27 protein-coding genes and 1 rRNA gene are annotated in these 43,807 nt (G+C 69.4%); 22 read left to right on the top strand and 6 right to left on the bottom strand.

What is annotated here, in order from left to right:
- Window positions 1-25: 25 nt before the first annotated feature.
- Complete coding sequence (locus KB201_RS22780) at window positions 26-9,991, top strand: non-ribosomal peptide synthetase (protein ID WP_211540581.1); 9,966 nt, start codon at window positions 26-28, stop codon at window positions 9,989-9,991.
- A gap of 365 nt (window positions 9,992-10,356) precedes the next feature.
- Here KB201_RS22780 and KB201_RS22775 read toward each other — a convergent pair whose 3' ends face one another.
- From KB201_RS22775 to KB201_RS22760, 4 genes are all read right to left on the bottom strand, one after another.
- A complete protein-coding gene (locus KB201_RS22775) occupies window positions 10,357-12,705 on the bottom strand; it encodes an AAA family ATPase (protein WP_211540578.1) in 2,349 nt (782 codons plus the stop codon).
- The gene (locus tag KB201_RS22770; protein ID WP_211540576.1) at window positions 12,702-13,391 is read right to left on the bottom strand and encodes a hypothetical protein; all 690 of its coding nucleotides are present in this window, start codon (window positions 13,389-13,391) and stop codon (window positions 12,702-12,704) included. Before KB201_RS22770 ends, KB201_RS22775 begins: the two co-directional genes overlap by 4 nt.
- 106 nt (window positions 13,392-13,497) lie before the next feature.
- Window positions 13,498-14,592 (bottom strand): DoxX family protein, encoded by a 1,095-nt coding sequence (locus tag KB201_RS22765; protein ID WP_068971017.1) that lies wholly within the window; start codon window positions 14,590-14,592, stop codon window positions 13,498-13,500.
- A gap of 238 nt (window positions 14,593-14,830) precedes the next feature.
- Window positions 14,831-15,529, bottom strand: a complete 699-nt coding sequence (locus KB201_RS22760) for an MBL fold metallo-hydrolase (protein ID WP_211540574.1) — start codon at window positions 15,527-15,529, stop codon at window positions 14,831-14,833.
- A 241-nt stretch (window positions 15,530-15,770) separates the two neighbouring features.
- On the opposite strand from KB201_RS22760, the gene uvrA reads away from it, so the two are divergent.
- On the top strand, window positions 15,771-18,653 hold the full coding sequence (uvrA, locus tag KB201_RS22755) for an excinuclease ABC subunit UvrA (protein WP_211540573.1): 2,883 nt from the start codon (window positions 15,771-15,773) through the stop codon (window positions 18,651-18,653).
- 115 nt (window positions 18,654-18,768) lie between these two features.
- Here uvrA and KB201_RS22750 read toward each other — a convergent pair whose 3' ends face one another.
- Complete coding sequence (locus tag KB201_RS22750) at window positions 18,769-19,056, bottom strand: hypothetical protein (RefSeq protein WP_058253855.1); 288 nt, start codon at window positions 19,054-19,056, stop codon at window positions 18,769-18,771.
- 73 nt (window positions 19,057-19,129) lie between these two features.
- Window positions 19,130-19,555, bottom strand: coding sequence for a DUF1844 domain-containing protein (locus KB201_RS22745; RefSeq protein WP_058253854.1), 426 nt, complete (start codon window positions 19,553-19,555; stop codon window positions 19,130-19,132).
- A gap of 265 nt (window positions 19,556-19,820) precedes the next feature.
- Here KB201_RS22745 and infC point away from each other — a divergent pair, with 265 nt between their 5' ends.
- The 20 genes from infC to KB201_RS22645 all read left to right on the top strand — a co-directional run.
- The gene (infC, locus tag KB201_RS22740; RefSeq protein WP_162540013.1) at window positions 19,821-20,462 is read left to right on the top strand and encodes a translation initiation factor IF-3; all 642 of its coding nucleotides are present in this window, start codon (window positions 19,821-19,823) and stop codon (window positions 20,460-20,462) included.
- Window positions 20,463-20,608: 146 nt separating this feature from the next.
- Window positions 20,609-20,803, top strand: a complete 195-nt coding sequence (gene rpmI / locus KB201_RS22735; RefSeq protein ID WP_211540570.1) for a 50S ribosomal protein L35 — start codon at window positions 20,609-20,611, stop codon at window positions 20,801-20,803.
- Between the two features lie 43 nt (window positions 20,804-20,846).
- On the top strand, window positions 20,847-21,227 hold the full coding sequence (rplT, locus tag KB201_RS22730; protein ID WP_010844357.1) for a 50S ribosomal protein L20: 381 nt from the start codon (window positions 20,847-20,849) through the stop codon (window positions 21,225-21,227).
- Window positions 21,228-21,274: 47 nt separating this feature from the next.
- A complete protein-coding gene (locus KB201_RS22725; RefSeq protein ID WP_211540567.1) occupies window positions 21,275-22,084 on the top strand; it encodes an RNA methyltransferase in 810 nt (269 codons plus the stop codon).
- Between the two features lie 46 nt (window positions 22,085-22,130).
- Window positions 22,131-24,611 carry a Tex family protein gene (locus KB201_RS22720; protein ID WP_211540584.1) on the top strand — a complete coding sequence of 827 codons (2,481 nt, stop codon included), beginning with the start codon at window positions 22,131-22,133 and terminating at the stop codon, window positions 24,609-24,611.
- Between the two features lie 110 nt (window positions 24,612-24,721).
- Complete coding sequence (locus KB201_RS22715; protein ID WP_211540565.1) at window positions 24,722-26,116, top strand: acyltransferase family protein; 1,395 nt, start codon at window positions 24,722-24,724, stop codon at window positions 26,114-26,116.
- Between the two features lie 124 nt (window positions 26,117-26,240).
- Window positions 26,241-27,293, top strand: coding sequence for a phenylalanine--tRNA ligase subunit alpha (gene pheS / locus KB201_RS22710; RefSeq protein WP_078113158.1), 1,053 nt, complete (start codon window positions 26,241-26,243; stop codon window positions 27,291-27,293).
- Window positions 27,294-27,356: 63 nt separating this feature from the next.
- Window positions 27,357-29,834 carry a phenylalanine--tRNA ligase subunit beta gene (gene pheT, locus KB201_RS22705; RefSeq protein ID WP_211540563.1) on the top strand — a complete coding sequence of 826 codons (2,478 nt, stop codon included), beginning with the start codon at window positions 27,357-27,359 and terminating at the stop codon, window positions 29,832-29,834.
- A 58-nt stretch (window positions 29,835-29,892) separates the two neighbouring features.
- The gene (argC, locus tag KB201_RS22700; RefSeq protein WP_211540562.1) at window positions 29,893-30,942 is read left to right on the top strand and encodes an N-acetyl-gamma-glutamyl-phosphate reductase; all 1,050 of its coding nucleotides are present in this window, start codon (window positions 29,893-29,895) and stop codon (window positions 30,940-30,942) included.
- Window positions 30,939-32,201 (top strand): bifunctional glutamate N-acetyltransferase/amino-acid acetyltransferase ArgJ, encoded by a 1,263-nt coding sequence (gene argJ / locus KB201_RS22695; protein ID WP_211540561.1) that lies wholly within the window; start codon window positions 30,939-30,941, stop codon window positions 32,199-32,201. Before argC ends, argJ begins: the two co-directional genes overlap by 4 nt.
- Complete coding sequence (gene argB / locus KB201_RS22690; protein ID WP_058253845.1) at window positions 32,198-33,115, top strand: acetylglutamate kinase; 918 nt, start codon at window positions 32,198-32,200, stop codon at window positions 33,113-33,115. The genes argJ and argB overlap by 4 nt, the downstream gene beginning before the upstream one ends.
- Entirely contained in the window at window positions 33,112-34,305 is a 1,194-nt protein-coding gene (locus KB201_RS22685) for an acetylornithine transaminase (RefSeq protein WP_058253844.1), read from the top strand. The genes argB and KB201_RS22685 overlap by 4 nt, the downstream gene beginning before the upstream one ends.
- On the top strand, window positions 34,302-35,225 hold the full coding sequence (argF, locus tag KB201_RS22680) for an ornithine carbamoyltransferase (protein WP_058253843.1): 924 nt from the start codon (window positions 34,302-34,304) through the stop codon (window positions 35,223-35,225). Before KB201_RS22685 ends, argF begins: the two co-directional genes overlap by 4 nt.
- A 13-nt stretch (window positions 35,226-35,238) precedes the next feature.
- Window positions 35,239-35,745 (top strand): arginine repressor, encoded by a 507-nt coding sequence (locus tag KB201_RS22675; protein WP_010844368.1) that lies wholly within the window; start codon window positions 35,239-35,241, stop codon window positions 35,743-35,745.
- A 159-nt stretch (window positions 35,746-35,904) separates the two neighbouring features.
- Window positions 35,905-37,104, top strand: a complete 1,200-nt coding sequence (locus KB201_RS22670; protein ID WP_058253842.1) for an argininosuccinate synthase — start codon at window positions 35,905-35,907, stop codon at window positions 37,102-37,104.
- Window positions 37,101-38,573 carry an argininosuccinate lyase gene (gene argH, locus KB201_RS22665; protein ID WP_058253841.1) on the top strand — a complete coding sequence of 491 codons (1,473 nt, stop codon included), beginning with the start codon at window positions 37,101-37,103 and terminating at the stop codon, window positions 38,571-38,573. Before KB201_RS22670 ends, argH begins: the two co-directional genes overlap by 4 nt.
- Before the next feature lie 95 nt (window positions 38,574-38,668).
- Window positions 38,669-41,665, top strand: a complete 2,997-nt coding sequence (locus tag KB201_RS22660) for an AMP-binding protein (RefSeq protein WP_211540560.1) — start codon at window positions 38,669-38,671, stop codon at window positions 41,663-41,665.
- 5 nt (window positions 41,666-41,670) lie between these two features.
- Window positions 41,671-41,892, top strand: coding sequence for a Trm112 family protein (locus KB201_RS22655; RefSeq protein WP_078113151.1), 222 nt, complete (start codon window positions 41,671-41,673; stop codon window positions 41,890-41,892).
- Between the two features lie 59 nt (window positions 41,893-41,951).
- Window positions 41,952-43,286, top strand: coding sequence for a tyrosine--tRNA ligase (gene tyrS / locus KB201_RS22650; RefSeq protein ID WP_211540559.1), 1,335 nt, complete (start codon window positions 41,952-41,954; stop codon window positions 43,284-43,286).
- A 448-nt stretch (window positions 43,287-43,734) separates the two neighbouring features.
- Window positions 43,735-43,807, top strand: a 16S ribosomal RNA gene (locus KB201_RS22645); the annotation flags it as partial.

The following is a 43,807-nucleotide window of genomic DNA, read 5'->3' as shown; positions in this document are numbered from 1 at the left end:
GTATGTGGGTCGTGTTGATTTTCAGGTGAAGTTGCGGGGGCAGCGGATCGAGTTGGGGGAGATCGAAACCGTCCTCGGCGCCACGCCGGGTGTCGCCCAGGTGGTGGTCTCGGTCATGGGACTCGCTGCGGGAGAACAACTCGTGGCTCACGTCACCGGAGCGGATGTCGACGTCGAGCATCTGCGCGCGACGGCTGAGCAACTACCCGTGTACATGCGCCCCACGTCCTGGGTCGTCCTGGACACGTTGCCGTTGAACACCGCGGGCAAGGTGGACCGCAAGGCGCTGCCCGCACCGGACTTCGTCGCCGCCGAACGCGTGCTCCCCGAGACCGACGCCGAAGTCGCGATCACCGGTGTCTTCGCCGACGTGCTCGGGCTGTCTGCCGCGGACTCGGTGTCGGTGACCGACAGCTTCTTCGATCTCGGCGGCAACTCACTGGCCGCGACCCGACTCGCGGCCCGTGTCTCCCGGATGCTCGGGGTCCCGGTACGGGTGCGAGACGTCTTCGACGCCCCGACGGTCCGTGATCTCGCGCGTCGAGTCCAGGCGGCAGACATCGCCGGGGCCGGAACAGTAGTCCCGGATCGGTCGACTGCACCGGCCCGTCCGTCGGTCTTGCCTCTCTCGAGCGCCCAGCGCCGCATGTGGTTCATCAACCAGTACGAGCCGGCGGTTGCGTCGTACATCATCCCGTTCGCCTTCCGACTCCGCGGCACGGTCGAGGTCGAACATCTCCGTCGAGCGCTCGCGGACGTGGTCGCGCGTCACGAGGTTCTCCGGACCACCTACCCGGTGTCCCGCGACGGACGCCCCGAGCAACGAATCCACGACGTCGATCCGGAGAATCCCGTATTCGACTGGGCGGTGGCAGATTCCGAGTCCGAAGCGCTGGCCGTCGCCGCCGAGCCATACGACCTGACCCGTGACCTGCCCGTGCGCGCCCGCGTATACGTCGATCCCGGTACAAGTGCACTGCTGGCCGTCAGCATCCATCACATCGCCGCCGACGGCGAGTCGGGTCGGGCGCTGTCGCGCGATCTGCTCACCGCGTACTCGGCACGACGCGACGGTCGAAGTCCGGACTGGCCGCCGCTCCCGCTCCAGTACGCCGATCATGTCCTGCGGGCCGCCGGACGATCGGAGGAGCAGGATGAGCACCGGCAGTGGTGGGCCCGCCGGCTCGACGGCGCCCCGGTCCTCATGGATCTGCCGACCACCTATCCACGTCCGGCCACGCCGACCATGTGGGGTGCGACCGTCGAGTTCGTCATCCCCGGACGCGTCGCGCAGGGGGTCGGCATCCTCGCCCGCGCCGGCGACGCCACCGCATTCATGGTGCTCCACGCCGCACTCGCCGCGGTGCTGGGTCGGCTGTCGGGGAGTCGCGACATCGTCATCGGGACCGCCGCCGCGGGCCGCGACGGCGACACCGACGACTTGATCGGCATGTTCGTCAACACGGTCGCGCTGCGGACCCCGATCGTCCCCGCACAGCCGTTCGCCGACCTCCTGCGGGTGGTGCGCGAGGTGGATCTCGACGCCCTCGATCACGCCGGCGTGCCCTTCGACGACGTCGTCGACGAACTCGGGGTGGCCCGCACCGCGTCCCATGCGCCACTGGTCCAGGTGCTGCTCACCACGTCCGATCTCGCCGCCCCCGGCGCCACCGGTGGGCAGATCGCCGACCTCGACGTCGAACCCGTTGCCGTCGAGGACAACTCGGCAAAACTCGACCTGACCCTCGGGGTTCTGACGGACCCGGCCGAGGGGGCTCCGTGGCGCGGTTCGCTCACCTACGCAACGGACCTCTTCGACGACTCCGCCGCGCGCCGGCTCGCGGACCGATTCGTCGGCGTACTGACGTCCGCGGTCGGCGACAGCACACTGCCGGTCGGGGACCTCGAGCTGCTGACCCCGGACGAGGAGATGATCCCGCTCGTCTCGGGCGACCCCGATCCCGCTCCGGGACTCCTTTCGGACCTGCTCGTCGACGCGGCGCGGATGCGTCCGACCCACCCGGCCGTCGTCGACCCCGTCGCCGCGGACCCCGAACACGTCTGGACCTATGCCGAACTCGATTCGGCGAGTTCGCATCTCGCGAGGGTCCTCATCGACTGTGGTATCGGTCCGGAGGACGTGGTCGTCAGTGCGTTCCCGCGCTCGGCGACGGCGCAGCTCGCATTGTGGGCAGTGGCCAAGACCGGTGCGGTGTACTGCCCGATCGACCCCCGCTACCCCGCGGAACGCATCGCTCGGGTCCTGGACGCCGCGAACGCCGTGCTGGTGCTCACCGACGGGAGTGTGGAAGGGCCGGCCGCCGACACGGCCTCCACGTGGCCGCCGCGACTGCTGCTCGACGCAGCGCTCGTCGCCGACCTGCGCAGACGCCCGGCGCTCGACCCGCCGCGTCGCAACCGGCCGGTGACACCCGACTCCGGCGCCTACATGATCTTCACCTCCGGATCGACCGGGACGCCGAAGGGGGTGCTCGTGACGCACCGCGGCCTCGCGGGTGTCAGCACGGTGCTGCGCGACCGGCACCGATCCGGGCCCGATGCGCGCTGGCTGGCGATCAGCTCGCCCGCGTTCGATGCCGCCATGCTCGAGGTCCTCGGTGCCTACGGCAGTGCTGCGACGCTCGTCGTCGCGCCTCCCGAGGTGTACGGAGGCCGCGAGCTGGCCGATTTCATCACGACGCACCGCACCACCCACGCCTTCCTGGTGACATCGGTGGCGGCGTCGTTGCCGGATCCCGGTCGCCTGCCCATGACCGACGTCCTCGTCGGCGGCGAGGCCGTCCCCGACACCGAGAAAGACCGGTGGGCCCCGCACGTGGCGTTCCACAACGGTTACGGACCCACCGAGACCACGATCATCAGCGTCACCTCGCCCCCGATCGGCGTCGACGAGCCGGTCCACCTCGGCAGCCCGGTCCCCGGCGCGAGCGCCCATGTCCTGGACGAGCGGCTGCATCCGGTGCCGCCGGGGGTCGTCGGGGAGCTGTACCTCGCCGGTCCCGAACTCGCACGCGGTTACCACGGACGGCCGGCGCTGACCGCCGAGCGCTTCGTCGCCGCCGTCGACGGGGCACCGGGCACGCGGATGTACCGGACCGGGGATCTCGTGCGCCGGGACCGCAGTGGCGGATTGGTCTACGTCGGCCGCGCCGACTTCCAGGTCAAATTGCGCGGACAACGGCTCGAACTCGGTGAGATCGAGGCCGTCCTGACCGCACACCCGCAGGTGCGGACGGCGGCGGTCATCGGGGTCGGGAACCCGGTGACCTCGCTGGCCGGTTACGTCGAACCCGTCGACCCCGGACGACCGGTCGAGATCTCCGCCGTCCGTGAACATCTCGCGACCCATCTGCCATCGCACATGGTCCCGGCGGCACTCACGGTGCTCGACTCCATCCCGCGCAGCCCGATCGGGAAGATCGACCGCGCGGACCTCCCCGCCATCGAGCCGTCGAAGGCCGACGCCGAACGCGTTCCGCCGTCGACGCACACCGAGCGGTTACTCGCGGCCATCGTCGGCGAGGTTCTCGGACTCGATGCCGTGTCGGTGACCGCTGACTTCTTCGTCATCGGCGGCAACTCGTTGTCGGCCACGCGTGTGAGTGCCCGCGCGGGGGACGCCTTCGGGGTCCGCGTCGGTGTCCGCGACGTCTTCGAGGCGCCGACGGTTCGCCTGCTCGCTCGTCGCGTCGACGCCGCTTACGACGATGCGTCGCGACCGCCGCCGCTGCGCCGTGTCGATCCTCGGCCCGCGCACATTCCGCTGTCGTATGCGCAGCAACGGATCTGGTTCCTGAACCGGTTGGATCCGAATTCGGGGGCCTACACCATTCCGATGGCCGTCCGCCTCCGCGGCCGGCTCGACCGGGGTGCGCTACGTGCCGCCGTCGTCGACCTGCTGGCCCGCCACGAGATCCTGCGGACCGTGTTCCCGTCGCCGGGCGGTGAACCGCGGCAGCACATCTTGCCGATCGACGAGGCCCGGGCCCGCCTGCGGTGGGAGGACATCGCGGCTCCGCGGGAGCTCGCCGACCCGGCCGCATTCGTCGGTGATGCCGCCTTCGACATCACCACCGAACTGCCGCTGCGTATTCGCCTGTTCGCGGTCGGTGACGGTGGAATCGACACCGACGACCACGTCCTCGTCGTCGTACTGCATCACATCGCCGCCGACGGTGAGTCGATGAGGCCGCTCTCCGCCGATCTGTGGGGGGCCTATCTGGCGCGTGCCGGGGGCCATGCGCCAGAGGCGGCCGCGCCGGCGATCCAGTTCGCCGATCACGCACTGTGGCAACGGGAGACGCTGGGGGACATCGACTCGCCGGAGTCCGTTCTCGGTCGCCAGGTCGGCTACTGGGTGAATCGACTGTCGGGGATCCCCGACCTCCTCCCGCTGCCCACGGACCGGCCGCGACCGGCGGTCGCGTCGCAACGGGGCGGTCGCGTCACCGCGGGCATCCCGACCGAACTGACACAGCGGATCGCGGACACGGCCCGCGTCCACGGGGCCACCGAGTTCATGGTCGTCCACGCCGCGCTGTCGATCGTGCTGGCCAGGCTGTCCGCGACCCGCGACATCGTGATCAGCACCCCGGTTGCCGGACGGGGCCATGCGCATCTCGACGACCTCGTGGGAATGTTCGTCAACACCGTGGTCCTGCGCACCGACGTCGACCCCCGGACCCCGGTCGGGGACTTCCTCGAACGGGTGCGCATCGACGACATCAACGCCCTCGCCCGCGCCGATGTGCCGTTCGAGTACCTGGTGGACCGACTGTCCCCGGTCCGGTCGGAGGCGTTCGCCCCGATCAGCCAGGTGATGCTGTCGGTGCTGCACGATCAGGACACCGGAACCGTCGGGACCGACCCCTCGGGATCGGCGAAACTGACCTTCGAACCGATCGAGGCGTCCACCGGCACCACCCAGCTCGACCTGACCGTGGCGGTGACGATCCGTCCCGAAGGCGCGTGGGACGTCGAGATCGTTTATGCCACCGACCTGTTCGACGAGCGGACCGCGCGCACCGCGATCACCCGCCTGACCAGGGTCCTCGAGGCGGTCGTCGGTGCCGACGACATGGCTGTCGGTGCCATCGACCTGACCGACGCGTCCGAGCGCGCGCGGATCGCCGAACTGGTCGTGGGCCCCGATCTCTCGGTGCCGTGGTCGACGGTTACCGATGCGATCGAGGCGGCCGCGCGACGCTCACCGGAGTCGACGGCCCTGGTGGCCGGTGCGCGATCCGTGACCTACCGCGAGTTCATGGACCGGATCACCCTTCTGGCCGAGACGATGTCCGCACACGGCGTGGGTCCGGAAGTGGCCGTGGGCGTGTGTATCCCGCGGTCGGTGGAGCTGGTGCTCGCGATCCACGCGGTGGTGATGGCCGGCGGCAGCTATGTCAGCATCGACCCGTCGACTCCGTCCGAACGAGTGGCCGCGATGGTCGACGCCGCGTCGATCGCGGTCATCCTGACCGCTGATGTGACCCCGTCCGCGCTGTCCGGTCTGTCGGTACCGACCCTCGTCGTCGACGGAAACGCCCCGCCGGAGGACCGCTCGGGTCCCCGGCCGGAACTCCGTCGCCCGCGTCCGGGCAACGCCCTCTACACGTTGTTCACGTCCGGCTCGACCGGAACGCCGAAGGGAGTCACGGTCAGTCACGGCGCCGTACTCAACCGACTCGCATGGATGGCGGTGCGTTCCCCGCTGCGTCCCGACGATGCCGTTCTGCTCAAGACGCCGGTCACCTTCGACGTGTCCGTCCCCGAGTTGTTCGAACCGCTGATGGCCGGGGCCCGCCTCGTCATCGTCGAGGACGGCCGCCACATCGACCCGGCCCATGTCCTCGCCGAGATCGAGCGGCATCGGGTCACCTCGGTACACTTCGTGCCGTCGATGATGGCGGCGTTCGTCGAGTACATCGGCGACCACCCGCGGAGGCGCGCGGCACTGTCGTCGTTGCGGCGTGTCAACGCGTCGGGCGAGGCACTGCCGGCCGCCACCGCCGAGGCCATGGCGGCGCTCGTGCCGCAGGCGGACCTCGACAATCTCTACGGGCCGACGGAGGCGGCCGTCGAGGTGACGGCCTACCGCTTCGCCCCCGGCGACGTGATCGTGCCGATCGGGCGCCCGAACGCGAACACCACCACGTGGGTGCTGGACGACGGGTTGCGCCCGGCGCCGGTCGGGGTGGTCGGCGAGCTGTACGTCGGCGGCGATCAGCTGGCGCGCGGCTATGCCGCCCGGCCCGACCTCACCGCCGAACGGTTCGTGGCCGACCCCACCGGCCCGCACGGAGGCCGCCTCTACCGGACCGGTGACCTGGTGCGCTGGAACGCCTCCGGTGCGCTCGAATACCTCGGCCGGGCAGACTTCCAGGTGAAGTTGCGAGGACAGCGCATCGAGCTCGGGGAGATCGAGACCGTCCTCGCCCGCGTCGACGGCATCTCGCACGCGGCGGTCACCGTCCGGAGCGGTCCGGCGGGTGATGCACTGGTCGGATACCTCGCCGGCCGAGTCGATCTCGACGCGATCCGTGAGCATCTGCGGCAGGCATTGCCGCAGTACATGCACCCGACGCAGTGGGTGGTCCTCGATTCGGTCCCGGTGACCGCGACCGGCAAACTCGACCGCCGGGCCCTACCCGCGCCGCGGAGCGAGCCGGTCGAGATGGTGCCGCCCGCCGACGCCGTCGAACGGGCGGTGGCCGTCGTCGTCGCCGACGTGCTGGGACTCGACGAGATCTCGGTGACGACGCCGTTCTTCGATCTGGGCGGCAACTCGCTCGCCGCGATGCGGGTCGTCGCCCGGATCGGCGAGCAGCTCGGGACCGACCTCGACGTGCGCGACCTCTTCCGCACCCCGACGGTCCGCGAGCTCGCGCAACTCGTCACGCGTCATCGGGTCTCCGACCATCCGCTCGTCGCACGACCCCGGCCCGAGCGCATCCCGTTGTCGTATGCGCAACAACGACTGTGGTTCATCAACCAGTTCGACGTGACGTCCCCGACGTACAACATGCCGATGGCGTTCGACATCCGGGGATTCCTCGATGTCGACGCACTACGCGCCGCGGTCGCGGCTGTGATGACGCGACACGAACCGCTGCGGACCGTCTACCCGCTCGGCGACGGCGGGGTGCCGCTACAGCACATCCTCGATCCTTCGGTGGCGGCGGCCCGACTGCGCTGGGAATCGGCCGGGACACCCGAGGACGCGATGACGTTGTGCGCGGAGGGATTCGACGTGACGACGCAGCTGCCGTTGCGTGTGGTGACTTCGCTGGTATCAGCGGAGGGTGCGTCGCCGCCGGTGCATCGGGTCGTGCTGGTCCTGCACCACATCGCCGGCGATGCGGCGTCCCTGGCGATCCTGGCCGCGGAGGTCCTCGGTGGGTATCGCAACGGTCGACGCCCCGAAGACGGGTCGATCGAGGTACCGGAGATCGCATACGCCGATCACGCGCTGTGGCAACGCGATCTGCTCGGGGACCTCGACGACCCGACCTCACCGATGGCGGCGCAGTACTCGTTCTGGACCGAGACGCTGGCCGACGTTCCGGCCGCACTGGAGATCCCCGGTGACCGTCCGCGTCCGCCGATCGCCGACCCCACCGGTGGTCGGCTGCCCCTCGAGATCGGCGAGGAGCGCAGCGCAGCGGTGGCGGCGACCGCACGCGTGCACGGGATGACCCCGTTCATGGTCTGTCACGCCGCCTTCGTCGCCGCACTCGCCCGTGTGGCCGATGTGCGGGACATCAGCGTCGGCGCCGCCATCTCCGGTCGCGGGCACGCGGCCACGGCGGGGCTCATCGGGATGTTCGTCAACACCGTGGTGCTCCGCACATCGGTGCACGCCGAGGACACGGTCGAGGACCTGCTCCGCCGGGTCCGCGACGCCGATCTCGCGGCCTTCGCGCACGCCGACATCCCGTTCGAGACCCTCGTCGAGCACCTCACCCCGGTCCGGTCCACCGCCCACGCGCCGCTCGTGCAGGTCATGATCAACTATCTCGGCGAGTCGTCCGGGACACCGACGGTGCCGGGTATCGGCGCGGACGCCGAGCCGCTCATCGTGGACGGTCTCGAGGTCGTGGCCGTCGAACCGGGGCCGCCGCCGGCGAAGCTCGACCTCACCCTCGGTCTCGCGGAGCGGTCCGTCGGTACGGCTGTCGAGTTGGTCGGCGAGATCGACTACGCCGCAGCGCTGTTCGACATCGAGACGATCGAGTCGATACGCGACGTCTTCCTACGCATGCTCGATGCGGTGACCGGTGACATCGACACGGTGCTGGACGAGGTCGATCTGGCCGGTGCCGTTGACGGTGTGTCGCTGATCCTCGACGACGCGGGCCGGGCGGTGCCGCCACGGGTGCCGGGAGAGCTGTACGAGCGCGCGCGAGACGGTTCGCTGATCGCGACGGGGATGTGGGCGCGGTGGGTCGACGCCTCGATGACACGACCGGAGATCCTCGGGCCGGTCGAGCGTCACCCCCGGATCGGCGGGCGGCGAGTGGATCTCGATGCGGTGGAGGCGGCACTCAACGCGGTGGCGGGCGTCGTCACTGCGGCGGTCGTGGCGTCGGCGTCCGACGGTCAGCCGACGGATGACGGAGTCGAGGTGGGGGCCTGGGTCGTGGTCGACAACGACGGCCCCGGCGCCCTCGACCTCCGACGCGAGCTGTCGAGAGTGCTGCCCGCACACTGTATTCCGACGGTGATCAGCGTCGTCGACGCCATCCCGGTCGGCGCGGACGGGCGACCCGGACGCCGCGAGGTCGCGTCGCTCATGAACTCAGCCGGTGGGGGACGCGAGGACGCCGAGCCCGCGGCCCCGACCGGCCGCTGGGAAGTGACGGTCGCCGAAGCGATGTCGGAGATCACCGGGACTGCGGTGACCGACGCGGACCAGGGTTTCTTCGACCTCGGCGGGACCTCGCTGTCGGCGGTTCGGCTGGTGTCGCTGCTGCGGCGACGGACCGGACTGCCCGTCGAGGTCGCATGGATCTTCGCCGGACCCACACCGCGCGATCTCGGCGCCCGGCTCGCTGCTCAGGCGACGCACGAGGACTCAGCCGACACCGCCGCCACGCGGGGCCAGGTCGTCGTGCCGCTACGGGCGGACGGCAGCCGCGAACCGGTCTTCTGCGTCCACCCCGCCGATGGGTTGGCGTGGCTGTTCGCTGGTCTCACACCGTATCTCGACGACCGGCCGGTCTTTGGTCTGCAGGACCCCTTCGTGGTGGCCGGCGACACGGCCGCCACGTCGATCCGCGAACTCGCCGCGCGGTATGTGGCCGAGATCCGGGCGATCGTCCCGCAGGGGCCCTACCACCTCGTCGGCTGGTCCCTCGGCGGGCTCATCGCCCAGGAGATGGCGGCCGAATTGCGTTCGCAGGGTGTCGAAGTCGGGTTCCTCGGCCTCCTCGACAGCTATCCCGCGACCGGTGACGAACTCGAGACCGGCGGTGGACTCGAGACCGACGGGGCGCCGGCGCGCGCCGAGGTGTCCGCGGAAGATGCGCGAGCCACGGTCGCGGACCTGCTCGGCGGGTGGCGAGCGGTCATCGACGTCGACGCGGTGACCGCCTCCGACGATCCGGCCGCGATGGCGGCGGCGGTCCGCGAGCGGGTCGTCGGACTCGGACTCCTCGACGGACCCGCGTTCGACCGCATGCTCCAACGGATGGCGACGTCGGCCCGACGCACCGTCGACCATCGGCCCCGAACCTACGACGGCGACGCGATGCTCGTCGTCGCGGCGGCGGGGGAGGCCGACCCGGACAGCACCGCCGGACGCTGGACATCGTTCCTCGGCGGGCGGGTCACCCGTGTCGACGTCGATGCCGATCACCTCGGGATCGTCGGTACCGACGCGCTCGAGGTGATCGGACCGCGGATCGACGCGGCGATCCGCGAGGCCGAGTCGCGGCGCGCAAGCGACGGCCCCCACCCGCTCCCTGAGTAGGCCGGAGCTTGCGGAGGGCGCGGCCGACCCCCGCTCCCGGAGGAGCGCCCGGGGCTTGCGGAGGGCGCGGCCAACCCCCGCTCCCTGAGGAGCGCCCGGAGCTTGCGGAGGGCGCGTCACGAAGGGTCTTCGCAACCCGTCTCGCCAAGACCCTTCGTGACGCTCGCAAGCTCGCTCCTCAGGGAGCGGGGGTGGGCTCGCGCTCGCATGACAGGGAGCGGGGTGGGCTCGCGCTCGCATGACAGGGAGCGGGGTGGGCTCGCGCTCGCATGACAGGGAGCGGGGGTGGGCTCGCGCTCGCATGACAGGGAGCGGGGTGGGCTCGCGCTCGCATCAACCGGGAGCGGAGCGGGGATCGCGCGCCCTCAGCCGGCCGGGAGATCCGCAAGGGCGTCGGGGAGGTCGTCCCGATGGACGACGACGAGTCGCTGGGTCGCCCGGGTGAGGGCGACGTACAGGTCGCTGAGCCCGCGTGGTGACTGGTCGATGATCGCAGCGGGCTCGACGACGATGGTCGTGTCGAACTCCAGGCCCTTACAGCTCCGCACCGTGTACACCCGGGGTGGTTCCCGGTCCGAGAGCGTGGAGCGATCCGGCGCCAGCGCCGCGTCGATCGCGTCGTGCAGGTGATCGGGCACCACGACGGCGGTGAGGCCGTCGGGTTCGGCGAGCCCGACGGCGCGGAGGACGGCGTCGGCGATGCTCTCCGGGGAGTCGTCGTCCGCCCGCAGCGCCACCGGCTCGATGCCGTTGCTGCGCAACGAGGTCGGTGCCTTCTCGCCGTTGCCGATCTCGTCGAGGACGCGCGCGGCGTACTCCATGATCTCGCTCGGGGTCCGGTAGTTGACCGACAGCTCCTTGAACTGCCAGCGCTTCGCGACATACGGCTCCAGGACCTCGCCCCACGAGCGCGTGCCCGCCTCGTCGGATGTCTGAGCGGTGTCGCCGATGATCGTCATCCACCGATTCGGGATGCGTCGCATCACCATCCGCCAGGACATGGCGGAGAGCTCTTGGGCCTCGTCGACGATGACGTGGCCGAACGTCCAGGTGCGGTCGCCGTAGGCACGTTCGGCCGTCGTGGCGCGTCGTGTCTCGGTCTGGCGGGACGCGAGCTGTTCTGCGTCGATCAGGTCGTAGGCCATCAGGATCTCGGGATCGAGTTCGTCCTCGAGGTCCTGCGGCGCCGAGCCGGTCAGGATGTCCAGTGCGTCCTGCGCCTCGGCCAACTGGCGACGCCAGCGTGCGCGTTCGGCCCGCTCCGCGTCCTCGGTGCCGTAACCGATCAGCTCGGCGAGTTCGTCCAGCAATGGGACGTCGGCAGGCGAGAAGTCCGCACCCGACGTCGTGGCCGGGCGCGACGGACGGTGCAGCGCAGCACGATCGGCGTCCGTCCAACCCGGGGTGGCCTTGCGAATCGCGCGTTCGTCGCCGAGCAGGTCGCGAAGCAGGGCCTGCGGGGTCAGCGTCGGCCAGTACCGCAGCAACGCGGCACGGATGTCGAGATCGCGGCTCATGTCGTCGCGGATGTCGGCGATGTCGGCGGGGCTGAGCAACTGCGAACCGTCGAGCAGGCTCGATCCGATGGTCGCCGCGTGCCGCGCCGCGAGTTCGGCGAGACCCGCCTTCAGGAAAGCGTTCTGCGAGAGGTTGTGGGCGCGTCGAGTCGCGCGGGCCTTGGCGCGTGCGGCCTTGACCAGAGCCGAGTCGATCTCGACGGTGTAGCTGTCGAAATCGACCGCCTCGGGACGAGACGGCAGCGACTGCTGGGCGCGCACCGCCCGCTTGAGGACGTCGACCATGCGCAGCCCGCCCTTGACCGCGGCGGTCGTCCGCGGGTCGGCGGTGCCCGCGCGGACGCCGGGGAACAGGTCCCCGATGGTCGAGAGGAGCACGCCGGACTCGCCCAGCGAGGGCAGCACCTGGCCGATGTAGTTCAGGAAGTCGTCGTTGGGTCCGATGATGAGGATGCCGCTGCGCGAGAGGTTCTCGCGATGTGTGTAGAGCAGGTAGGCGGCTCGGTGCAGCGCCACGGCGGTCTTGCCGGTACCGGGGCCGCCCTGGATGACGGTGACCCCGCGATGCGTCGACCGGATGATCAGGTCCTGCTCGCGCTGGATCGTCTCGACGATGTCGGTCATCTCGCCGGTGCGGGCGGCGTTGAGGGCCGCGACAAGAGCCGACTCGTTGACGACGTCGCCGTGTCCGAAGTCGTCGAGCAGCGCATCGCCTGCGGTCAGGGACTCGTCGCTCACCCCGCGGACCTTGCGGCTGCGGGTCCGGATGTGGCGACGGCGCGCGACGTCCTCGGGTGCGGCGGGCGTCGCCAGATAGAACGGCCGGGCCAGGGGCGCGCGCCAGTCCAGCAGCAGGGTGGCGTCGGTGGCGGTGGCGTCGAGTTCGCCGTCGTCGGCGAAACCGTCGTCGAGGACACCGATGCGTCCGATACGTCGGATCTCGCCGTCCTCGAGGTCGAGACGACCGAAATACAGATTGTGTTCGGCGGCATCGAATTTGGCGAGATCCTCGTTGTACATCCGCTCGTAGGACTCGCGTTCGGACAGCGCCTGCGGTGTGCCGCCGCGTTCGGAGAGCGTCGACGACAACCGACGCTGCGTGGTCCGCCGCATCCGGTCCAGCCTGCCGTACACGCGGTCGAGGTGCCGCTGTTCCTCGTCCACGCGGGGGTCGGTGTCCGGCGAGAGGGCGGTCATCGGCCGTCCCCGATCGACAGCGGTGCGCGGGACCCGTGGGACCGGGCCAGTCCGGCGGCCCGGATGCGGGCGGTCATCGCGCGGGGGTCGGCGGACAAGCGGCGGCAGACCTGCGACGCCGGGTCGGCGAGTGTCTCGTCGTCGAGTCGGCGGGACAGCCACTCGAGAACGTCGGTCTGTGCACAGAAGGGGACGGGGTTACCGGTGACCGGGTCGGCGAGGACGCCGTGCCGGGACACGTACAGGTCGAAGGTCGCAGGCGGGGTCCACTCGTCCGGAAGGAGGGGACTGGGACGGCCGAGAACGGGGTGGTCGCGCGTAGTCACTGTCTGTCGATGATAGTTGGGTTCGGTGGCGTCGAGAGCATCGATGTGGGTGGGACCCAGCCAGGCCGCGGTCGTCGTGATCGCGGCCTCACCTGCCAAGATCGGCGCGGCTGGGATGTATCCCCGGGCCGCGACATGGGCGGAATGGCCGACTGTGATGTTCGTGACGCGGACCGTGCGGAGGCAGATCCGGTCCGTCGACGGAACGTGGGCGAGCTTGCGACGTAGAACGTCGGGGGCGGCATTCGACCCGACTGCGATCACGAGCCGCGAGCCGGCCGACGGGACCGTCCCGAACGGTGGACCCGCGAGCGTCATCTCGTGCAGCGATGCCTCTCTCAGCGCCGCGGACGCGGGCACCCAGGGATAATCCGCTGGCGGGTGCTCCGCGTCCGTGGTCGTGAGATCGGTTGTGCTCAGGGTCGTGCTCGTATCTGTTGCTCGTGCGCGTGGAGACCCCGAGGGATCAGCGACGTGCCTTGCGCAGACGCTTGCGACTCTGCTCGGCGGAGTCCTCGGCAGCTGCGGCGAGCTGGCGTGCGGTCTCGGCGAGCTCGGCCGACCGTGCGCGGGCGACGTCGGCGAGTTCGGCCGACCGATCGCGTGCCACGTCGGCGAACTCCGGTGCGCGCTTGCGGGCGGTGTCGGCGAGATCGGACGCACGGTCGCGGGCCGAATCGGCGATCTTCGGAGCCTTCTTCTTCGCCTGCTTCTGCGCCTTCGCGGCCTGCTTCTGGGCCTTCTCGGCCCGCTTCTGCGCTTCCTTCACGAGCTTCGGGCCCCGCTTGCGTGCCGTCTCGGCGAGATCAGACGAACGCGCGAGCGCCGTGTCGGCGAGCTCCGACGACCGGTGGAGAGCCGCGTCGGCGACGACCGGGGCGCGGTCCTTGATGCGATCCGCGACATCGGAGGCGGTCTCGGCGGCCTTTCCGGCCAACTCGAGGGAGCGCTTCTGCGCGGCTTCGGCGATCTCGGGTGCGTGCTCGCGGAACTTCGCCGCGGCGTCGGCGGACCGCTCGGAAACGATCTCGGCGCCGTCGTGGGTGCGCTCGACGAGGTGCTCCCAGGTCGACGACCCGGCGGCGGCACCGATCGGCAGCGCCGCGGCCACAGCGGATGCCTTCTGACGGCCGCGCCACGCGAGCGACGGCTTGCCCTCGGTGTCGACCGCCGCCAACAGGACTCCGCCGAGCAGGCCGACGTTCTTGATGAACGCGTTGCGCTGGGCTTCCTTCTTGACCGGGTCCGCCTCGTTCCAGAAGTCGGTGCCGGCTGCGGTCGTCGGGATCAGGGTGCCGGCCAGGACGACGGACGCGACGCGCGGGAACTTGCCGGTGGCGAGCAGGATTCCGCCGCCGATCTGGGCGGCGGCGTTGATCTGCACCAGGGTCTCGGTGTTCTCCGGGATCCGGCCGGCCACCTCGGGCGGGAGCGACGACCGGGCCTTGTCCACGACCGGCTCGGCGGACTGCGCGATCGGTTTGGGGCTCCGGATGGCGTCCACGCCGCTGGCGACGAACGCCGAGGCGAGGAGCGGACGGGCTATACGGCGGAGAATCATCGGTCACAACCTTCTTCAGTCGGGTTTGGCTATCGAGATCCGTCGGGTGAAGCGCGTTTCTGGCCCGTTCAACGCTACCCTGTCACAACGAATCTGCAGGTCACTCGGCGTGCCGTGACCGGTTTGCGTACCTACGGGGCATCGCGGGTCACGACTCGCCGAACGATCCGAGGAACAGGTAACCGCCCGCGACGGAGACCAAACACTCGGGAGTCGACCGGCGTCGCCCGCCTCCGTATCACCAGCGGCGCTCACGCCATTCGGGGAGTGACCCGCGCTCGGCGCCCAGGGTCGTGTCCTTGCCGTGGCCGGGGTAGACGACGGTCGAGTCGTCGAAGCGGTCGAACAGCTTCGTCGAGACGTCCTCGAGGAGGGTGTCGAAGTCCTCCGGCTTCCAGGTCTTGCCGATCCCGCCGGGGAAGAGGCAGTCACCGGTGAACAGGTGCACGGTTCGCTGACCGCTGTCGTCGACGTCGGTGAGTGCGAGAGCGATCGATCCCGGGGTGTGCCCGACGAGGTGGATGGCCTCGAACGTGAGGTCGCCGACCTCGAGGACATCACCGTCGTCGACGAGGCGGTCGGGGGTGATGGGCAGTTCACCGGCGTCGAGGCGCCCCGCCGCGGTCGGCACCCCGGTGGACTCGGTGACGGCGGCGAGGGCCTGCCAGTGATCGAAATGCTGGTGCGTCGTGAAGATGAGCTTCGGTGTGCCCTCGACGGCGGACAAGACCTCGGTGATCGTCTCGGCGTCATTGGCCGCGTCGATGATCAGCTGATCGCCCGTCGCACGCGAGGTCACCAGGTAGACGTTGTTGTCCATCGGGCCGACGGACAGCTTGACGATGGTGGCCGACGACAGCGTGCGGCGCTGCGGGGTCTTCGACTCGGAGAGGTCGCCGGTGTAGTCGTCGCTGATCGGTGTCGCTGGGGAGGTCATGCCGACAGGCTATGCCAGCGGGCACCCGGAATGTGACGGTCGCGACCATGAAACCCGGCGTGGCGCGCGTATCCTGGACCATTGGTTCGGCGATGACACGCGGGCGGCGAGACCGATCGCCCGGTCGTCGGACTCCGAATCTCCCCGGGGCGAGTGCATGGCGACGTTTCTGTCGGTGGCCGTCGGTACTGTGCCCGTGCGCCGTCTGTGCGCCCTGTGACTCGAGAATGTAAGGACTGCAGTGGTTGATCGTCTGATCGTCCGAGGTGCCCGCGAACACAATCTGCGCGGCATCGATGTCGACCTGCCCCGGGACAGCCTCATCGTCTTCACGGGGTTGTCGGGATCGGGCAAGTCATCCCTCGCCTTCGACACGATCTTCGCAGAGGGGCAGCGGCGCTACGTCGAGTCACTGTCCGCCTACGCGAGGCAGTTCCTCGGGCAGATGGACAAGCCTGATGTGGACTTCATCGAGGGCCTCTCGCCCGCGGTGTCCATCGATCAAAAGTCGACCAACCGCAATCCCCGGTCGACCGTCGGCACCATCACCGAGGTCTACGACTACCTCCGTCTCCTCTACGCCCGCGCCGGCAAGGCGCACTGCCCGATCTGCGGCGAGCCCATCGCCAAGCAGACACCCCAGCAGATCGTGGACCAGGTGCTCGCGATGGACGAGGGCACGCGGTTCCAGGTGCTCGCTCCGGTCGTGCGCACGCGGAAGGGCGAGTTCGTCGACCTCTTCGCCGAGCTCCAGACGCAAGGTTTCTCCCGCGCCCGCATCGACGGCGTCGTCCATCAGCTGACCGATCCGCCGAAGCTGAAGAAGCAGGAGAAGCACGACATCGAGGTGGTCGTGGACCGCCTCGTGGTCAAGCCCAGTGCCAAGCAGCGTCTGACGGATTCGGTCGAGACCGGTCTGCGTCTGGCCGACGGCATCATCGTGCTCGACTTCGTCGACCTCGAGGAGGACGACCCGGAACGCGAGCGCCGCTTCTCGGAGCGGATGGCCTGCCCGAATGCGCATCCGATCGCGATCGACGACCTCGAACCGCGGTCGTTCTCGTTCAACTCGCCGTACGGCGCGTGCCCGGAATGCGACGGGCTCGGCATCCGCAAGGAGGTCGACGAGGAGCTCGTCGTGCCCGACCCGGAGTTGTCGCTCGCCGAGGGTGCGATCGCCCCGTGGTCGACCGGCCACAACGCCGATTACTTTCTCCGGTTGATGTCGGGTCTGGCCGATCAGATGAAGTTCGACATCAACACGCCCTGGAAGAAGCTGCCGATCAAGGCGCGCAGGGCCCTGCTCAACGGCAGTGACCACCAGGTCCACGTCAAGTTCCGCAACCGGTACGGCCGCACCCGCTCGTACTACACCGAGTTCGAGGGCGTGCTCTCGTTCCTCGCGCGCCGCATGGACCAGACCGAGTCCGAGCAGATGAAAGAGCGGTACGAGGGTTACATGCGGGACGTGCCGTGTCCTGCCTGCCAGGGCGCGCGCCTACGCCCCGAGATCCTCGCCGTCACGCTCGACCACCCGGAGTTCGGGCCGAAGTCGATCGCCGAGGTGTGTGACCTGTCGGTCGCCGACTGCGCCGACTTCCTCGACCAACTGCGGCTCGACTCCCGGCAGGCCGCGATCGCGGGACGGGTCCTCAAGGAGGTCCAGGCCCGCATCCGCTTCCTGCTCGACGTCGGACTCGAGTACCTGTCGCTCGAGCGCGCCGCGGGTTCGCTGTCGGGTGGTGAGGCGCAGCGCATCCGCCTGGCCACCCAGATCGGTTCGGGTCTTGCGGGCGTGCTCTACGTCCTCGACGAGCCGTCGATCGGTCTGCACCAGCGCGACAACCGTCGACTCATCGACACGCTGACCCGTCTTCGGGATCTGGGCAACACACTGATCGTCGTCGAACACGACGAGGACACCATCCGCGCCGCCGATTGGATCGTCGACATCGGGCCCCGTGCCGGGGAGCACGGCGGACACGTGGTGCACAGCGGCAGTTACAAGGACCTACTGAAGAACCGGAAATCGCTGACCGGTGCGTACCTCGCCGGTCGCGACACCCTGCCGGTGCCGGACATCCGACGGCCGATCGATCGCAAGCGCCAGCTGACGGTCGTCGGTGCGCGGGAACACAACCTCCGTGGCATCGACGTGTCGTTCCCGCTCGGTGTGATGACCGCGGTCACCGGTGTCTCGGGGTCGGGCAAGTCGACGCTCGTCAACGACATCCTGGCCACCGTGCTCGCCAACAAGCTCAACGGCGCGCGTCAGGTGCCCGGGCGTCACACCCGCATCAAGGGTCTGGACAACCTGGACAAGCTCGTGCAGGTCGACCAGTCGCCGATCGGGCGCACCCCGCGGTCGAACCCGGCCACCTACACCGGTGTCTTCGACAAGATCCGCACGTTGTTCGCGGCGACGACCGAGGCGAAGGTGCGCGGCTATCAACCGGGCCGGTTCTCGTTCAACGTCAAGGGCGGCCGCTGTGAGGCGTGCACCGGTGAGGGCACGATCAAGATCGAGATGAACTTCCTGCCGGATGTGTACGTCCCGTGCGAGGTCTGCCACGGCGCGCGGTACAACCGCGAGACCCTCGAGGTGCACTACAAGGGCAAGACCATCTCCGAGGTGCTCGACATGCCGATCGAGGAGGCCGCCGACTTCTTCGAGCCCGTCACCTCGATCCATCGCTACCTGAAGACACTCGTCGACGTCGGTCTGGGCTATGTCCGGCTCGGGCAGCCGGCGCCGACGCTGTCCGGCGGTGAGGCACAGCGCGTGAAGCTGGCGGCCGAATTGCAGAAGCGGTCGATGGGCCGGACGGTCTACATCCTCGACGAGCCGACCACCGGTCTGCACTTCGAGGACATCAAGAAGCTGCTCGCCGTGATCAACGGTCTGGTCGACAAGGGCAACACGGTCATCGTGATCGAGCACAACCTCGATGTCATCAAGACCGCCGACTGGGTCATCGACATGGGACCCGAGGGTGGCGCGGGTGGTGGAACCGTGGTCGGCGAAGGTACTCCGGAGGACATCGCCGCGACCCCGGGCAGCCACACCGGCAAATTCCTCGCCGAGATCGTGGACATCGACCACGCTGTGGCGTCGGTCGGCTGAGTCGCCGAACGCAAATCGCCACTACCGTTGCAGCAGCGCTGGTTTGCGAGTGGCGCGCGTCAACGGAAGTGGCGATTCGCGTGTTCTGAGGGGGAATGCGCGGCGGGGGAGTGTGCTACGAACCCATCGACTTGCGGATCTCCTCGAGTCGCTTCTTCGCGGCCTCGTCGCGTTTGCGCATCATCTCGTCGACGGACTGGCCCTCGGCGCTCGCCTCCGCCAGCTCCTGCGACCCGATCGCGGTGGTGATGCGGTTCTCGATCTTGTCGCGCACGAAGTCGAAGGTCGGGACGCCGCTGTCGGAGTAATTCGGATCGGGAACCGCTCCGGGCACCGGGCCGGTCGGCACGATCTCCGCATCGATGATCTCGTCGGACCGTCCGGGCTCCTCGGCATTCGTCATGGGTCCAGCGTAGGCCCTCCGCTGGTCGAGTAGCGCCGGCCGAGCGGAGCGAGGCCGCCGCGTGTCGAGGCCACTACCGCCGAGGCGCGCGAACCGGGCCGGTGTACTTCTCGCCCGGGCCCTCGCCGGGTTCGTCCGGGTATGCACTTGCCTCCCGGAACGCCAGCTGCAGGCCCTTCAGGCCGTCGCGGATCGGTGCGGCGTGGATGCCGAGATCGGCTTTCGACGCGTCGACGATGCCGGCCAGGGCGGTGATCAGGGTGCGGGCCTCGGGCAGGTCGATCCGGTCGGCCGGGGTCCCCTCGGCCAGGCCGAGCTTCTCGGCCGCCGCGCTCATCAGCATGACGATGGATCGGGTGATGACCTCGATGGCCGGAATATCGCCCAGGTCACGGACGTTGTCGGGATCGGTGTGCGCCGCATCTCCCAGGTCGGCGCCATCGCCCGTCGCACCCTCCGGGGGTAACGGTGCAGGTGACGAATAGGAGTTCTCGGCCATGGCTGTTAGACTCCCATAGCACGACCGCCCTGGTATGCGCCGGGGTCGTAAGTGGAGTTCCGCTCCCACCGTTCGACGCGAGGTTCTCGCAGTTGCACGGTCCGGTTCACGCCGATCGTCGCAGATCGCATCTCTGGATGCTGAGCTGTACGTCTTCGGCAGCGTGTGTCAGCACTGGCACGCGTGGACGAACCGGTCGGTATCGGAGCCCCGCGGACATCAGTCCCGGGGCTTCCTTGCTGAGGTGTCCCGCAGGTTCTCTTGCATACGTCCCTCGCCACGACGCGACGGTTACCACTGCAGGATTGAACAAGGAGGCCCCATCAGCACTGAGACCCGCATCAACGAGCGCATCCGCGTCCCTGAGGTCCGACTCGTCGGACCCAACTCGGAGCAGGTGGGCATCGTGCGTGTTGAAGATGCGCTTCGCTTGGCCTACGAGGCCGATCTCGACCTGGTCGAGGTGGCCCCGGACGCCCGTCCGCCGGTCTGCAAGATCATGGACTACGGCAAGTTCAAGTACGAAGCGGCCCAGAAGCAGCGCGAATCGCGTCGCAACCAGCAGATGACCGTGATCAAGGAGCAGAAGCTCCGTCCCAAGATCGACGACCACGATTACGAGACCAAGAAGGGTCACGTCATCCGGTTCCTCGAAGCGGGATCCAAGGTGAAGGTCACCATCATGTTCCGCGGCCGCGAGCAGTCGCGCCCCGAGCTCGGCTACCGACTGCTGCAGCGCCTGGGCAACGATGTCGCCGACTACGGCTTCGTCGAGACCTCGGCCAAGCAGGACGGCCGCAACATGACGATGGTCCTCGCGCCGCACAAGGGTGCGAAGACCCGCCAGAAGGCGCAAGAGAGCCGTGAGCGTTCCGGTGGCCCGAAGGCCGCCCCTGACGCGAGCTGATCCGCGAGCACTGAGCGGACGAGAACTGAGTCGATCGGCCGGACGAGAGTCCGAACCGCTCCGGCCGAGATCACGACACGCGAATACGGGTACACACCGGACCTCGCCGGGTCCGGTGCCCGAGTTCGCCCGAGAAAAGGAAGAACATGCCGAAGAGCAAGACCCACAGGGGCACCGCGAAGCGCTTCAAGGTGACCGGCAGCGGAAAGATCGTCCGCCAGAAGGCCAACCGCCGCCACCTGCTCGAGCACAAGTCGTCCCGGCGCACCCGTCGTCTCGACGGCACCACCGTCGTCAGCGAGAACGACGCCCCGCGCATCAAGCGACTGCTCAACCGCTGACGCCAGCGACCCCAGACATCTGACAAGCAAAAGGATCTAACACATGGCACGCGTGAAAAGGGCCGTCAACGCCCAGAAGAAGCGTCGGTCCACCCTCGAGGCATCCAAGGGCTACCGCGGACAGCGGTCGCGCCTCTACCGCAAGGCGAAGGAGCAGCAGCTCCACTCGCTGAACTACGCCTACCGCGACCGTCGCGCGCGCAAGGGTGAGTTCCGCAAGCTGTGGATCTCGCGTATCAACGCCGCGGCCCGCGCCAACGACATCACCTACAACCGACTCATCCAGGGCCTCAAGGCCGCGGGTGTCGAGGTCGACCGCAAGGTGCTCGCCGACATCGCCGTGACCGATCCCGAGGCCTTCACCGGTCTCGTCGAGGTCGCCCGCAAGGCACTGCCGGCCGACGTCAACGCGCCGGCTGCCTGATTGCGCACCAGCACCCACGACCCGCGAGTCGCGCGGACGAACCTCCGATGACGGAGGTGCTGTCCGAGCGATCCTCGCGGGTCGTGTCGTATGCGAAGCTGCATCGCGCCGCCGAGCGGCGCGAGCAGGGCCGCTTCCTCGCCGAAGGGGCGAATGCAGTCGCGTCGGCGCTCACCGTCGGCCGGATCGAGACGCTCCTGGTCGCCGACGAGGAGCAGTTCCGTCACCGCGATCTCGTCGAGACCGCCGCGGCGGCCGGCGTCCCGGTGTCGGTGATCACCGGCCGCGCCGCGTCGAAGCTGGCCGAGACGTCCACGCCCGCGGGCATCTTCGCGATCTGCCCGTTGCTCGTCGTGCCGCTCGACGCCGTCCTCACCGCCGGGCCGCGACTCCTCGCGATCGCGGTCGAGCCGCGGGAGCCCGGGAACGCGGGCACGCTCATCCGCTGCGCCGACGCGATGGGCGCCGACGCGGTGATCCTGCTCGGCGATGCCGTCGACCCCCACAACGGCAAGTGCGTCCGTGCGAGCGCGGGAAGCGTGTTCACGGTGCCCGTGGTGCGTGAGCGCGCCGTCGACGACGCCCTCGACGCCATCCGGGGGTCCGGCATCAGCCTGTTGGCGACCGCGGCCGATGGCGAGGTCGCCCTGGACGCGGCGGGCGACATCCTCTCCGGCCGCGTCGCATGGCTCTTCGGCAACGAGGCGCACGGCCTGTCGGTCGAGGTGCAACGCTCCGCCGACCACCGCGTGTCCATCCCCATCCGTGGCCGCGCCGAGAGCCTGAATGTCGCTGCCGCGGCGGCCATCTGTCTGTACGAGAGCGCCCGTGTCCACGGCGCGGCGGGTCGCGTCTGACCGCTGTCCGAGTCGGCCGGTAGGGTCGGCGATCGTGTCAGAAACTGTGTCACCCGACTCCGCGCCCGAACCCGCACCCGCGACCCCCGGCTCGCCGGCCGCTGCACCCCAGACGGTGCCCGCGCCCGATCCCGCGGTCGTGAACTCCCGCATCGCCTCGGCGATCGCGACCGAACTCGGGGTGGGCGCCGGTCAGGTGCGATCGGCGATCGAGTTGCTGGACGGCGGATCGACGGTTCCGTTCGTCGCCCGATACCGCAAAGAGGCCACCGGCGGCCTCGACGACGCGCAACTGCGTACCCTCGACGAGCGTCTCGGTTACCTGCGCGACCTCGAGGCCCGACGCCAGGCCGTCCGCGAATCCATCGCCGCGCAGGGCAAACTCGACGCCGCACTCGATGCGCGCATCCTCGAGGCCGACACCAAGGCGCGCCTGGAGGACATCTACCTGCCCTACAAGCCGAAGCGCCGCACCAAGGCCCAGATCGCACGCGAGGCCGGACACGAGCCGGTGGCCGATGCACTGCTCTCGGACCCGACGACGGACCCGGCGACCTTCACCGCCGAGCAGCTCGACGGCGCCCGCGCGATCGCCGTGGAGCGGTTCGCCGAAGACGCCGACCTCGTCGGCGAACTCCGTGAGCTGATGTGGCAGACCGGAGTGCTGCGCACAACGGTTCGGGACGGCAAGGAGTCGGCCGGCGCCAAGTTCGCCGGCTATTTCGAGTTCTCCGAGCCGTTCACCTCGCTGCCGTCGCACCGGGTGCTGGCCGTGCTGCGCGGCGAGCGCGAGGAGATCCTGTCGGTCACCCTCGACGCCGATCCGGCAGCGGCCGACCGGCCCGCCGGCCCCGGACCGTACGAGCAGCGGATCGCCGCCCGGTTCGGCATCGCCGATCAAGGGCGTCCGGCCGACCGCTGGCTCACCGACACGGTGCGCTGGGCATGGCGTACCAAGCTGTTCGTCGGGCTGTCCCTCGACGTCCGGATGCGGCTGCGTCAGGCCGCCGAGGCCGACGCGGTGGCGGTGTTCGCGACGAACCTCAAGGACCTCCTGCTGGCCGCGCCCGCCGGGTCCCGTACGACGATGGGGCTCGACCCCGGTCTGCGCACCGGCGTGAAGGTCGCAGTGGTGAACGCGACCGGCAGGGTCGTCGACCACGCAACGATCTATCCGCACGAGCCCCGGCGCGACAAGTCCGGTTCGCTCGCCGTGCTCGGCGCACTCGTCGAGAAGCACGGCGTCGAGCTCATCGCCATCGGCAACGGCACCGCCTCACGCGAGACCGACGCGCTCGCCGGCGAACTCCTGTCGGCGATCAAGGAGGCCGGCAAGAAGCCGCCGACGAGCGTCGTCGTGTCCGAGGCGGGTGCCTCGGTGTACTCGGCGTCGGCGTACGCGTCGAAGGAATTGCCGGACCTCGACGTCTCCATCCGCGGCGCGGTCTCGATCGCCCGCCGGTTGCAGGATCCGCTCGCCGAGCTCGTGAAGATCGATCCGAAGTCGATCGGGGTGGGGCAGTACCAGCACGACATCTCCGAGACCCTGCTCGCGCGCTCACTCGGGGCGGTCGTCGAAGACGCGGTGAACGCGGTCGGCGTCGACGTGAACACCGCGTCGGTGCCGCTGCTGTCCCGCGTGTCCGGCATCACCGCGGGCCTCGCGGAATCGATTGTCGCGCATCGTGACACCAATGGTGCGTTCCGGGATCGCAAGCAGATCACCGCGGTGCCCAGGCTCGGCCCCAAGGCATTCGAGCAGTGCGCCGGCTTCCTGCGCATCGCCGACGGCGACAATCCGCTCGACGCGTCGAGCGTGCACCCGGAGGCGTACCCGGTCGTCACGCGCATCCTCCAGAAGGTGGGCACCGATGTCCGGTCGCTGATCGGCGACACCGCGACCCTCACCAAGTTGCGGCCCGAGGAATTCGTCGACGAGACGTTCGGTCGTCCGACCGTCATCGACATCATCTCCGAACTCGACAAGCCCGGGCGCGACCCGCGGCCGGAGTTCAAGACCGCGACGTTTGCCACGGGCATCGAGAAGGTCTCCGACCTGACCCCGGGGATGGTCCTCGAAGGTCAGGTCACCAACGTGGCCGCCTTCGGCGCGTTCGTCGACGTCGGCGTGCACCAGGACGGCCTCGTCCACGTCTCGGCGATGGCACACCGCTTCGTCTCCGACCCCCACGAGGTCGTCAAGTCCGGCGACATCGTGAAGGTCAAGGTCATGGACGTCGACATCGACCGCAAACGCATCGGGTTGTCGCTGCGGCTCGACGACGAACCGGGCAGTGACGGCAAACCCTCCCGCGCGCCTCGCGGGCAAGGGCGGGAGGACAGTGCTCGTGGCGGCGGCAATCAGCCGCGGAGGAACGAGCAGCGTGGCGGCGGACGGGGCAACCCGGGCGGCCAGGGCCGGGGCGCTCAGGGTCAGGGCAACCGAGGCGGGAACCGGAACGATCGACGCCCGGCACCCAGCGGGGCGATGGCCGACGCGCTCAAGCGAGCCGGCTTCGGCAAGTAGGGTCGCGGCCCGGGCGGGCCGGTTGCGCGTTCGCGGATGCGGGGATTGCCGACCCCGAGCGAGTAGTTTCCCTCAGGCCGTGCCGGTCGCCGCGGCCGAGACTCGACGCCATGCTCAGCATCGACTCGGGACGGCCGGCGTCGACCGGCCTGCCCACGCCTCGTGAACTCGCCGCCCTCACCGGGGACCGCGACCGCGTCATCGACCTGATCCGCATCATGTCGCTGGCGGTCGTGGTCGCCGGCCACTCGATCATGCTCACCGTCGACGTGACCGACGACTCGGTTCATCTCGGCAACACGCTCGGCGACGTGCCCGCACTGCAGCCGGCGACCTGGCTGCTGCAGGTGCTGCCGCTGTTCTTCTTCGCAGGTGCAGCCGCGGCGACCCGCGGCTGGACCTCGCGCGGCGACGGTGACACACCGACCGCCGGGCAGTGGCTCGTCGCCCGAACGCAACGGTTGATGCGCCCGGTGTTCTGGTACCTCGGTGCCGTCGCGGCCGTGTACGCCGTCCTGTCCGGCACCGGTGCCACGGCGGCGGCCGACGTGGTCGCGCGTCTCGGGGTGCAGTTGCTGTGGTTCCTCGGCGCCTACCTGCTCGTGCTGGCGGTGGTCCCGTTCCTGCAGCGACTCCGGTCCGTCGGTGGTGTGCTGGCCGCCCTGGCGGTGTGTTGGGGGAGCACGGCGATCGTCGACGCCGTCCGACTGACGGACGGCCCCGCAGCGCTCGGCTACCTGAACTTCCTCGCCGTGTGGACGATCCCCGCGGTCCTCGGGGTCGCGTACGCCAAGAAGATCCTGCGGCCCGGGCCCGCCGTCCTCGCGGCCGCCGGTGCGCTGGCAGCCGACCTCGTCCTCGTCACGTGGGGACCCTACGAGGTCTCCCTCGTGACGGTTCCGGGCCAGCACCTGTCCAACATGAGTCCGCCGAGCCTGCTGCTCGCCGGCCACGCGATCGTGTTGTGCGCGGGCGCGATCGCGGTGCGCCGGTTCCTCGCGGTCGTGGCCGACCGTCCGCGCGTCTGGTGGTGGGTGGTGCTGGGCAACCGGGGCGCGATGACGCTGTATCTCTGGCATCTGCCGGTGCTCGCGGCGATCATCGGTCTGTGCGCCGCGGCCGGCATCGACCGCGCCGACGTCGGCGCGGCGTCCTTCCCGATGATCGTCGGGGCGCAGACCGTGTTGCTCCTCGCGGGCATGGTCCCGGTGGTCGCGATCCTGTCCCCACTCGAGAACCGGTCCCTGCCGTGGTGGGACGAACCGGTCGCCCGGCGCAGCGGACCGGTGCGGAACGCGGCCCTGCTGACGGCGCTGGCCGGGCTCGGCGTGGCAGTGCTGATGCTCGCGCGCGGCGGTCTGACCGGCGACGGTGTGTGGTGGCTGATCATGGGCCTTGCCTGTGCCACCTGCTCGCGTTGCCTCGCGGTTCCCGCCGGTCGTCCGACGGCAGCGCCAGGGTTTCCCGGTGACGACGCCTCCCTGCAGGTCAGCGCCCCGCGGTAGTCGACTACCCTCGACGGGAGTCATCGTCGGCGCCGGAGGTGTCCGCCGGCCCGTTGGGTCGGCGTGCACAGCGCGACGACGATGCCGACCATCCATCGATCGACGCACGAGGAGCACGCCCACCGTGGCCACTTCCGCCGACGCAACGGCATTCCCGGGACCCGACGACCTCGAGGCGGCCGCGACGTCGGCCATCGAGGACTTCGAGGCGGCGGCCGACCTCGATCAGCTCGCCGCGGCCAAGTCGGCGCACCTCGGTGACCGCTCGCCGATCGCACTCGCCCGGCGCGCGCTGGGTTCCCTCCCCAAAGAGGAGCGTTCCGAAGCCGGCAAGCTGGTCAACCAGGTGCGCGGCCGGGTGTCGGCGGCCCTGGAGGCGCGCACCGCCGTCCTCGACGCCGAACGGGACGCGGCGGTCCTCGTCGCCGAATCGATCGACGTGACCCTGCCGAGCGGCCGGCGTCCGGTGGGTGCGCGACATCCCATCACCGTCATCGCCGAGCAGGTGGCCGACGTGTTCGTCGGTATGGGCTGGGAGATCGCGGAGGGCCCGGAGGTCGAAACCGAGCACTACAATTTCGACGCGCTCAACTTCTTGCCCGACCACCCCGCCCGGTCGATGCAGGACACCTTCTACATCGCGCCCGAGGGATCGCGGCAGGTGCTGCGGACGCATACCTCGCCGGTGCAGGTGCGCTCGATGCTGAGCCGGGACCTGCCCATCTACGTGGCGTGCCCGGGCCGGACGTTCCGGACCGACGAGCTCGACGCCACCCACACCCCGGTCTTCCATCAGATCGAGGGACTCGCCGTCGACAAGGGACTCACACTGGCGAACCTGCGGGGCACCCTGGAGACCTTCGCGCGGGCACTCTTCGGCCCGGAGACGACGACCCGCATGCGGGCGAGCTACTTCCCGTTCACCGAACCCTCCGCCGAGGTCGACGTGTGGTTCCCCGCCAAGAAGGGCGGACCCGGCTGGGTCGAGTGGGGCGGCTGCGGCATGGTCAACCCGAATGTGTTGCGCGCCAGCGGTATCGACCCGGATGTGTACTCCGGATTCGCTTTCGGCATGGGCCTGGAGCGCACCTTGCAGTTCCGCAACGACATCTCCGACATGCGGGACATGGTCGAGGGGGACATCCGGTTCACCCTCCCGTTCGGTCCGGCCGCCTGACCGGCACCGCGCAGATCCCGCCCCGACGACTCCTCACGACGCGACGAAAGTAGTTGATACACAGTGCGTGCACCACAGTCCTGGTACACCGAGGTACTCCGCGCCGGCGACCCGCAGTGGTCGGCGACCACCGATGAGATCGACGCCGGTTTCGTCCGTGTCGGGTTCGAGATCGAGGACATCGAGGCGTTCCCGGAGATCACCGGACCGCTGGTGATCGGTCGAGTAGAGACGATCGAGGAGCTCACCGAGTTCAAGAAGCCGATCCGGTTCTGCACGGTCGCCGTCGGTGAGGATGAGCCCCGCGGAATCGTCTGTGGTGCACGCAACTTCACCGAGGGTGACCTGATCGTCGCCGCGCTGCCGGGGGTCGTGCTCCCCGGTCCCTTCGAGATCGCCTCCCGCAAGACCTACGGCCGGGTGTCCGACGGCATGATCTGCTCGGTCTCCGAGCTGGGTATCGGCACCGATCACAGCGGCATCCTCGTGCTCGCGCCCGGGACCGCCGAACCGGGCGCGGACGCCCGCGAGGTGCTGGGACTCGCCGACGCGGCGATCGACGTCAACGTCACCCCCGACCGCGGCTACGCGTTCTCGGTTCGCGGCCTGGGCCGCGAGCTCGCGGGCAGCTTCGGGGTCCCGTTCGTCGATCCCGGACTCCGGGCCGCGGACCTGGCGGACGACGGGTCGGCCCCGGCGTGGCCGGTCGCCATCGACGAGAACTCCGGCGCGACGCGTTACACCGCTCGGGTCATCACCGGTGTGGACCCGACTGCGATCTCCCCGTGGTGGATGCAGAAGCGGCTCATGGTCGCCGGTATCCGCCCCATCTCCGCGATCGTCGACATCACCAACTACGTCATGATCGAACTCGGTCAGCCGCTGCACGCCTTCGACGCCGACCGTGTCACCGGAGCCGTCACGGTCCGGTCGGCCCAGCCGGGGGAGAAGCTCACCACCCTCGACGACACCGTTCGCATCCTCGACCCCGAGGATGTGCTGATCGCCGACGAGACCGGACCGATCGCCCTCGCCGGTGTCATGGGCGGCGCGAGCACCGAGGTGGGTCCCGAGACGACGACGGTGCTGCTGGAGTCGGCGACCTTCGATCCGGTTCGGGTCTTCCGCACCGCGAAGCGCCACAAGCTGACCTCCGAGGCCAGCAAGCGGTTCGAGCGGATCGTCGACCCCGAGATCACCGCGGTGGCCTCCGACCGCGCCGCCCGGCTGATCGTCGAGATCGCCGGCGGACGCATCGCCTCACCGCTGTCCGAGACCCATGTCCAGACCCCGATCCGGTCGACCATCGCCATCGCTGCCGACGAACCGGACCGGGTCGCGGGCGTCAGCTATCCGCCGGGAACCACCCTGACGCGGCTGACCGAGGTCGGTTGCGTGGTGACCGGGACCGACGAGCTGGACGTGTTCCCGCCCTCGTGGCGACCCGATCTGCGGCAACGCGCCGACCTGGTCGAGGAGGTCCTGCGTCTGGAGGGCTTGGAGGACATCCCCGCCGTGGTTCCGCGCGCGCCCGGCGGCACCGGACTCACCCCGGTTCAGCGACGCAGGCGCAGCGTGGGACGCACCCTCGCGCTCGACGGCTACGTCGAGGTCCTGCCGTATCCGTTCATGCCGGCCGGCGTGTTCGACCTCTGGGACCTGCCCGCCGACGATGAGCGCCGGCGCACCGTGAAGGTCCTCAACCCACTGGAATCCGATCGCCCCGAGCTCAACACGACGTTGCTTCCGGGTCTCCTCGAGATGGCGGCCCGCAACATCGCACGCGGTCAGCGGGATCTGTCGCTGTTCACCATCGGTCAGGTCGTCATCGCCGGCGATCACGTCGCCGCGGTGGACGCGCTCGACGTCACGCGCCGCCCGACCGACGAGGAGATCGCGGCGCTCGACGCCTCGCTGCCCCATCAGCCGCTGCACGTCGGCGTCGTCCTCACCGGACTGCGCGATCCCGCGGGCCCCTGGGGGCCGGGACGCGCCGCCGACCACCTCGATGCCTTCGAGGCGGCGCGCACGATCGGTCGCGCGGCGGGGGTGACCGTCGAGCTCACCGCCGACGATCAGCGCCCATGGCATCCCGGCCGCTGCGCGCGGCTGACGGTCGACGGCCGCACGGTCGGTTACGCCGGCGAACTCCACCCCGCGGTGCTCGAGCGGGCCCATCTGCCGAAGCGGACCTGCGCGGTGGAGATCGACATCGACGCACTGCCCTTGGACGCGCGACTCCCGGCGCCGTCGGTGTCGGTGTTCCCCGCGGTCCTGCAGGACGTCAACGTCGTCGTCGGAGGGGAGGTCCCGGCTGCGGACGTCCAGAAGGCGCTTCGTGAGGGGGCCGGCGACCTGCTCGAGGACATCGCATTGTTCGACGTCTTCACCGGTGAACAGGTCGGCGCGGGCAACAAATCGTTGACGTTCTCGCTGCGGTTCCGCGCCCCGGACCGTACCCTCACCGAGGACGAGGCCAACGAGGCCAAGCTGGCCGCCGTCGACGCAGCCGCCGCGCGGGTGGGGGCCCGTCTCCGCTGACCCCAACGGCGTGTCACCCCGCCGTGAATTGATTTGCATCCTGCTGCATAATGATCACATGGCTTCGACAAGCAAGGTGAGGGTGGCGGTGGCCGGCGCGAGCGGCTACGCGGGTGGCGAGATACTCCGGTTGCTGTGCGGGCACCCCCGTCTGCGATCCGGCGAACTCGAGATCGGCGCGCTCACCGCGGGTGGCAATGCCGGGACGCTCCTGGGTGCGCACCATCCCCATCTGCTCCCGCTGGCCGACCGGGTCCTGGAGGACACGACACCGGAGATCCTCGCCGGACACGACGTCGTCTTCCTGGGCCTGCCGCATGGCGCATCCGCGGTGATCGCCGATGCCCTGCCGCCGACGACGCTGATCATCGACTGCGGGGCCGACTTCCGGTTGCGCGACGCCGGTGAATGGACGTCGTACTACGGCGGAGACCACGCCGGGACCTGGCCGTATGGTCTGCCCGAGTTGCCCGGCAACCGGGAAACGCTCCGGGACGCGAGCCGGATCGCGGTGCCCGGTTGCTATCCGACGGTGTCGATCCTGTCGTTGCTCCCGGCCATCGCCGCGGGCATCGCCGATCCGCACGTGACCGTCGTCGCGGTGAGCGGGGCATCGGGTGCCGGACGGTCGCCCAAGGTCGACCTGCTGGCGTCCGAGGTCATCGGGTCCGCGCGGGCCTACGGCGTGGGCGGGGTCCACCGGCACACGCCGGAGATCTCCCAGGCGCTCTCGGCCGCCGCGGAACAGCCGGTGACCGTCTCCTTCACGCCCATCCTCGCCCCGATGGCCCGCGGCATCCTCGCGACGTGCACCGCGCGCACCGATGCCACCGCGGAGGAGGCCCGTGCCGTCTACGAGAAGGCCTATGCGGACGAGGAATTCGTGCACGTACTGCCGGAGGGGCGGCTGCCTGCCACCGGTTCGGTGATCGGCTCCAACGCCGTTCAGCTCGGCGTGACCGTCGACGAACGCGCACAGACCCTCGTGGTCGTCGGCGCAGTCGACAACCTGACCAAGGGGACCGGTGGCGCCGCGGTCCAATCGATGAACCTGGCGCTGGGCTGGACCGAGAACGAGGGACTGAGCACCGTGGGAGTGGCACCGTGACCGGATCGCAGGGCAGCGCGGAAACAGAGCAGGACCGGATCGAGGGCGGCGCCCCCGGCGATCACCCGCGGCTCGTGCGGAACCAGGGCGTCACCGCGCCCCTGGGGTTCCGGGCCGCCGGAATCGCGGCGGGCATCAAGGCATCCGGCGCGCTCGACCTCGCACTCGTCTTCAACGAGGGCCCCGACCACTCCGCCGCCGGCGTCTTCACCCGCAACCAGGTGAAGGCGGCACCGGTGCTGTGGTCACAGCAGGTCCTCACCACCGGCCGGCTGCGCACCGTGATCCTCAACTCCGGCGGCGCGAACGCCTGTACCGGACCGGGCGGCTTCCAGGACACCCACAAGACCGCGGAGGCGGTGGCCGACGCGCTCAGCAACTGGGGGACCAGCACGGGCGCCGTGGAGGTCGCGGTGTGCTCCACCGGACTGATCGGCGACCGGCTGCCGATGGACAAGGTCCTCGCCGGGGTCACCGAGATCGTCCAGGACATGGGCGGCGGCCTGTCCGGCGGCACCGACGCGGCGCACGCGATCATGACCACCGACACCGTGCCCAAACAGGCTGCGCTGCACCACCCGCAGGGGTGGAACGTCGGCGGTATGGGCAAGGGCGCCGGAATGCTGGCACCGTCGCTGGCGACGATGCTGGTCGTGCTCACGACCGACGCGGTGGCCACCGCCGAGCAGCTCGACACCGCCTTGCGCAGGGCGACGGCACGCACCTTCGACCGGCTCGACATCGACGGCTCGTGCTCGACGAACGACACGGTTCTGCTGCTGAGTTCGGGCGCCAGCCAGATCCCGGTCGAGCAGACCGATCTCGATGACGCGGTGTTCGCTGTCTGCGACGATCTCGCCGCCCAGATGATGGCCGACGCCGAGGGGGTCACGAAGCGGGTCGTGATCATGGTCACCGGCGCGCACACCGAGGACGACGCGCTGACCGTCGCCCGTGCCGTCGCGCGAGATTCGCTGGTGAAGACCGCCCTGTTCGGGTCGGATCCGAACTGGGGGCGGGTACTCGCCGCGGTCGGCGCGTCGCCGGTGACCGTCGATCCCGACCGGATCGCGGTGTCGTTCAACGGCAACCCGGTGTGCGAGAACGGTTTCGGGGTCGAGGGCGCGCGAGATGTGGACCTGTCCGGCCCCGACATCGCCGTCGTCGTCGACCTGAAGCTGGGAGAGTCGGCGGCCAGTGTCCGGACCACCGACCTCTCCCATGCGTACGTCGAAGAGAACTCGGCGTATTCGTCATGAGCGAGACGACATCGGGCGTCCACCCGATCGACCCCGCGGCCGGCCTGGCCAAGGCGAAGGTCCTCGCCGAGGCCCTGCCCGCGCTGCAGCGACTCGCCGGCGCGACCGTCGTCGTCAAATACGGCGGCAACGCCATGATCGACGACGAGTTGAAGAAGGCGTTCGCGGCGGACATGGTCTTCCTGCGCGCGTGCGGCATGCATCCCGTGGTGGTGCACGGTGGTGGCCCGCAGATCTCGGCGATGCTGAAGCGACTGGGACTCTCGGGTGAGTTCAAGGGCGGATTCCGGGTGACGACCCCCGAGGTCATGGACGTCGCCCGCATGGTTCTCTTCGGTCAGGTCGGGAGGGAGCTCGTGGGCCTGATCAACTCGCACGGACCGTATGCCGTCGGCATCACCGGCGAGGATGCCCACCTGTTCACCGCGACGCGGCGCACGGTGCTCGTCGAGGGTGTTCCCACCGACATCGGCCTCGTCGGCGACATCGCGTCGGTCAACACCTCGGCGGTGCTGGATCTGGTTGCCGCCGGCCGCATCCCGGTCGTCTCGACGATCGCGCCGGACCGCGACGGGGTGGTGCACAACATCAACGCCGACACCGCGGCCGGTGCTCTCGCCGAGGCGTTGGGGGCGTCCCGGCTGGTGATGCTGACCGATGTCGAAGGCCTGTACACGGACTGGCCCGACCGCGGATCCCTGGTCTCCCAGATCGACACCGACGCACTCACCGCGCTGTTGCCGTCGCTGGATTCCGGCATGGTCCCCAAGATGGAGGCCTGCCTGCGCGCCGTCACCGGCGGCATCGACCGCGCACACGTGATCGACGGGCGTGTCGCCCATTCCGTACTGGCCGAACTGTTGACCGAGAGCTCGACCGGCACCACCGTCGTCGTGCCTGAGGAGGACGCATGACCGCGCCACTGCAGCAGCGCTGGGCACAGTCGCTGATGAACAACTACGGCACACCCCCGATCGCCCTCGTGGAGGGCTCGGGAGCGTATGTCACCGACGCCGATGGCAAGCGCTACCTCGACCTGCTCGGCGGGATCGCGGTGAACGCCCTCGGCCACGCCCACCCGGCGATCGTCGACGCGGTCACCCACCAGCTCCAGACGCTCGGGCACGTGTCGAACCTGTACATCGCCCCGCCCGTCGTCGAACTCGCCGAGGCATTGCTCGGCCGGTTCGGCCATCCGGGTCGCGTGTTCTTCTGCAACTCCGGCACCGAGGCGAACGAGGCCGCGTTCAAACTGGCCCGACGGACCGGACGGCCCGAGATCGTCGCGGCGGAGCAGGCCTTCCACGGACGCACCATGGGTGCGCTCGCGATGACCGGTCAGCCCGCCAAACGCACTCCGTTCGAACCGATGCCGCCGGGCGTCCGGTTCGTTCCCTACGGTGACGTCGACGCGCTCGACGCCATGGTCACCGACCAGACCGCCGCGGTGATCCTCGAACCGATCCTCGGCGAGGCAGGCGTCGTCGTGCCCCCGGCCGACTACCTGGCGGCCGCTCGCCGGATCACCGAGGAGCGCGGCGCGCTGCTGATCCTCGACGAGGTGCAGACCGGCGTCGCGCGCACCGGTACGTTCTTCGCCCATCAGCAGGTGGGCGTGGTCCCCGATGTGATGACGCTTGCGAAGGGATTAGGCGGTGGCCTGCCCATCGGCGCGTGTATCGCCACCGGTCCGGCGGCCGACCTGTTCGGGCCGGGCCAGCACGGCACCACTTTCGGTGGCAATCCGGTCAGTGCGGCTGCCGCGCTGGCCGTCCTGGGGGTCATCGAAGCCGACGGTCTCCTCGATTCCGTTGCCGCGGTGGGGAAGTCGATCGCAACCGGCATCGAGGACCTGCAGCATCCGCTGGTCTCGCATGTGCGTGGATCCGGCCTGTTGCTCGGTGTCGTGCTGACGCAGCCGCTCTCGCAGCGCGTCGAGGCCGCCGCCCGGGACGCGGGGTTCCTGATCAACGCACCCGCGCCCGACGTCCTGCGCCTGGCCCCGCCGCTGATCCTCACCGAGCAGCAGGGACAGGATTTCGTGCGCGCGCTACCGACACTGCTCGACACCGCCGCCACATCGAACGAGGGGGACAAGCCATGACCAGACATTTCCTGCGCGACGACGACCTGACCCCGGCCGAGCAGGCCGAGGTGCTCGCACTCGCGGCCGAGGTCAAGGCGAAGCCGTTCGACTTCCGGCCGCTGGAGGGCCCCCGCGGGGTCGGGGTGATCTTCGACAAGAACTCCACCCGCACCCGGTTCTCGTTCGAGGTCGGCATCGCCCAGCTCGGCGGTCATGCGGTCGTCGTCGACGGCCGGACGACCCAGCTCGGCCGCGAGGAGACCCTGGAGGACACCGGCCTGGTCCTGTCCCGCTTCGTCGACGCCATCGTGTGGCGGACGTTCGGGCAGGACCGGCTCGAGGCGCTGTCCTCGACCGCCACCGTCCCGGTCGTCAACGCGCTGTCCGACGAGTTCCACCCCTGCCAGGTGCTCGCCGACCTGCAGACGATCGCCGAGCACAAGGGCCAGCCGGCGGGCCTGACGATGACGTACCTGGGTGACGGCGCGAACAACATGGCGCATTCGCTGGCGCTCGGCGGCGTCACGGCCGGCATGCACGTCGTCCTCAGCTCGCCGGACGGCTTCCAGCCGGACCCGGCGGTGATCGCCGACGCCGAGAAGCGTGCCGCGCAGACCGGCGGCTCGGTGACGCTCGAGACCGACCCCGTCGCCGCCGCGACGGGGGCCGACGTCCTGGTGACCGACACCTGGGTGTCGATGGGGCAAGAGGACGACGGAAAGGACCGCACGGCGCCGTTCCGGCCGTACCAGATCAACGATGACCTGCTCATGCATGCCGCCGATGATGCGATCGTGCTGCACTGCCTGCCGGCCCATCGTGGCGACGAGATCACCGCCTCGGTGATCGACGGACCCCGCAGCGTCGTGTTCGACGAGGCGGAGAACCGCCTGCACGCGCAGAAGGCCCTGCTGATCTGGCTGTTGGACCACCAGTGAGCGGACACCCACGATGACCGCCGGAGCCGAACCCTCGGAAAGCCGCCTCGCCGCCACCCGGGCGGGTCGTCATGCGCGCATCATCGAGATCTTGTCCACGCATCAGGTACGCAGCCAGTCGGAGCTGCAGCGGTTGCTCGCCGAGGAGGGCGTCGACGCCACCCAGGCCACCCTGTCGCGCGACCTCGACGAACTCGGGGCCGTGAAGCTGCGGGCAGCGGACGGCGGCGCCGGGGTCTATGTGGTGCCCGAAGACGGTTCGCCCGTCCGCGGTGTGTCCGGCGGCACCGACCGGCTCGGCCGGCTCGTGTCGGACCTCCTGGTCTCGACCGACAGCAGTGGCAACCTCGCGGTGTTGCGAACGCCCCCGGGCGCCGCGCACTACTTGGCGGCTGCGCTCGACCGGGCGCGCCTGCCCGACGTCGTGGGGACGATCGCCGGGGACGACACGATCTTCGTCGTCGCGCGCGAGCCGCTCGACGGAGCGGAACTCGCCCGCCGGATCGAGGGCCTCGTGTAACCCTCGCCGCATCGACATTCTCGGTTCCGCCTCCGCGGAACCGGCAGACCACACCAAACGAACAGCCGAGACACCGCCAACCGGATACCCGGGCGGTGTCGTCGGAACACCGGGGCCGATGATGGACTCGGTCATCGCGCAGAACAGGAGCTTCACCTCATGGCAGAACGTGTCGTACTCGCATACTCGGGCGGCCTGGACACCTCGGTCGCGATCAGCTGGATCCAGAAGGAGACCGGCAAAGAGGTCGTCGCCGTGGCACTCGACCTCGGTCAGGGCGGCGAGGACATGGAGGTCATCCGCCAGCGCGCACTCGACTGCGGCGCGGTCGAGGCCGTCGTGGTCGATGCCCGCGACGAGTTCGCCGACGAGTACTGCCTCGGCGCGATCACCTCGAATGCGCTCTACATGGATCGTTATCCGCTCGTCTCGGCGCTGTCGCGCCCGCTGATCGCCAAGCACCTGGTCACCGCCGCCCGTGATCACGGCGGCACCGTCGTCGCCCACGGATGCACCGGCAAGGGCAACGACCAGGTCCGCTTCGAAGTCGGTTTTGCCACCCTGGCGCCCGATCTGCAGGTGCTCGCGCCGGTCCGCGACTACGCCTGGACCCGCGAGAAGGCGATCGCCTTCGCCGGGGAGAACGACATCCCGATCAACGTGACCAAGAAGTCGCCGTTCTCGATCGACCAGAACGTGTGGGGACGCGCGGTCGAGACCGGCTTCCTCGAGGACCTGTGGAACGCGCCGACGAAGGACGTCTACGACTACACCGAAGACCCCACCGTCAACTGGAACTCGCCCGACGAGGTCATCATCGGCTTCGACAAGGGCCGCCCGGTCAGCATCGACGGCCGCCCGGTGAGCGTCCTCGAGGCGATCCAGGAACTCAACCGTCGCGCCGGCGCCCAGGGCGTCGGACGCCTCGACGTGGTGGAGGACCGCCTGGTGGGCATCAAGAGCCGCGAGGTCTACGAGGCGCCCGGCGCCATGGTTCTCATCCGCGCACACGAAGAACTCGAGCACGTGACCATCGAGCGCGAGCTCGGCCGCTACAAGCGCGGCACCGACCAGAAGTGGGCCGAGCTGGTGTACGACGGTCTCTGGTTCTCGCCGCTGAAGCGGTCGCTGGACGCGTTCGTCGCCTCCACGCAGGAGCACGTGACCGGCGAGATCCGGCTGACCCTGCACGGCGGCACGATCGCCGCGACCGGCCGCCGCAGCTCGGAGTCGCTCTACGACTTCAACCTCGCGACCTACGACGAGGGCGACACCTTCGATCAGTCCGCGGCCCGCGGCTTCGTCGAGCTGCACGGCCTGTCGTCGAAGATCGCCGCGAAGCGGGACCTGAATCTGTGAGTGCGGGCACCGGCGGCGGCAGCGGCCCGGAGACCGGCGGGACGACCAACCAGGGTTCGCTCTGGGGCGGTCGCTTCGCCGGTGGTCCGGCGGAGGCGATGGCCGCGCTGAGCAAGTCGACCCACTTCGACTGGGCCCTGGCCCCGTTCGACATCGAAGCGTCCAAAGCGCATGCACGGGTCCTGAACAAGGCCGGGCTGCTCACCGCCGAAGACCTCACCGGAATGCTCGACGGGCTCGATCGCCTGGCCGCCGATGTCGCCGACGGCAGCTTCGGGCCGGCCGAGTCCGACGAGGACGTCCACGGCGCCCTCGAGCGTGGCCTGATCGAGCGCGTCGGTCCCGAACTCGGGGGCCGGTTACGCGCGGGGCGCTCACGCAACGACCAGGTCGCGACCCTGTTCCGGATGTGGCTGCGCGCCGCCATGCGGCGGGTCGCGTTGGGCCTGCTCGACGTCGTCGACGCGCTCACCGCACAGGCGGCGGCCCATCCCGACGCGATCATGCCGGGCAAGACGCACCTGCAGGCCGCACAGCCGGTCCTGCTGGGGCACCATCTGCTGGCGCACGCGCAACCACTCCTGCGCGACATCGACCGGCTCGCCGACGCGGATCGTCGAACCGCGGTGTCGCCCTACGGTTCCGGCGCCCTGGCCGGCTCCTCCCTGGGCCTCGATCCGGCGGCGATCGCCGCCGACCTGGGCTTCGACGCACCCGCGGAGAACTCGATCGATGCCACCTCATCGCGCGACTTCGCTGCGGAGGCCGCGTTCGTCTTCGCGATGATCGCAGTCGACCTCTCCCGGTTGTCCGAAGAGGTGATCATCTGGAGCACACCGGAATTCGGCTACGTGACGCTGGCCGACGCGTGGTCCACCGGCAGCTCGATCATGCCGCAGAAGAAGAACCCGGACGTCGCCGAACTCATGCGCGGCAAGGCCGGTCGTCTCATCGGCGACCTCACCGGATTGCTCGCCACACTGAAGGCGCAGCCGCTGGCGTACAACCGGGACCTGCAGGAGGACAAGGAACCGGTCTTCGACGCGGTGGCCCAACTGGAGCTGCTGCTGCCCGCGGTGACCGGCCTGGTCGCCACGCTGGAGTTTCACACCGATCGCATGGCGGAACTCGCGCCGGCGGGTTTCACCCTGGCCACCGACATCGCCGAATGGATGGTCCGACAGGGCGTGCCGTTCCGGGTGGCGCACGAGGCCGCGGGTGCGTGTGTCCGCGAGGCCGAGTCCCGGGGCGTCGGCCTGGACGAACTCGACGACGCGACGCTGGCCGGTGTCCATCCGGCGCTGACGCCGGCGGTGCGTGACGTCCTGACCGTCCGCGGTTCGGTCGAGTCGCGCAACGCGCACGGCGGTACCGCACCCGGACAGGTCCGGCGGCAGATCGACGTCGTCACGGCCCAGACCGCCGATCTCCGGACACGCTGGACCGCTGGGCACGGCGGGCGCCACTGATCCCGGACGACTGGGTACAGTGACCTGTGTCACCGACGCCGCGTCAATCAACGCGCTGGTGAGGCCGGTACACCGACGACGGGAGGATCGACACGATGGCGGTGTGGGACGGGGGCCCCGATCTCGTGGGGGTGGTCGGCAGGGTGTTGGCCACTGCGCAGAACGGCCTCGAGGTGCTGCGGTTCGGTGGACTGGAGACCGGCACCGAACCGGCGCCCTTCGCGGTCGTCGAGACACACAAGATGTTCCGGCTGCGTCGGTATTTCCCGAACGATCCGTCGACCGGTCCGAACATCGTCCTGGTGCCGCCGATGATGGTGTCGGCCAACGTCTATGACGTCACCGAGCACAACGGTGCGGTGTCGATTCTGCACCGCAACGGCATCACGCCGTGGGTCGTCGACTTCGGTTCACCCGACTCCGAAGAAGGCGGGATGGAACGCAATCTCGCCGACCACGTGGTCGCGATCAGCCACGCGATCGACCTGATCGTCGAGGCGACCGGCCGTGACATCCACCTCGCCGGGTATTCGCAGGGCGGGATGTTCGCCTACCAGACCGCGGCCTACCGCCGGTCCAAGGGGATCGCGAGTCTGATCACGTTCGGCAGCCCCGTCGACGTCCTCGCCGCACTGCCCCTGGGGCTGCCCGCGGGACTGGTGGCCCCGGCGGCCGAGTTCCTGGCCGACAAGGCGTTCTCACGCAACCTCTGGGTGCGGGATTGGATGGCGCGCACCGGCTTCCAGCTCCTGGATCCGGTGAAGACGGTGCGCAGCCGCATCGACTTCCTGCGCCGTCTGCACGATCGTGAGGCGCTGCTGCCACGGGAGGACCAGCGCCGCTTCCTGGAGGCCGACGGCTGGGTCGCATGGTCCGGCCCGGCGATCGCGGAGCTGCTCCGGCAGTTCGTGGCGCACAACCGCATGGTCTCCGGCGGCTTCGTGATCAACGGCGATCTGGTGTCCCTCGCCGAGATCACCTGCCCGGTGCTCGCGTTCGTGGGCGATGCCGACGACATCGGGCAACCGGCGGCGGTACGGGGCATCGTCCGCGCCGCGCCCGACGCGGAGGTGTACGAATCCACCTTGCCGGCCGGACATTTCGGACTCGTGGTCGGTAGCGCGGCCGGTGAACACACCTGGCCGACGACCTCCGACTGGGTGAACTGGCTCTCCGACAACGGTCCGCGGCCCGAACTCGTCTCCGAGATGTCGCTCGTCGAGCCGGGTCACGGCGGCGGGGTCAGCCTGTCGTCGCGACTCACGCACGGGGTGGGGTCGGTGGCCGACGCCGGCACCGCCGCCTCGCGCGAATTGCTCGGCCTGGCCAACTCCCTGCAGCGCACCTCGCGAGCCGTCGCCTCGGAGTCGGTGCGGACCGTCCCCCGATTGTTCCGGCTGGGACAGATCCAGAGCGGGACGCGCATTTCCCTGTCGAAGCTGATGGCCGAGAACACCAAGCGCGGCGGCGACAAGGAACTGTTCCTCTTCGAGAACCGTGTGCTCACCCACGCCCAGGTGAACACGCGTATCGACAACGTGGTCGCCGGGCTGGTCGACTGCTGCATCCGCCCCGGCCAGCACATCGGCGTCCTGATGGACACCCGGCCGAGCGCCCTGGTCGTCATCGCGGCGCTCTCGCGTCTGGGCGCGGTGGCGGTGCTGCTCGCCGCGGACGCCGACGTCCGGGAGATGATGCGGCTCGCCGACAGCTCGGTCATCGTCACCGACCCCACCAATCTCGATCTCGCCAGTGCCGCCTCCGACCGCGTCCTGGTACTCGGCGGCGGCAGTGGCGACTCCCGGGCGATCGACGGTGCGGACGGCACGTCGATCGTCGACATGGAACGCATCGATCCCGACGAAGTCGTGATGCCGACCTGGTACCGGCCCGACCCCGGTCTCGCGGGCGACCTCGCGTTCATCCTGTTCAGCCGGGCTTACGGCAAGCTCGTCCCGTGGCCGGTGACCAACCACCGGTTCGCGATGTCGGCCTTCGGCGCCGCGGCCGCGGCGGCGCTCACCGACCGCGACACCGTGTACTGCCTGCCGCCGCTGCACCACGCGTCGGGGCTGCTCACGACCCTGGGGGCGACGGTGGTCGGGCGGTCGAGGATCGCGCTGTCGAACGGCATCGATCCCAAGAACTTCGCCGTCGAGGTGCAGCGCTACGGCATCACCGTCGTGTCCTACACCTGGTCGATGCTCAGCGGCATCGTTCGCGACCCCGACTTCCACATCAACCAGCACAACCCGATCCGGTTGTTCATGGGCTCGGGTATGTCGGCGGGACTCTGGGAGGACGTGTGCTCGAATTTCCCCCGCGCGCGCATCCTCGAGTTCTTCGCGACCGCCGACGGCTCGGCGATCCTCGCGAACGTCTCCGGGGACAAGTTGTCCTCCGTCGGCCGGCCGCTGCCGGAGACGAACCCGGTCGAGGTCGCGGCCTACGACATCGTCGGCGACCGGTTGCTCATCGACGACTCGGGCTTCGTCCGCCGGGCGGAGACGGGGGAGCCCGGTCTGCTCCTCGCCAAGGCCAAGCACAAGTTCGACACCAACGGGACGGTGCTCCGCGACGTCTTCACGACGCGTGATCGGTGGGAGGTGTCGGGTCACTTGTTCGTGCGCGACGCCGACGGCGACCTGTACTTCCTCGGAGCGACCGACCGCGTGCTCCGGACCGCGGACGGCCCGGTGTTCATCCCCCCGATCGCCCACGCCCTGTCCCGACTGAAGAGCGTCGACCAGGTCGTCGTCTACGGGGTCGGCGAACCCGGCCACCAGGTCGTCGTCGCGGCGATGACCCTCCGGCCCGGGGTCACGCCGGACTCGCTCACGGTCACACAACTGCGGATCGCGCTGGGGGAGTACCGGGCCGAGGAGCGCCCTCATCTCGTCCACGTCGTCGACGAGATCCCGCAGTCGGCGTCGTTCCGCCCGCTCAGCACCGGTCTGGTCGAGGAGGGACTTCCGAAACCGGGTGCGCGCGTCTGGTATCGCGACGACGAAGGGCGCTATCGCAGGTACACGAGGACCGTGGCGGAGAAGCTGGACTGGAGCGGGACCTCGACGCGCAATGCCCTAGGCTGATCCGGGTGACGACACGCGCTGAGGCCATCGACCCGATCGTGCGCGAACGCCTGGCCTGCCCGCAGGACCACGGTCCGCTGGTCGACGCTGGCGACGAGCTCTACAACCCGCGGCTGCATGTCGCCTACCGCATCGACTCCGACGGCATCCCGGTGATGCTCGTCGACGAGGCGCGCACGGTCGACGACGCCGAGCACGTGCGCATCGTCGGTTCTCAGCCGGAGTAGCCCGCCTGCGGGCGTCACCTCGACCGCACCTCGATCTCGTCGGATGACAAGATCAAGGGGTGAGTGCTGACAACGTCGAACCCCCCCGACCGGCCGAGTCCTCCCGGCCGACTGCCGTCCCCGCCACCGTCGACATCCTCGACGAACTGCAATGGCGCGGGCTGATCGCCCAGTCCACCGATCTCGGTGCACTGGGGGAGGCGCTCGCCAACGGACCGGTCACGTTGTACGCGGGCTTCGACCCGACGGCAGCAAGTCTGCACGCCGGTCACCTCGTCCCGTTGCTGACCCTCAAGCGTTTCCAGTTGGCGGGTCATCGTCCGATCGTCCTCGCGGGCGGCGCCACCGGTCTGATCGGTGATCCCCGCGACGTGGGCGAGCGGACGATGAACTCGGCCGACACCGTGGCCGAGTGGGCCGCGCGTATCGATGCGCAGCTTCGGCGGTTCGTCGACATCGACGACACCCCTACGGGCGCCGTGGTGGTGAACAACCTGGACTGGACCGGCAAGCTGTCGGCGATCGAGTTCCTCCGCGACCTGGGGAAGCACTTCTCGGTGAACGTGATGCTCGCGCGCGACACGGTGAAGCGACGCCTCGAAGCCGACGGCATGAGCTACGCGGAGTTCAGCTACCTGCTCCTGCAGTCGAACGACTTCGTGGAACTGAACCGCCGGTACGGATGTGTGCTGCAGATCGGTGGTTCCGACCAGTGGGGCAACATCGTCGGCGGCGTGGATCTGGCGCGTCGACTCGACGGCTCGGCGCTGCACGGGATGACGGTTCCGCTCGTGACCTCGTCGGACGGCAAGAAGTTCGGCAAGTCCACGGGTGGGGGCAGTCTGTGGCTCGACCCGGAACTGACGAGCCCCTACTCCTGGTACCAGTACTTCGTGAACACGGCGGACGCCGATGTCATCCGTTACCTGCGCTGGTTCACCTTCCTGGGGCGCGAGGAGATCGACGAACTCGAACGTGCCACCGCCGAGACCCCGCACCTGCGGCGCGCACAGCGCACACTCGCCGCCGAGATGACGACCCTCATCCACGGTCAGGCCAACACCGATGCGGTCCAACTGGCCAGCCAGGCACTGTTCGGTCGGGCCGAGCTCGATGAACTCGACGAGGCGACCCTCGCGGCCGCGGTCGGGGAGACCTCGATCGCCGAGTACAGCGAGACCCGTCCGACGATCATCGAGTTGCTGGTCGACACGAAGCTGTCGGAGTCCAACAAAGCTGCTCGCCGTGCAGTGTCCGAGGGCGGCGCCTACGTGAACAACACCAAGATCACCGACCCGGAGTGGCAGCCGGCCGACGCCGATCTGCTCCACGGGCGGTGGTTGGTGGTGCGTCGCGGCAAGAAGAGTTTCGCCGGCGCCAAACTGGGCCTCTGACCTGGCGATTTGACGCGTTGTTCGCGCCTGTGTAACTTGATCGACGCACCGCAGAGAGCAACTCCCCCGGAGCCGCAAGCCCCGGGGAAGTAACAGCGCCCGAGCCACTAGCTCGGGCCTCCTGTGCGGGCCACTCCCGAGAACAAGAGCGTGAGTATTTCTCGCGCTCTGGGAAAGCTCATTGGAGCCGGCTTCACATCGAAGGCGTCTGGTGGGTGTGTGTTCTTTGAGAACTCGATAGTGTGTTGGTGGATTGTTTGATGCCATATTGTGGTGTCAGATGGTTTGCTTGGATGATGTGTCCGCGGCTTTGATGTCGCGTGACGCTGATGAGTTTATTTTTTGATGCCAGTTTTTTGAGGATTATTTTGGTCAGGTTTTGCTTTCCTGGTTGAAGATCTTGTGTTGAAACGTCGGCCTTTTGGGGCTGGTTTGGTTTCTGCATTTTTTCATGGAGAGTTTGATCCTGGCTCAGGACGAACGCTGGCGGCGTGCTTAACACATGCAAGTCGAACGGAAAG

The sequence above is a fragment of the Gordonia sp. SCSIO 19800 genome, from assembly GCF_018132775.1.
In the GTDB taxonomy this organism is placed as follows: Bacteria; Actinomycetota; Actinomycetes; order Mycobacteriales; family Mycobacteriaceae; genus Gordonia; species Gordonia hongkongensis.
Note: the sequence above shows the minus strand (reverse complement) of the source record. Positions and strands in the feature narration are given on the sequence as shown.

Bases quoted from the DNA above. Each gene is read 5' to 3' on its own strand.
- KB201_RS22775 (WP_211540578.1), bottom strand. From the start codon at position 12,705: ATGACCGCCCTCTCGCCGGACACCGACCCCCGCGTGGACGAGGAACAG.
- KB201_RS22765 (WP_068971017.1), bottom strand. From the start codon at position 14,592: ATGATTCTCCGCCGTATAGCCCGTCCGCTCCTCGCCTCGGCGTTCGTC.
- KB201_RS22760 (WP_211540574.1), bottom strand. From the start codon at position 15,529: ATGACCTCCCCAGCGACACCGATCAGCGACGACTACACCGGCGACCTC.
- KB201_RS22750 (WP_058253855.1), bottom strand. From the start codon at position 19,056: ATGACGAATGCCGAGGAGCCCGGACGGTCCGACGAGATCATCGATGCG.
- KB201_RS22745 (WP_058253854.1), bottom strand. From the start codon at position 19,555: ATGGCCGAGAACTCCTATTCGTCACCTGCACCGTTACCCCCGGAGGGT.
- rpmI (WP_211540570.1), top strand. From the start codon at position 20,609: ATGCCGAAGAGCAAGACCCACAGGGGCACCGCGAAGCGCTTCAAGGTG.
- rplT (WP_010844357.1), top strand. From the start codon at position 20,847: ATGGCACGCGTGAAAAGGGCCGTCAACGCCCAGAAGAAGCGTCGGTCC.
- KB201_RS22725 (WP_211540567.1), top strand. From the start codon at position 21,275: ATGACGGAGGTGCTGTCCGAGCGATCCTCGCGGGTCGTGTCGTATGCG.
- KB201_RS22715 (WP_211540565.1), top strand. From the start codon at position 24,722: ATGCTCAGCATCGACTCGGGACGGCCGGCGTCGACCGGCCTGCCCACG.
- argC (WP_211540562.1), top strand. From the start codon at position 29,893: ATGGCTTCGACAAGCAAGGTGAGGGTGGCGGTGGCCGGCGCGAGCGGC.
- argB (WP_058253845.1), top strand. From the start codon at position 32,198: ATGAGCGAGACGACATCGGGCGTCCACCCGATCGACCCCGCGGCCGGC.
- KB201_RS22685 (WP_058253844.1), top strand. From the start codon at position 33,112: ATGACCGCGCCACTGCAGCAGCGCTGGGCACAGTCGCTGATGAACAAC.
- argF (WP_058253843.1), top strand. From the start codon at position 34,302: ATGACCAGACATTTCCTGCGCGACGACGACCTGACCCCGGCCGAGCAG.
- KB201_RS22675 (WP_010844368.1), top strand. From the start codon at position 35,239: ATGACCGCCGGAGCCGAACCCTCGGAAAGCCGCCTCGCCGCCACCCGG.
- KB201_RS22670 (WP_058253842.1), top strand. From the start codon at position 35,905: ATGGCAGAACGTGTCGTACTCGCATACTCGGGCGGCCTGGACACCTCG.
- KB201_RS22660 (WP_211540560.1), top strand. From the start codon at position 38,669: ATGGCGGTGTGGGACGGGGGCCCCGATCTCGTGGGGGTGGTCGGCAGG.